This window comes from uncultured Thermomonas sp. (assembly GCF_937872235.1).
In the GTDB taxonomy this organism is placed as follows: Bacteria; Pseudomonadota; Gammaproteobacteria; order Xanthomonadales; family Xanthomonadaceae; genus Thermomonas; species Thermomonas beijingensis.
Map to the genome: position 1 here is coordinate 1 of NZ_CALMPC010000121.1, position 56,720 is coordinate 56,720.

The 56,720-nt window shown below is 62.0% G+C and carries 54 protein-coding genes and 2 tRNA genes; 32 read left to right on the top strand and 24 right to left on the bottom strand.

Features of this window, described 5'->3' with window-relative positions; genetic code table 11:
• A partial coding sequence (locus QWB57_RS10405) for a class I tRNA ligase family protein (RefSeq protein ID WP_288969450.1) occupies nt 1–530 on the bottom strand: 530 nt, incomplete at its 3' end.
• 72 nt (nt 531–602) lie between these two features.
• On the opposite strand from QWB57_RS10405, the gene QWB57_RS10410 reads away from it, so the two are divergent.
• A complete protein-coding gene (locus tag QWB57_RS10410) occupies nt 603–917 on the top strand; it encodes a SemiSWEET transporter (RefSeq protein WP_288969452.1) in 315 nt (104 codons plus the stop codon).
• On the opposite strand, the gene QWB57_RS10415 is transcribed toward QWB57_RS10410, so the two are convergent.
• Genes QWB57_RS10415 through QWB57_RS10430 form a run of 4 tightly spaced genes read right to left on the bottom strand, consistent with a single transcriptional unit; the run spans nt 865 to nt 2,808 of the window.
• Nucleotides 865–1,494 (bottom strand): DUF998 domain-containing protein, encoded by a 630-nt coding sequence (locus tag QWB57_RS10415; RefSeq protein ID WP_263296673.1) that lies wholly within the window; start codon nt 1,492–1,494, stop codon nt 865–867. The genes QWB57_RS10410 and QWB57_RS10415 overlap by 53 nt on opposite strands.
• Nucleotides 1,491–1,709 (bottom strand): helix-turn-helix transcriptional regulator, encoded by a 219-nt coding sequence (locus QWB57_RS10420; RefSeq protein WP_263296602.1) that lies wholly within the window; start codon nt 1,707–1,709, stop codon nt 1,491–1,493. The genes QWB57_RS10415 and QWB57_RS10420 overlap by 4 nt, the downstream gene beginning before the upstream one ends.
• Complete coding sequence (locus tag QWB57_RS10425; protein ID WP_223626895.1) at nt 1,706–2,161, bottom strand: hypothetical protein; 456 nt, start codon at nt 2,159–2,161, stop codon at nt 1,706–1,708. The genes QWB57_RS10420 and QWB57_RS10425 overlap by 4 nt, the downstream gene beginning before the upstream one ends.
• Complete coding sequence (locus tag QWB57_RS10430) at nt 2,158–2,808, bottom strand: hypothetical protein (protein ID WP_288969455.1); 651 nt, start codon at nt 2,806–2,808, stop codon at nt 2,158–2,160. The genes QWB57_RS10425 and QWB57_RS10430 overlap by 4 nt, the downstream gene beginning before the upstream one ends.
• 134 nt (nt 2,809–2,942) lie before the next feature.
• Between QWB57_RS10430 and trxA the strand changes: the two genes are divergently transcribed.
• The 6 genes from trxA to dxs all read left to right on the top strand — a co-directional run bounded on the left by trxA (nt 2,943) and on the right by dxs (nt 9,802).
• Nucleotides 2,943–3,815, top strand: coding sequence for a thioredoxin (gene trxA / locus QWB57_RS10435; protein WP_288969457.1), 873 nt, complete (start codon nt 2,943–2,945; stop codon nt 3,813–3,815).
• Between the two features lie 121 nt (nt 3,816–3,936).
• Nucleotides 3,937–5,937 carry a bifunctional serine/threonine-protein kinase/formylglycine-generating enzyme family protein gene (locus QWB57_RS10440; RefSeq protein ID WP_288969459.1) on the top strand — a complete coding sequence of 667 codons (2,001 nt, stop codon included), beginning with the start codon at nt 3,937–3,939 and terminating at the stop codon, nt 5,935–5,937.
• 32 nt (nt 5,938–5,969) lie between these two features.
• Nucleotides 5,970–6,662, top strand: coding sequence for a DUF502 domain-containing protein (locus QWB57_RS10445; RefSeq protein WP_223626887.1), 693 nt, complete (start codon nt 5,970–5,972; stop codon nt 6,660–6,662).
• A 2-nt stretch (nt 6,663–6,664) separates the two neighbouring features.
• Entirely contained in the window at nt 6,665–7,435 is a 771-nt protein-coding gene (locus tag QWB57_RS10450) for a queuosine precursor transporter (protein ID WP_288969461.1), read from the top strand.
• 113 nt (nt 7,436–7,548) lie between these two features.
• A complete protein-coding gene (locus tag QWB57_RS10455; protein ID WP_223626884.1) occupies nt 7,549–7,785 on the top strand; it encodes a hypothetical protein in 237 nt (78 codons plus the stop codon).
• A 112-nt stretch (nt 7,786–7,897) separates the two neighbouring features.
• Complete coding sequence (gene dxs, locus QWB57_RS10460; RefSeq protein ID WP_223626882.1) at nt 7,898–9,802, top strand: 1-deoxy-D-xylulose-5-phosphate synthase; 1,905 nt, start codon at nt 7,898–7,900, stop codon at nt 9,800–9,802.
• A 48-nt stretch (nt 9,803–9,850) separates the two neighbouring features.
• Here the strand turns inward: dxs and QWB57_RS10465 are convergent, their stop codons facing one another.
• The 4 genes from QWB57_RS10465 to asnB all read right to left on the bottom strand — a co-directional run bounded on the left by QWB57_RS10465 (nt 9,851) and on the right by asnB (nt 13,956).
• The gene (locus QWB57_RS10465) at nt 9,851–10,351 is read right to left on the bottom strand and encodes a regulatory protein RecX (protein WP_223626880.1); all 501 of its coding nucleotides are present in this window, start codon (nt 10,349–10,351) and stop codon (nt 9,851–9,853) included.
• A complete protein-coding gene (gene recA / locus QWB57_RS10470) occupies nt 10,348–11,379 on the bottom strand; it encodes a recombinase RecA (RefSeq protein WP_223626879.1) in 1,032 nt (343 codons plus the stop codon). The genes QWB57_RS10465 and recA overlap by 4 nt, the downstream gene beginning before the upstream one ends.
• Before the next feature lie 182 nt (nt 11,380–11,561).
• Nucleotides 11,562–12,197: a transcriptional repressor LexA gene (gene lexA / locus QWB57_RS10475; protein WP_223626878.1), complete on the bottom strand. Its 636-nt coding sequence runs from the start codon at nt 12,195–12,197 to the stop codon at nt 11,562–11,564.
• Nucleotides 12,198–12,267: 70 nt separating this feature from the next.
• Nucleotides 12,268–13,956 carry an asparagine synthase B gene (asnB, locus tag QWB57_RS10480; RefSeq protein ID WP_288969463.1) on the bottom strand — a complete coding sequence of 563 codons (1,689 nt, stop codon included), beginning with the start codon at nt 13,954–13,956 and terminating at the stop codon, nt 12,268–12,270.
• 295 nt (nt 13,957–14,251) lie between these two features.
• Between asnB and QWB57_RS10485 the strand changes: the two genes are divergently transcribed.
• Nucleotides 14,252–16,615, top strand: coding sequence for a penicillin acylase family protein (locus tag QWB57_RS10485; protein WP_288969465.1), 2,364 nt, complete (start codon nt 14,252–14,254; stop codon nt 16,613–16,615).
• Here QWB57_RS10485 and dapE read toward each other — a convergent pair whose 3' ends face one another.
• The 5 genes from dapE to map form a co-directional block, all read right to left on the bottom strand.
• The gene (gene dapE / locus QWB57_RS10490) at nt 16,616–17,749 is read right to left on the bottom strand and encodes a succinyl-diaminopimelate desuccinylase (RefSeq protein ID WP_288969467.1); all 1,134 of its coding nucleotides are present in this window, start codon (nt 17,747–17,749) and stop codon (nt 16,616–16,618) included.
• Complete coding sequence (locus QWB57_RS10495) at nt 17,746–18,105, bottom strand: Spx/MgsR family RNA polymerase-binding regulatory protein (protein WP_288969469.1); 360 nt, start codon at nt 18,103–18,105, stop codon at nt 17,746–17,748. Before QWB57_RS10495 ends, dapE begins: the two co-directional genes overlap by 4 nt.
• 140 nt (nt 18,106–18,245) lie before the next feature.
• The gene (gene dapD, locus QWB57_RS10500) at nt 18,246–19,091 is read right to left on the bottom strand and encodes a 2,3,4,5-tetrahydropyridine-2,6-dicarboxylate N-succinyltransferase (RefSeq protein WP_223626867.1); all 846 of its coding nucleotides are present in this window, start codon (nt 19,089–19,091) and stop codon (nt 18,246–18,248) included.
• The gene (gene glnD / locus QWB57_RS10505; RefSeq protein WP_288969471.1) at nt 19,088–21,682 is read right to left on the bottom strand and encodes a [protein-PII] uridylyltransferase; all 2,595 of its coding nucleotides are present in this window, start codon (nt 21,680–21,682) and stop codon (nt 19,088–19,090) included. Before glnD ends, dapD begins: the two co-directional genes overlap by 4 nt.
• 2 nt (nt 21,683–21,684) lie before the next feature.
• Nucleotides 21,685–22,461: a type I methionyl aminopeptidase gene (gene map, locus QWB57_RS10510; RefSeq protein WP_223626863.1), complete on the bottom strand. Its 777-nt coding sequence runs from the start codon at nt 22,459–22,461 to the stop codon at nt 21,685–21,687.
• Between the two features lie 317 nt (nt 22,462–22,778).
• Between map and rpsB the strand changes: the two genes are divergently transcribed.
• From rpsB to QWB57_RS10530, 4 genes are all read left to right on the top strand, one after another.
• Entirely contained in the window at nt 22,779–23,555 is a 777-nt protein-coding gene (gene rpsB, locus QWB57_RS10515) for a 30S ribosomal protein S2 (protein WP_223626861.1), read from the top strand.
• A 181-nt stretch (nt 23,556–23,736) separates the two neighbouring features.
• Complete coding sequence (gene tsf / locus QWB57_RS10520; protein WP_288969473.1) at nt 23,737–24,615, top strand: translation elongation factor Ts; 879 nt, start codon at nt 23,737–23,739, stop codon at nt 24,613–24,615.
• Nucleotides 24,616–24,750: 135 nt separating this feature from the next.
• Nucleotides 24,751–24,841, top strand: a tRNA-Ser gene (locus QWB57_RS10525).
• 259 nt (nt 24,842–25,100) lie between these two features.
• Nucleotides 25,101–25,805 (top strand): protein phosphatase 2C domain-containing protein, encoded by a 705-nt coding sequence (locus tag QWB57_RS10530; protein ID WP_223626856.1) that lies wholly within the window; start codon nt 25,101–25,103, stop codon nt 25,803–25,805.
• Nucleotides 25,806–25,853: 48 nt separating this feature from the next.
• On the opposite strand, the gene dnaQ is transcribed toward QWB57_RS10530, so the two are convergent.
• Genes dnaQ through QWB57_RS10545 form a run of 3 tightly spaced genes read right to left on the bottom strand, consistent with a single transcriptional unit; the run spans nt 25,854 to nt 27,693 of the window.
• Nucleotides 25,854–26,564 carry a DNA polymerase III subunit epsilon gene (dnaQ, locus tag QWB57_RS10535; RefSeq protein ID WP_223626854.1) on the bottom strand — a complete coding sequence of 237 codons (711 nt, stop codon included), beginning with the start codon at nt 26,562–26,564 and terminating at the stop codon, nt 25,854–25,856.
• A complete protein-coding gene (rnhA, locus tag QWB57_RS10540; RefSeq protein WP_223626852.1) occupies nt 26,564–27,022 on the bottom strand; it encodes a ribonuclease HI in 459 nt (152 codons plus the stop codon). Before rnhA ends, dnaQ begins: the two co-directional genes overlap by 1 nt.
• Nucleotides 27,019–27,693: a class I SAM-dependent methyltransferase gene (locus QWB57_RS10545; RefSeq protein WP_223626850.1), complete on the bottom strand. Its 675-nt coding sequence runs from the start codon at nt 27,691–27,693 to the stop codon at nt 27,019–27,021. Before QWB57_RS10545 ends, rnhA begins: the two co-directional genes overlap by 4 nt.
• A gap of 46 nt (nt 27,694–27,739) precedes the next feature.
• On the opposite strand from QWB57_RS10545, the gene gloB reads away from it, so the two are divergent.
• Both gloB and QWB57_RS10555 read left to right on the top strand, forming a co-directional pair.
• Nucleotides 27,740–28,504 (top strand): hydroxyacylglutathione hydrolase, encoded by a 765-nt coding sequence (gloB, locus tag QWB57_RS10550; RefSeq protein WP_288969477.1) that lies wholly within the window; start codon nt 27,740–27,742, stop codon nt 28,502–28,504.
• Between the two features lie 97 nt (nt 28,505–28,601).
• Nucleotides 28,602–29,390 carry an enoyl-ACP reductase gene (locus QWB57_RS10555; RefSeq protein ID WP_223626845.1) on the top strand — a complete coding sequence of 263 codons (789 nt, stop codon included), beginning with the start codon at nt 28,602–28,604 and terminating at the stop codon, nt 29,388–29,390.
• 78 nt (nt 29,391–29,468) lie between these two features.
• Here the strand turns inward: QWB57_RS10555 and QWB57_RS10560 are convergent, their stop codons facing one another.
• Both QWB57_RS10560 and QWB57_RS10565 read right to left on the bottom strand, forming a co-directional pair.
• The gene (locus tag QWB57_RS10560; RefSeq protein ID WP_288969479.1) at nt 29,469–31,436 is read right to left on the bottom strand and encodes a SurA N-terminal domain-containing protein; all 1,968 of its coding nucleotides are present in this window, start codon (nt 31,434–31,436) and stop codon (nt 29,469–29,471) included.
• A gap of 170 nt (nt 31,437–31,606) precedes the next feature.
• Nucleotides 31,607–31,683 (bottom strand) — tRNA-Asp (locus QWB57_RS10565).
• A 159-nt stretch (nt 31,684–31,842) separates the two neighbouring features.
• Between QWB57_RS10565 and pyrH the strand changes: the two genes are divergently transcribed.
• The 14 genes from pyrH to QWB57_RS10635 all read left to right on the top strand — a co-directional run bounded on the left by pyrH (nt 31,843) and on the right by QWB57_RS10635 (nt 48,689).
• Complete coding sequence (gene pyrH, locus QWB57_RS10570; RefSeq protein WP_223626840.1) at nt 31,843–32,565, top strand: UMP kinase; 723 nt, start codon at nt 31,843–31,845, stop codon at nt 32,563–32,565.
• Between the two features lie 66 nt (nt 32,566–32,631).
• A complete protein-coding gene (frr, locus tag QWB57_RS10575; protein ID WP_223626838.1) occupies nt 32,632–33,189 on the top strand; it encodes a ribosome recycling factor in 558 nt (185 codons plus the stop codon).
• Nucleotides 33,190–33,206: 17 nt separating this feature from the next.
• Nucleotides 33,207–33,959, top strand: a complete 753-nt coding sequence (gene uppS / locus QWB57_RS10580) for a polyprenyl diphosphate synthase (RefSeq protein WP_223626836.1) — start codon at nt 33,207–33,209, stop codon at nt 33,957–33,959.
• A complete protein-coding gene (locus QWB57_RS10585) occupies nt 33,956–34,807 on the top strand; it encodes a phosphatidate cytidylyltransferase (RefSeq protein WP_223626834.1) in 852 nt (283 codons plus the stop codon). The genes uppS and QWB57_RS10585 overlap by 4 nt, the downstream gene beginning before the upstream one ends.
• A complete protein-coding gene (dxr, locus tag QWB57_RS10590; RefSeq protein WP_288969482.1) occupies nt 34,792–35,982 on the top strand; it encodes a 1-deoxy-D-xylulose-5-phosphate reductoisomerase in 1,191 nt (396 codons plus the stop codon). Before QWB57_RS10585 ends, dxr begins: the two co-directional genes overlap by 16 nt.
• Entirely contained in the window at nt 35,979–37,337 is a 1,359-nt protein-coding gene (rseP, locus tag QWB57_RS10595) for an RIP metalloprotease RseP (protein ID WP_223626832.1), read from the top strand. Before dxr ends, rseP begins: the two co-directional genes overlap by 4 nt.
• 97 nt (nt 37,338–37,434) lie before the next feature.
• The gene (gene bamA, locus QWB57_RS10600; RefSeq protein ID WP_223626830.1) at nt 37,435–39,906 is read left to right on the top strand and encodes an outer membrane protein assembly factor BamA; all 2,472 of its coding nucleotides are present in this window, start codon (nt 37,435–37,437) and stop codon (nt 39,904–39,906) included.
• An 11-nt stretch (nt 39,907–39,917) separates the two neighbouring features.
• On the top strand, nt 39,918–40,937 hold the full coding sequence (gene lpxD / locus QWB57_RS10605; protein ID WP_288969484.1) for a UDP-3-O-(3-hydroxymyristoyl)glucosamine N-acyltransferase: 1,020 nt from the start codon (nt 39,918–39,920) through the stop codon (nt 40,935–40,937).
• On the top strand, nt 40,934–41,404 hold the full coding sequence (fabZ, locus tag QWB57_RS10610) for a 3-hydroxyacyl-ACP dehydratase FabZ (RefSeq protein WP_223626826.1): 471 nt from the start codon (nt 40,934–40,936) through the stop codon (nt 41,402–41,404). Before lpxD ends, fabZ begins: the two co-directional genes overlap by 4 nt.
• The gene (gene lpxA, locus QWB57_RS10615; protein WP_223626824.1) at nt 41,401–42,192 is read left to right on the top strand and encodes an acyl-ACP--UDP-N-acetylglucosamine O-acyltransferase; all 792 of its coding nucleotides are present in this window, start codon (nt 41,401–41,403) and stop codon (nt 42,190–42,192) included. The genes fabZ and lpxA overlap by 4 nt, the downstream gene beginning before the upstream one ends.
• Before the next feature lie 133 nt (nt 42,193–42,325).
• On the top strand, nt 42,326–43,462 hold the full coding sequence (gene lpxB, locus QWB57_RS10620; RefSeq protein ID WP_288969486.1) for a lipid-A-disaccharide synthase: 1,137 nt from the start codon (nt 42,326–42,328) through the stop codon (nt 43,460–43,462).
• Nucleotides 43,459–44,040 carry a ribonuclease HII gene (gene rnhB / locus QWB57_RS10625; RefSeq protein WP_288969488.1) on the top strand — a complete coding sequence of 194 codons (582 nt, stop codon included), beginning with the start codon at nt 43,459–43,461 and terminating at the stop codon, nt 44,038–44,040. Before lpxB ends, rnhB begins: the two co-directional genes overlap by 4 nt.
• Before the next feature lie 74 nt (nt 44,041–44,114).
• Nucleotides 44,115–47,684, top strand: a complete 3,570-nt coding sequence (dnaE, locus tag QWB57_RS10630; RefSeq protein WP_223626818.1) for a DNA polymerase III subunit alpha — start codon at nt 44,115–44,117, stop codon at nt 47,682–47,684.
• Between the two features lie 45 nt (nt 47,685–47,729).
• Nucleotides 47,730–48,689 carry an acetyl-CoA carboxylase carboxyltransferase subunit alpha gene (locus QWB57_RS10635; RefSeq protein WP_223626816.1) on the top strand — a complete coding sequence of 320 codons (960 nt, stop codon included), beginning with the start codon at nt 47,730–47,732 and terminating at the stop codon, nt 48,687–48,689.
• Between the two features lie 43 nt (nt 48,690–48,732).
• On the opposite strand, the gene rlmKL is transcribed toward QWB57_RS10635, so the two are convergent.
• Together rlmKL and QWB57_RS10645 are read right to left on the bottom strand one after the other, a co-directional pair.
• A complete protein-coding gene (rlmKL, locus tag QWB57_RS10640) occupies nt 48,733–50,862 on the bottom strand; it encodes a bifunctional 23S rRNA (guanine(2069)-N(7))-methyltransferase RlmK/23S rRNA (guanine(2445)-N(2))-methyltransferase RlmL (protein ID WP_288969490.1) in 2,130 nt (709 codons plus the stop codon).
• Between the two features lie 3 nt (nt 50,863–50,865).
• Nucleotides 50,866–51,390: a YqiA/YcfP family alpha/beta fold hydrolase gene (locus QWB57_RS10645; protein WP_288969491.1), complete on the bottom strand. Its 525-nt coding sequence runs from the start codon at nt 51,388–51,390 to the stop codon at nt 50,866–50,868.
• A gap of 22 nt (nt 51,391–51,412) precedes the next feature.
• On the opposite strand from QWB57_RS10645, the gene QWB57_RS10650 reads away from it, so the two are divergent.
• From QWB57_RS10650 to QWB57_RS10660, 3 genes are all read left to right on the top strand, one after another.
• Nucleotides 51,413–51,973 (top strand): N-acetylmuramoyl-L-alanine amidase, encoded by a 561-nt coding sequence (locus QWB57_RS10650; RefSeq protein ID WP_288969493.1) that lies wholly within the window; start codon nt 51,413–51,415, stop codon nt 51,971–51,973.
• Nucleotides 51,974–52,040: 67 nt separating this feature from the next.
• A complete protein-coding gene (gene tesB / locus QWB57_RS10655; RefSeq protein WP_288969494.1) occupies nt 52,041–52,916 on the top strand; it encodes an acyl-CoA thioesterase II in 876 nt (291 codons plus the stop codon).
• Nucleotides 52,913–53,719 (top strand): hypothetical protein, encoded by an 807-nt coding sequence (locus QWB57_RS10660; protein ID WP_223626806.1) that lies wholly within the window; start codon nt 52,913–52,915, stop codon nt 53,717–53,719. The genes tesB and QWB57_RS10660 overlap by 4 nt, the downstream gene beginning before the upstream one ends.
• 52 nt (nt 53,720–53,771) lie before the next feature.
• Here QWB57_RS10660 and QWB57_RS10665 read toward each other — a convergent pair whose 3' ends face one another.
• Nucleotides 53,772–54,278, bottom strand: a complete 507-nt coding sequence (locus tag QWB57_RS10665) for an EF-hand domain-containing protein (RefSeq protein WP_288969495.1) — start codon at nt 54,276–54,278, stop codon at nt 53,772–53,774.
• 111 nt (nt 54,279–54,389) lie between these two features.
• Here QWB57_RS10665 and QWB57_RS10670 point away from each other — a divergent pair, with 111 nt between their 5' ends.
• Nucleotides 54,390–55,109: an arginyltransferase gene (locus QWB57_RS10670; RefSeq protein ID WP_288969496.1), complete on the top strand. Its 720-nt coding sequence runs from the start codon at nt 54,390–54,392 to the stop codon at nt 55,107–55,109.
• Nucleotides 55,110–55,119: 10 nt separating this feature from the next.
• Here QWB57_RS10670 and QWB57_RS10675 read toward each other — a convergent pair whose 3' ends face one another.
• The gene (locus QWB57_RS10675; RefSeq protein WP_223626800.1) at nt 55,120–55,476 is read right to left on the bottom strand and encodes a hypothetical protein; all 357 of its coding nucleotides are present in this window, start codon (nt 55,474–55,476) and stop codon (nt 55,120–55,122) included.
• A 20-nt stretch (nt 55,477–55,496) separates the two neighbouring features.
• Complete coding sequence (purT, locus tag QWB57_RS10680) at nt 55,497–56,690, bottom strand: formate-dependent phosphoribosylglycinamide formyltransferase (protein WP_223626798.1); 1,194 nt, start codon at nt 56,688–56,690, stop codon at nt 55,497–55,499.
• Between the last annotated feature and the right edge of the window lie 30 nt (nt 56,691–56,720).

The window sequence follows — 56,720 nt, forward strand, 5'->3', positions numbered from 1 at the left end:
ACCTGCTCGTTGGCCAGCACGGTCTGGTCGACCGGATCCCAGTTCACTACCGAATTCTTGCGGTAGGCCACGCCCTTCTTCAGCAGGCGCACGAACATGCGCTGCTCGTGGGCGTAGTAGTCCGGCTTGCAGGTGGCGAACTCGCGGCTCCAGTCGATGGCGTAGCCCAGCGACCGCAGCTGGGTGCGCATATGCTCGATGTTGGCGTAGGTCCACTTGGCCGGCGCGGTCTTGTTCTTGATCGCGGCGTTCTCGGCCGGCAGGCCGAACGCGTCCCAGCCCATCGGCTGCAGCACGTTGTGGCCGGTCATGCGCTTGTGGCGGCTGATCACGTCGCCGATGGTGTAGTTGCGCACATGGCCCACGTGCAGCGCGCCCGACGGGTACGGCAGCATCGACAGGCAGTAGTACTTGGGCTTGGTCGAATCCTCGCGCACTTCAAACGCGCGGCTGGTGGCCCAAAACGACTGGGCAGCGGATTCGACGGTACGGGATTCGTAGGCAGCGGGTTCGGACACGGCGGACAACATGCGGGATCGGGTTGGAAAGCTTACCGCAGCGCACCATCCCCTGCCCGCATGGCACACTGCAACCACCTCCAGATGAGGATTGCCGATGCCGTGCCGCACCCTGCCCGCCCGCTATTTGCCCGCCATGGCGGCCGCATGACGCTGGAATGGTTTGGCTATTTGGCTGCGACCTGCACCACGCTGTCGTTTGTGCCGCAGGCCATCAAAACCATCCGCACGCGGGACACCTCGGGAATCTCGTTGTGGATGTATGTGGTGTTCACGTTTGGTATTGCCTGCTGGTTTGGCTACGGCATTTTCCTGCATTCATGGCCGATGATCGTGTCGAATGCGATCACCTTCCTGCTGGCGGCAACGATTTTGGCGCTGAAGCTGAAGTACCAATAAGGCAGCGGCTGACCAGCAGCCACCCACCAAACCACAGTACAAATGCCAGCCGCTGCGCCAGCCCCACCCACGCACCAATGGGGGCCCATACCGCCAGCAGCGGCACCAATACACCAACCGCCGCACTCACCACCGCCAACCCGCGCCGCTGCCGCAGCAGGCCCAACGCCAACAGCAGCGCACCGGGTACAAACGCAATCCACCACAGCATCCACATCAGCACATGCAAGCGGCTGGCCGCCGCATCCACACCCCGCTGATCCAGCGGCAATAACCCTTGCATGGCAAATGCCAGCGCCGACAACTGCATCAGCGTCAGCCCAAGTCGCACCCGCCAGCTTGCCTCCTGCACGGCCTTGCGCAGCAGATGTGCCTGCAACAGCAGCAACCCACCCGGCAACACAAATGCGCCCAGGTTGAACCACAGCGCCCCCGGCACACCGGTGGCCCCGCGCAGCGCCAGCGGATGCAGCAGATGGGAATATTCGGGAACACCGAGGTTGGCCAACAACAAGGCGACAAGGAAAAACGCCAATGCCAACCAAGCTCCCAGCTGCGGCAATGCAATGGATTTCATGATCTGGCGTGCCACTGAAACACCTCCTCGATCCGCACACCCAGCGCATCAGCGATGCGAAAGCCCAACTCCAGCGACGGCGCATAGCGCCCCGCTTCCAGCGCAATGATGGTCTGTCGGGTGACGCCACAGGCATCGGCCAGCGCCTGCTGGGTCAATTCGCCGCGCTCGAAACGCAGGCGGCGAATCTGATTGGCGATTCGGGTACCCGTCATTGCCTGTCACGGCGATACAGCACCGCCACTGTCAGCTGCCCTACGATGTTGGCGACGATCAGGCCCAGCAGGACCATGCTAGGGAGCGCGCAATCGTTCGTCTGCAGCGCAGCACGAGGAGTGTCAAAGCACAGCGCCAACGTCAACACGCCATACCAGCACGAAACCGCGATCCGAAACCCACGATCACCCTGCGCCAAGATCCAGGCATCGCGCTCATCCTCCATCGTCTCGCCCCGACGCCGCTCTTCGGCAGCGGCACGCAGGCGGAAGCCGTACGACAACGGCAAGGCGATCAGCGTCGCCAGGATGGCGATCGGCCGGCCGCCGATAATCGAGCCGAACGTCAGATACACCGCCATTCCCGCGAACAGCATGACCATCCGCCACGCAAAACGCTCACCAAACGCCCGGGGGTCACGCTCAGCCTTCCCCTGCATCCAGAACTTCATGCCTGTACTCCACGGCGATCACGCCAATACAACAGCGCCGCTGCCAGTTGCTCGCACCACAGCCCCGCCAGCAGCACCGACATCAGCGCTTGCGCGATGAAGGGATAACTGAATTGCAGCAAGCGCTCGGTGTCGGAAAAGCCCAATGTCACCGCAATGGCAATGATGCCTAGCGCCGTGATGCAACGCGCCCAGTGGCCGGCGATCAGGGCGATGTGCGCGTCCCGCTCATCGGCCAGCACGCTGCCGGCCCAGCGCTTTTTCAACACATGCAACAAGACCAGCCACGCCACGAACAAGGTGCCGATGTGCTTGCCTGCCACTCTGGCCTCGGGATTATGGCCAATCGGCACCTGCGGCAGAAAGGCATCGGCGCGCATGACACAAGCCACAATCACCGCACCGACAAACGCCACGCCAATCCATGCCTGCCACTCCCCCGGCGCAATCTGCGCCTCATCTTCGCTACGCGGCAGCGCATGCAGTTTGGCAACCGAAAACCACACCGCTGCCACGAACAGGCAGGCGCCCAACCAGCCAACCGGAAACGGGATATCGCGGTAGTCACCGCTGAAAAATAGCGCCAAGCCGACCCCGGCCAACAACAGCCAGACCATCAATTGGTGACGCGGAGACAACCCGAGCATTGATGTAAACTCCAACAGACTATATGTAATACGCACTTTACATACCGGTTCCGTGATGTCAACTATTTTTTACATCACTTGTTAACCTGCCCAATCGCCGCCATCTCCTGTGCATTCCCAAGAACGACGCCGCCATGACCGACGCCAACAATCCGCACGTATTCGATGCCACCGCTGCCACCTTTGAAGACACGGTGATCCGCAAATCGCTGGAAACCCCCGTGCTGGTGGATTTCTGGGCCACGTGGTGCGGGCCGTGCAAGACGCTTGGGCCAGTGCTGGAAAAACTGGCCGCCGAATACCACGGCGCCTTCGTGTTGGCCAAGGTGGATGTGGACAAGGAGCAGGAGCTGGCCGCCGCGTTCCAGATTCGCTCGGTGCCCACCATTGCGGTGGTCAAGGACGGCCAAGTGCTGGGCGCGATCCCCGGCGCACTGCCGGAAGGCCAATTGCGCGAGATGCTGGCGCAAGTGGGCATCCAACCAGCGGCACCTGCCGATGACGCCGTGGCCGAAGCCCCCGCCGCCCCACTTGACCCGCACGCCGAAGTGCTGCGTCTGCGCAAGCTGGCCGAGATCGAGCCGGACAAGGCCGAACACCAGCTCGATCTGGCACTGGCACTGCTGCAAACCGGCGCAGCGGTGGAAGCCGAACACTTGCTGGACAAGCTGCCGGCCAACCTGGCCACCGATGAGCGCACCATCAAGGCACGCGCTCGTCTGGGCTTTGCCGCCCTGCTGAAGGACGCGCCACCGCTCGAAGTGCTGCACGCCGCGATTGCCAGTGACCCCGCCGACCTGCGCGCGCGCCACCTGCTGGGCGTACGCCAATTGGTCGGCGGTGATGCCGAAGCCGGGCTGGCGCAATTCATCGACATGCTGAGGCGCGACAAGGCTTACGCCGACGGGCTGGCGCGCAAATCGCTGATCGATGCGTTCCGGATTCTGGACGACGCAGATCTGGTCAGCCGCGTGCGCCGGCAGATGTCGGCATTGCTGCTGGTGTAATTGCCGGTGTGATTGGTACGCTGGCACCGCTTCACACTGGTCAAGCACAAGCATTCCCTTGGCCTGCGTGTCCGTCGTATGCTCGCGGCGGGCTCGGGGGGGCTTGCTGGAGCAAGACGCAGTGACAGATCAAACCTTTCCACGCATTGACGGCTACAAGCTGTTGCGCGTTATTGGCCAAGGCGGCATGTCCACCGTATATCTGGCCGAGCAAGTCTCGCTGGATCGCAAGGTTGCGTTGAAGGTGATGTTGCCCGATGCACTGACCGATGGCACCAATCGCGCGCGTTTCGAAAATGAAACCCGCACCATCGCACGGCTGGAACACCCCGGCATCGTACGTATTCACGAGGTTGGCCACACCCCCGAAAACCTCCTGTTCTATTCGATGCCGTATCTCTCGCATGGGCATTTGGCACAACGCAAGCTGGCCGGCGACCAACCAAAAATCACCGCGATCCTGAGCCAACTGTTGCAGGCGCTGGACTACGCGCATGTGCGCGGGGTGGTGCATCGCGATGTCAAAGCCGAAAATGTGCTATTCGATGAGGCCGACCGACCGCTGCTGACTGATTTCGGTATCGCCCTGCGGCGTGGCAGCAACCCACGCCTGACCAATGCCGGGCTGGCGGTGGGCAGCACGGCCTACATGCCGCCGGAACAAGCACGTGGGCAAGAAGTAGATCGCCGTGCTGATCTTTACAGCATGGGTGTCTTGACTTGGGAAATGCTGGTGGGCCGCCTGCCGTACAACGCTGGCGATGCGCTGACCATGGCGATCAGGCATGTGCAGGAACCCATCCCGCGCTTACCGTCAGTACTCAAGCATTGGCAGCCTTTCATCGACAAGGCGATGGCCAAGCAACCAGGTGACCGGTTCGCCAGCGCGCAAGAAATGCTGAGCGCGCTAGTGCAATTGGAAAAGCAATCAGGGAAGGCGTTCGCCGCGGTGGAGGTTCCGGCCGCCTTTGACGCTTCAGCGCAGGCGACCTCGCGGGCAACGGCAGATACCAGCCGCCGCCGCGGTCTGTGGCTTGCAGCGGCTGGCGTCGTACTGCTCGCTGCACTGGGCGCTGCTTACTACCTGCACCTTGCAAATCAATCCACAGCTGCGGTCATCCAGCCCGCCGCGGTGGCAGCAACACAACCCGCCACCGGTTTGCCCGCACCGACCAGTAGTCCCGCATCGTCTAGCCCCGTGCTTGCCCTGCCTGCAACCGATCGCACTGATGCCAGCATTGCCGCGTTTGTAGCCAATGCCGAAGAGCAACTGCGTACCGGGCAGCTGCTGGAACCCCGCAATGGCAATGCATGGGACAGCATTGAAGCTGCGTGGCACGTTGCCCCAACCCACCCGCAAACCTTGCGTTTGACTGCGCTGCTATTCGATGCGCTAGGGGATCGAGCAGAGCGGGCACTGCACAATGGCGATACTGTCACCGCCAAACTCGCATTCGCGCGCGCACAGACCCTGGATAGCCGGCGAGGCGGCACCGGCACTGCCATCAGCCTGCTGCATGCTCGACTGGACAAAGCGCTGGATGAGCGGCTCACCGTGCAACTGGCCAAACCCGAGACGCGCAAGACCGCGCAAATACTGTTGGATCAGGTCGCCTGGCTAGGCTTGGATCCCGCGCGTAAACGCAACCTGCAAGCGCGTATCAGCGCTGCGCAAAATGGCCCCGCCAGCGCCTCGGCACAGGTAGCGGCGGCTGCCTCGGTGCCGGTGGCGACGACACCGGTCAGTATTATCACTGTCAGCCGAAGCGACTACGCACGCTTTGCCACCGCCACCGCGCGTGACGCGGCCGACTGCGGCAAAGGCTTCCTGGGCCGCAGCCTGCGCTGGAACAACACCGGCAATGATCGCAAGCCGGTGGTCTGCGTCAACGCTGCCGATGCGCAAGCCTATGCGCGTTGGCTGCAAGCACAGGATGGCCACCACTATCGCCTGCCCAGTGCCGGCGAACTGCGTGCGCAGCCCACCACTCCGGTGGCGGGCTGGCTGAGCCTGTGCGCCGACCATGCCTGCACCCAGCGCATGACCAGTGGCAAGTTGCAAGCACTGGATTCCGTGCGCGGTTATGACAATGTGGGGATACGACTGGCAAAATTGGACTAAACGCCGCACCGCGTTGCCCGTAAACTAGCCGGATGTCTGCCCCCCTCACGCTTGGCCACCGCCTGCAACGCCTGTTCCTGACGGGCTTGCTCACCCTGCTGCCGCTCTGGTTGACCTGGGTGGTGGTGAAATTTGTCTTTGTCTTGCTGGGCGATTTAAGCAAGCCCATGGTGGAGCCGACCCTGCGAGGTATCGCCGAAGGCAACCCCATGACCTTTGGCTGGCTGGTGGAACCGTGGGTGCAAAACGCACTGGCCCTGGTCGCCACCGTGCTGGTGATCCTGCTGGTCGGCTGGCTGACCCGCCGCGTGATTGGCCAGCGCCTGCTGGGCTGGTTCGAAGCGCTGGTGGCGCGAATCCCACTGGCCAGCACCATCTACGGCAGCGCGCGCAAATTGCTGGATATCCTGCAAACCAAGCCTGACGGCACCCAGCGCGTCGTGCTGATCGATTTTCCGCACAACGAAATGAAGACCCTCGGTTTCGTCACCCGGGTGATGCGCGAACAAGGCACCGGCCGCGAATTGGCTGCGGTGTATGTGCCCACCACACCCAATCCCACATCGGGCTATTTGGAAATCGTGCCGATGGAGAAAATCACCCCCACCGACTGGAACGTGGATCAGGCGATGAGCTTCATCATCAGCGGGGGCGCCGTGGCCCCCGATACGATTCCATTCTCGCCGCCGGCGGCGCGCCCTGCTGACACGGCCGGAACCACCTGAATATGCGCCTTCTGGAAGACCGCACCATCCGCTTATTTGTAGGGCTGACGGCGTTTTTCTGTGCCAATGCGGTGCTGGCCGAATTCATCGGGGTCAAGATTTTTGCGCTGGAAGCCACTTTGGGCATCGCGCCCCTGCATTGGGATTTGTTCGGCAATCGCGGCACGCTGGATTTCACCGCCGGCACCGTGATCTGGCCAATCGTGTTCATCATGACCGACACCGTCAACGAATACTTCGGCATGCGCGGTGTGCGCATGATCAGTTGGTTGGCCGCAGGGCTGGTGGCGTACGGCTTCCTGTTCGCCTACATCGCCATCCATCTGGCCCCAGCCACGTGGTGGATGGGCGCGGCGCAAACGCAGGGGGTACCCGACTATCAGGCCGCGTATGCCGCCATCTTCGGGCAGGGCATGTGGATCATTGTGGGGTCACTGGTGGCATTCCTGGTCGGGCAACTGATCGACGTGCGGGTGTTCCACCGCATTCGTCGCCACACCGGTGACCGTCACGCGTGGCTGCGCGCCACCGGTTCTACCGCAGTGTCGCAATTGGTCGACAGTTTCGTGGTGCTGTACATCGCCTTTGTGATCGGCCCTCAGCATTGGCCCACGGCACAATTCCTGGCCATCGGGACGCTCAATTACGTCTACAAAATGCTGGCCGCCATCGCACTGATTCCGCTGCTGTATTTGGCCCGCGTCGGCATCCACCGCTATCTGGGGCACGATCGCGCCGCCGAACTGCGCACGCTGGCGGCGCAGGAAGACTGACCATCCGGCATATCGGCGAAGTGGCGATGATCTGACATCGGTCAAGGCGTTCGCTGCCGCACTGTTCGATCATGCGGCCACCGCGCCACGCGCATTTTGTTGCTGGAGTTCCCATGCTGTTCGACGTCCTTGGCCTGGTGGATGAAACCACCGCCCGCTCCATCGCGTTTGCCGTCCATGCGGCCGACCCACACGCCAAAATCACCGCTAACCTGGCCCGCGGCCGTCTGTTGGTGGACTCTGCAGTGGACGAAAACACCATCAGTGATGCCCTGCGCGCGGCCGGCTACCCTGCCACCATGGCCCCGGAGCACCCCGAAGGCAGCACCTGCTGCGGCAGTTGCGGCTGATTCAGCCAAACCCAGCGCCTCCCCGGCAAGGCCCGCATCGCGGGCTTTGCTGGTTTACCGCCCATGCGCGCCCGCATTGCCCGCTCCGCCCGTCGGCGCGACAATACGCACCATGATTGATGCTGCCCGCTACCCCCTGCTATCCAAGATCGACCGCCCCGCCGACCTGCGCGCCCTGCCTGAGACGGAGGTGCGTGCGGTGGCCGATGAGCTGCGCGCGTACCTGATTGAATCGGTTGGCAAGTCCGGCGGTCACTTTGGTGCGGGCCTCGGTGTGGTGGAGCTGACCACCGTGTTGCACTATTTGTTCGACACCCCAAGCGATCGCCTGGTGTGGGATGTTGGCCACCAGTGCTACCCGCACAAAATCCTGACCGGGCGGCGCGATGCCATTCACACCGTCAAGCAAAAAGGCGGCGTGGCCCCCTTCCCCAAGCGCGACGAGTCTGACTATGACAGCTTTGGCGTGGGGCATTCGTCCACCTCGATTTCGGCGGCCTTGGGCATGGCGATTGCCAGTGCACAGACCGGCAGCGGGCGCAAAGTGGTGGCGGTGATTGGCGATGGCGCGATGACCGCCGGCATGGCGTGGGAAGCACTGGGCCACGCCGGCGGCATGGAACCCGATCCCAACCTGCTGGTCATCCTCAATGACAACCGCATGTCGATCAGCGAGGCAGTGGGCGGGCTGACCAAGATGCTGGGCCGCATGTCCGGCAACCGCACCCTCAACGCCATTCGCGAAGGCGGCAAAAAATTATTGGGCGACAAGCACAACCCACCGGCGCGCTTCGTCAAACGCTGGGAAGAACATTGGAAAGGCATGTTCGTGCCGTCCACCTTGTTCGAACAAATGGGCTTCCACTACACCGGCCCGATTGATGGCCACGATACCGCCGCCCTGCTGGATACCCTGAAAACCCTCAAAGGCCTGAAAGGCCCGCAGCTACTGCATATCATCACCACCAAGGGCAAGGGCTATGATCTGGCCGAGGGCGATCAAATCGGCTATCACGCAGTTGCCCCGTTTGATCCGTCGGTGGGTGTGATTGGCAAAGCTGGTGCGAAGAAGCCCACCTATACCGACGTGTTTGGCGACTGGCTGTGCGACATGGCCGCCGCTGATCCGAAGTTGCTGGGCATCACCCCGGCGATGCGCGAAGGCTCCGGGCTGGTGCGGTTCAGCCAAGAGTATCCGCAGCGCTATTTTGATGTCGCCATCGCCGAGCAACACGCCATCACACTGGCCGCTGGCATGGCCTGCGAAGGCGCCAAACCCGTCGTCGCGATTTATGCCTCGTTCCTGCAACGCGGCTATGACCAGCTGGTGCACGATGTGGCCATCCAACAATTGGACGTGTTGTTTGCCATCGACCGTGGCGGTGTGGTCGGTCCGGATGGCGCCACCCATGCCGGCAATCTGGATCTGAGTTTCCTGCGCTGCGTGCCCAACATGGTGGTGATGGCCCCGGCCGACGAGAACGAATGCCGGCAACTGCTCAGCACCGGCTTTCACTACAACGGCCCCGCCGCCGTCCGCTACCCACGCGGCACCGGCCCCGGCGTGGCAGTGCAGTCCACGCTGGACACGCTGCCGATCGGCAAGGCGCAGCTCCGCAGGCAAGGTTCACGCATTGCACTGTTGGCATTTGGCGCGATTGTGCCGGCGGCAGAACAGGTGGCGGCAGAACTTGGCCTGACCGTGGTGAACATGCGCTTTGTCAAACCCCTCGACCGCGCGCTGATTCTGGAACTGAGCAAGACCCATGCAGGCTTGGTGACACTGGAAGACAATGTGGTGGCCGGGGGCGCCGGCAGTGGTGTGGCCGAATTGCTGGCCGCCGAAGGCAGCAACCTGCCCATCCTGCACTTGGGCCTGCCCGACGCCTTCCAGCATCACGCCAGCCGTGAAGACCTGCTGGCCGAAGCCGGGCTGGATGTAGCGGGTATCCGTGCTGCGGTGCTGCAGCGCTGGCCACACCTGACACAAACGGCTGGTGCTGCGCGTAGCGCCTGACCGCTGAAAATGCGGCATCACAACCGAGGTCGCGGCCATCGGCCGCTGCTACGGATGGCCTATCGCAGCCCGCACATGGTCCATTGCAAACCCGCGCCGCAGCAGAAAATCCGCAGCTTTGCGCTGAACCCCACGGTCGCCTGTCAAAGCCTGTGGGTGGCGACGGTCGACCAGATCCCGGGCAATCGCTGCCCAATCGCCTTCAAAACCATCCATTGCAATGTTGATGGCCTCACCGCTGAGGCCATGAGTGGAAAGCTCTGCGCGGATATAGGCCGGTCCATAGCCGCTATTGGCACGATTGCGCACGAGTGATTCGGCAAACCTTGCATCGTTTTGCCAGCCCGCACTAGCCAGTTTGTCAATCACCGCTGCTGCATCCGCGCTGGCAACACCGCGCTGCTGGAGCTTGCGCGTCAGCTCTTGCCGGGAATGTTCGCGCCGGGTCAGCAAGCCTAACGCCCGCTGGGTGGGTGAAGGCTCCGGGCGGCGGCGACGTTGCCCCACTGACGAGGACGACGCAGCGTCACCGCCACCCGATGCGCTCATTCTTCGCGGCCTTCACTTTCATCGCGGGAGGCTTCTTCCGGCACGAATTTCTCACGCAGTGCAGCTTCCAGTTTCTGCGCCGCGGCCACGTTTTCCTTGAGGTATTGACGGGCGTTTTCTTTGCCCTGGCCAATGCGTTCGCCGTCGTAGCTGTACCAAGCGCCGGCCTTGTCAACCAATTTGGCATCCACGCCCATGTCGATCAGCTCGCCTTCGCGGCTGATGCCTTCGCCATACAAAATCTCAGTGACGACTTGCTTGAACGGCGGCGCCAGCTTGTTCTTGACCACTTTGATGCGGGTCTGGTTGCCGATGATTTCATCACCTTTCTTGATGCTGCCAATCCGGCGGATATCCAGCCGCACCGAGGCATAGAACTTCAACGCATTACCGCCGGTGGTCACTTCGTTGCTTTGGCCCGGCATCATGATGCCGATCTTCTGGCGCAACTGATTGATGAAGAACACCATGCAGTTGCTGCGCTTGATATTGCCGGTCAGCTTGCGCAGCGCCTGGCTCATCAGACGGGCCTGCAGGCCAGGCAATTGGTCACCCATTTCCCCTTCAATTTCGGCCTTCGGGGTCAACGCAGCGACCGAATCGATGACCACCATGTCCACCGCGTTCGAGCGCACCAGCATGTCGGCAATTTCCAGCGCCTGTTCGCCGGTATCCGGCTGCGACAGGTACAGATCTTCAAGGTTTACGCCCAGCTTCTGCGCATAGACCGGATCCAGTGCGTGCTCGGCATCGATGAAGGCGCAGGTGCCGCCGGCCTTCTGGCACTGGGCGATGGTTTGCAGGGTCAGTGTGGTCTTGCCGGAAGATTCCGGCCCGTAGATTTCCACCACGCGGCCTTTGGGCAGGCCGCCAATGCCCAGCGCGATATCCAGCATCAGCGAGCCGGTACCAATGGTTTCCACCGCTTCCACGGTGCGGTCGCCCATCCGCATCACCGAGCCCTTGCCGAACTGGCGTTCGATCTGGCCCAGGGCAGCGGCAAGTGCGCGCTTTTTGTTCTCGTCCATTGTGGTGCTCCTCAAGTCGGTGATGTCTGGAATGGGGTCAGCTTAGGCGGCAGCTGTCGCACAGGCTGCGACAGCATTGGGCCGGATTAAAAATTCGCACGTTGCTGCACCGCCGGGCATCGGGAAATGCCGTGTACGGCGTCGGAATTGCACTTGCGCATGCAGCAGGCATTGGGCGAGATTTACGCATTGGGGCGCACCAGACCGCAGTACAAGCCTTCAATCGCGAAGTCCTGGCCGGGTTTGACTTCGATGGGGGCGTAGTCGGGGTTGCGCGGCAACAGGCGAATGCGGCCTTGCCCGATGCGCAGCAACTTCACCGTGATTTCGTCATCAATGCGCGCAATCACAATCTGCCCGTTGCGGGCTTCGTTGGTGCGATGCACACCAATCAAATCGCCATCGAAGATGCCCTCATCGCGCATCGAATCGCCCTTCACCTTCAACAAGTAATCCGGTGTGGGCGTGAACAAAGCGCGATCCATCAGCACCATCTGCTCGCTGCCAATGTCTGCTCCGATGGGTACACCGGCGGCCACTTGCCCCAGTACCGGCAATTGCAGGGCGTCATCATTGGCAGGCAAGGGCAGCTGCTTGGGGCCGTCTGGCCATTGCAGCAGGCGCAGGCTGCGCGCACGGCCGGGGCTGCGTTCCAGCACCCCCGCCGCTTCCAGTGCCTCCAAGTGGTATTGGGCCGCACGTACGCCTTTGAAGCCAAAGGCACGCGCGATTTCCGTCTGCGACGGCGCAAACCCATCAGCTTCGATGCGCTCGGCAAGGAAGGCGTGGATGGCGAGCTGGGTGTCGGTAAGCATCATGGTTAGTAGTAATACTACTAACGACTTCTCATTGTCAAACCTTTCGCGCCCCGGCAGCCCCCCCGCACCGTCACACCACTGTCACCGCCTGCTCATGTACCCCTGCCACCGCGCGTCCGGACGGGTCGGCCATCGCGGCAAAGCTGGCATCCCACGCAATGGCGGCGGGTGAAGAGCACGCGATCGACTTGCCACCGGGCACGGTTTCCGCCGCTGCCGGGCTGGGGTAGAAGCGCGCAAACATCGTGCGGTAGAAATAGGCCTCTTTCGTCTGCGGCGGGTTGTGCGGAAAGCGCTTGTCGGCGGCGGCAAGCGTGCGGTCGGTGACATGCGCCTCGGCATGCGCCTTCAAACCATCGATCCAGCCGTAGCCCACACCATCGCTGAATTGCTCTTTTTGCCGCCACAAGATTTCCTTCGGCAGATAGCCCTCGAAGGCTTGCCGCAGCACCGCCTTTTCAATCCGCCCGCTGGCCTTGTCCACCATCTTGACCTTGGCATCCATGCGCATCGCCACGTCCAGGAATTCGCGGTCCAGAAACGGCACCCGTGGCTCCACGCCCCAGGCCATCATCGACTTGTTGGCACGCAGGCAGTCGTAGTTGTAAAGCGCATCCAGTTTGCGCACCAACTCCTCGTGGAATTCACGTGCATTGGGCGCTTTGTGGAAATACAAATAGCCACCAAAAATCTCGTCGCTGCCCTCGCCGGACAGCACCATCTTCACCCCCATCGCCTTGATCCGGCGTGCCAGCAGGAACATCGGCGTCGATGCGCGAATGGTCGTCACATCATAGGTTTCGACATGACGAATCACCTCCGGCAGCGCGTCGAGACCTTCTTCGAAGGTGTATTCGAACCCGTGATGGACGGTACCCAGCATGTCTGCCGCCACCTTAGCTGCAGCCAGATCCGGTGAGCCCTTCAAGCCGATGGCAAAACTGTGCAAGCGCGGCCACCACGCTTCGGTTTGATCACCATCCTCAACCCGATGCCGCGCATAGCGTGCAGCCACAGCGGCCACCAACGAGGAATCCAAACCGCCCGACAACAACACGCCATACGGCACGTCGGTCATCAGCTGACGATGCACGGCGGCTTCGAATGCTTCGCGCAATTCGGCCAACCCGACATCTGCACCTTCCACCGCCGCGTAATCACGCCACGGCTGTTGGTAGTACCGGGTCAGTTCTCCCGTGGCCGTATCGAACCAATGCCCCGGCGGAAACTGCGCCACGTCCGCGCAGTCGGCTTCCAGCGCCTTCATCTCCGATGCCACCCGCAAGCGGCCTTCCTTGTCATGGCCCCAATACAGCGGCACCACGCCGATCGGATCGCGGGCGATGATCGCGCCCCCCTTGGCCTTGTCCCACAACGCGAACGCGAAGATGCCGTTCAAGCGGTTGAGGAAGGAGGCCGGCGCGTCTTCGCGATACAGCGCGTTGATTACCTCGCAATCGGATTCGGTCTGGAAGGCATAGGGCTGGGCGAGCTCGGTTTTGAGGGCGCGATGGTTGTAGATCTCGCCATTGACCGCCAGCACCAGTTGGCCGTCGTCGGACAGCAGCGGCTGCGAGCCACCGGCGGGATCGACGATGGCAAGCCGTTCATGCACAAGGATCGCGCCGGCATCCACATACACCCCGCTCCAATCCGGGCCACGGTGGCGCTGATGGCCGGAGCGCTCCAGGGCTTCGCGCCGTAGTTGCTGACTTTCGCTGGCCGATTGCAGATCAAATATTCCGAAGATGGAACACATGGTGGAGGTCCTTGCTGGAAGAGAGTATGTGGGTGGATTGCGAAGGGATAAAACGAAAAGACCCGCATCTTGCGATGCGGGTCTTGGGAAGTTCGGCTAGTCTTGCCTTGCCTATGCGCGGGCCCGCTGCCGCGCACGCTGTCTCGTGCCGCGATTATTGCGGTTGCAATTATTGTTAATGTTGGCAAGGGCGAACGACATGCGGCGATCGTGCACTATTTGCTTGCCTGTGCGCAAGCGATGCTTGCGGATGCAACTTCATTCGATACATCACCAGATTAAGACGGGGAACGTGATGCGTCGATGGCTTAACCGGGGATTGCTTGCATTGTTGCTGCTGGTGGTGGCTGCGTCCATCACGGTCTATTGCCTGTTGCGCGGCAGCCTGCCCACGCTGGAAGGCCAGCACGCCTTGCCGGGCTTGCAGGCAACCGCCACCGTGTCACGCGATGCCAACGGTACCGTCACCATCGACGCGCAAAACGAATCCGACGCCCTGCGTGCACTCGGCTATGTGCATGCACAGGAGCGCTTTTTCGAAATGGATTTGATGCGCCGCAGCGCCGCAGGCGAGCTGGCCGCACTGGTGGGACCACTGGCGCTTGACGTGGATAAACAGCACCGCCTGCATCGCCTGCGTGCGCGGGTGAAACAGGATCTGCCACTGATCGTGGCGGACAAACGGCCGCAACTGGATGCCTATGTCGCCGGCGTCAACGCAGGTCTTGCCGCGCTGCGTGCACGCCCGTGGCCATACCTGTTGCTGCGCGAAGCGCCACAGCCGTGGATGGCCGAAGACACGCCGCTGGCCGCGATGGCCATGTATTTCGACCTGCAAGGTGGTGACAACACAAGTGAGCTTGCGTTGTGGCGAATACGCCCGCACCTGCCGCCGGCGCTGTATGCCCTGCTGACTCGCGATGGCACGCGTTGGGATGCGCCGCTGCAAGGCACCGCGCGTGGCGATGCGATGCTACCCGGTGCTGAGCAGGTGAATTTGCGCACCCTTCCCGGCGATCCCGTGGACACGGTCACCGCGGATGTCAGGCACGCCCCCGGCAGCAATAATTTTGCGGTGGCCGCCAGTCTGACCGCCGACGGCCGCGCCATCGTCGCCGACGACATGCACCTGACCCTGCGCGCGCCCAATATCTGGTTTCGTGCGCGCCTGCGCTACCGCGACCCGGCTGCGCCCGACGGCAAGGTCGATGTGCAGGGCTTCACCCTCCCCGGCCTGCCGCTGGTGGTGGCCGGCAGCAATGGGCGGGTGGCGTGGGGCTTTACCAATAGCTATATCGACACACAGGATTGGAAGCTGGAAACCCCCTGCACCCGTGCCGTCGCATCGGGTTGCGCGCCGCTGCGTGCATTCACTGAGCGCATCGAGATCGCCCACGCCAAGCCGGCCACCTTGCAGGTAGAAGAATCCGCATGGGGCCCTGTCATGCAGCATCAAGCCGATGGCCGCGTGCTCAGCCTGCGCTGGGTGGCGCAATTACCAGGAGCGGTGAATCTTGGCTTGAGCCGGTTTGCATTGGCACAGAGCGTGGATAACGCCCTGCAACTGGCGCAGGACATTGCCCTGCCTACGCAAAACCTGGTGATCGCCGATACCCAAGGCCAGATCGCATGGCGGTTGTTGGGGCCGATTCCGCAACGGGCCGCCAGCTGCCCCGCCAGCAACACCGTGATCGATGCACGCACGCAAGTCTGCCCGCCATGGGCCATGTCCACCCGCAACACTCCTGTTCTGCGTTCGCCGGAATTCCCGCGTTTGTGGACCGCCAACGCCCGCGTGGTGGATGGCGCAACGCTGGCCACCGTAGGCGATGGCGGCTACGCCCTGGGTGCCCGTGGCGCGCAAATTCGCGATGCTTTGCACGCCAAGCAACGCTTCCGGGAGTACGATTTACTGGCCGTGCAATTGGACGATCGCGCTGTATTCCTCACCCCGTGGCAACACCTGCTGCAAGCACGCGCCAGGACTGCCAACACGCCCGCACTGCATGCCTTGGCGCAGGCCGCATCCACCTGGGAGGGCCGCGCCGCCCCTGCCTCGGTGAGCTACCACATCGTGCGCGCTTGGCGGTTGGCCGTCACCGCGCGGATTGCCGATGGCCTGATCGCCCCGGCGCGTGTGGCACTGGGTAAAGCGTTCGAAAAACCCCATCTTCCGCAACTGGAGGGCGTGGTCTGGCCGCTGGTGACGCAGATGCCGATCAATCTGCTGCCACGCCACTATGCAAGTTGGAACGCGCTGTTTGAAGATGCCGCCAGCGAAGTGCGCAGTAACTTGGAAAAATCCGGCCCACTGGGCCAGCGCACCTGGGGGCAGCGCAATACCGCCGCGATCTGCCACCCCTTGGCCAAAGCCATTCCCATCTTCGGCAAACCTTGGCTATGCATGCCCGCACAAGCCTTGGCCGGCGATGGCAACATGCCGCGCGTAGCCGGCCCCGCCTTTGGTGCGTCTGAACGCATGGTGGTCTCACCGGGCCACGAACAAGACGGCATCATCGAAATGCCCGGCGGCCAAAGCGGCCACCCGCTGTCACCGTTCTGGGGTGCCGGCCACGCCGCATGGGTGGAGGGCGACCCCGCACCGTTCCTGCCGGGACCGGTGAAATACACGTTGACGTTGCTGCCGGCAACGCGCTGATCAACCCAGCAACAACGTCTCCATCAATTCTAAATACAACGCCGGCAGCTGCTGCAAATCCTCCACCCGTACCTGCTCATTCACTTGATGGATGCTGGCATTGACCGGGCCGATTTCAATGCACTGCGCGCCCAGTGGCGCAATGAAGCGCGCATCCGAGGTGCCGCCGCCAGTGCTTTCTTCGGGGGCTGCGCCGGCAAACGTGGCCAGCACCTTGCGCGCCGCTGCACGTAGCGACCCTTGCGGGGTGTAGAAGGGTTCGCCGCTGCGGTGCCAGTGGATCGCGTAGTCAAGTGCATGCGCACACAGCACGGCCTCGCATTCGGCTTCGAGTGCTCCTGCCGTCCAATGCGGGTTGTAGCGCAGGTTGAACAGCACCTGCAGCTCGCCGGGGATCACATTGTTGGCGCCGGTGCCGGCGTGGATGTTCGAAATTTGCAGACGGGTCGGCGGGAAGGTTTCGAAACCTTGGTCCCATTGCCGTGCGGCCAATTCGGCCAGCGCCGGCAGCGCCTGATGGATCGGGTTGCGCGCTTTTTCCGGATACGCGACATGCCCCTGCACGCCGCGCACGGTGAGTGTGGCCGACAGACTGCCGCGCCGGCCAACCCGCAGCAAATCCCCCAAGGCGTGCCTGGAGGATGGCTCGCCGGTGATGCACCAGTCGATGCGCTGACCGCGTGCGCGGAACACGTCGGCCACCTTGCGCACACCGTCGATGGCATCGCCTTCTTCGTCGGAGGTCAACAGCAACGCCACCGTGCCGGCATGTTGCGGATGCGCGGCCACAAAGCGTTCCAGCGCGATCACGAACGCCGCTACGCTGCCCTTCATGTCGGCCACACCGCGCCCGTACAACACGCCGTCGCGAATCTCGGCGACGAAGGGATCGCTGGCCCACGCCTCACGCGGGCCAGGCGGCACCACATCGGTATGCCCCAGCAACACCAGCACCGGGCCGTCGCCGCTGCCGTGGGTGGCCCAAAGATTGTCCACATCGCCAAAGCGCAAGGATTCGATGGAAAACCCCACCGCTTGCAAGCGCTGCGCGATCAATGGCTGGCAACCGGCATCGTCCGGTGTGATCGAGGGGCGCGCGACCAACTCGCATGCCAGTTGCAACACGTCATTCATACGCCGATCCCGAACAATTTCTTGAAACCATTGTCTGAAAATCCTTGCGCCACGCGGCCATCAGCCAACACCACCACGGGCCGCCGGACCAGCTGCGGGTATTCGCGCAGCAGTAATTTCCATTCGGCATCGCTGCCCGGGGTTTTGCGCTGCGGCGCAAGTTCACGCCAGGTCGTCGAGGATTTGTTGATCAGCGCATCCCAACCACCCGCCGCGTCTTTCCATGTCAGCAGGGTTTCCGGCGACTGCGGCTGGTCGCGGTAATCCACGAAGGTGTATTCCACGCCAAAACGTTTAAGCCAGTTTTGTGCTTTCTTGCAGGTGTCGCAGCTCTTGAGTCCGTACAACGTGGTCATGCGAGAAACTCCATGGAGATGGCCGGCATGCGGGTTCCGCGACCATCGGCGACAGGGATGTCGCCGATGAGCCTACAAGGACGTATTCACGGCGTGTCGCGGAAACTGCATGCCGGCCAGCTTCGCGATACGGGTAAAGATCAATCCGCCAACCCGCGCAGCAACTCGTTGACGCTGGTCTTGCTGCGGGTTTTCTCGTCCACCTGCTTGACGATCACCGCGCAGTACAACGAATGGCTGCCATCGGCTGCGGGCAGCGAGCCGGACACCACCACGCTCCCCGGCGGCACACTGCCGTAGCTCACTGCGCCGGTCATGCGGTTGTAGACGCGAGTGCTCTGGCCGAGGAACACACCCATCCCCACCACGCTGTGATGGCCGACCACGAAGCCTTCCACCACTTCCGAACGTGCGCCGATGAAACAATGATCCTCGATGATGGTCGGGCCCGCCTGCAGCGGTTCCAGCACGCCACCGATGCCCACGCCGCCCGACAGATGACAGCCCTTGCCGATCTGCGCGCAGCTTCCCACCGTGGCCCAGGTATCCACCATCGTGCCTTCGCCCACGAAGGCGCCGATGTTGACGAAGCTCGGCATCAACACCACGTCCTTGCCGATGTGGCTGCCGGCGCGCACCACGGCGCCAGGCACCACACGCACACCCGCAGCACGGAAGGCGGCCTCATCGAAGCCGGCAAAGCGCGCCGGCACTTTGTCCCAGAACGGGGCGGGTACGGCATCCATCAGCGCCATGTCCTGGGTACGGAAATACAACAGCACCGCTTTTTTCAACCATTGGTTGACCTGCCAGCCGCCATTCCCGTCGGGCTCGGCCACCCGCAGCGTGCCTTGCTCCAATCCGGCAATCGCCTGATCCACTGCCGGGCGCACGCGGCTGGCGATCTCGTCAGCCTGCAAGTCAGTGCGGCGCTCCCACGCATCTTCCAATGTGTCACGCAGGCTGTCGATGTGGGGCGAACTCATGCAATGTCTCCATCAAGAACCGCCAGCAAGGCAATGCGAAGTGCATCACAACGTTCTGGCGAAAGGGGGTGATTGTGCTCATCGCTGACCAGCAGCAAGTCTTCGGCGCGTGCGCCGAAGGTGGCGATGCGTGCATCGTGCACACGCAGATGTTGTTCGCGCAGGACTCGCGCGATATCCGCCAGCAACCCGGGGCGATCGGTACAGACCAAGCCAATGCGGGTGCCACCGGCAAGGTCGATGAAATCCAGTTGTGGTGCCACTTTGAAATGTTTGAGATGACGCGGCTGGCTGCGCCGTGCCGGCAGCATTCGCCCGACATCACCCACCAGTGCATGCGCCAGTGCGTTGGCCAATCGTGCCGGCTCAATGGCTTGCCGGGTATCCACGGGGAGTACGTGAAAGGTGTCGTGAATCGCACCACCCGGCGCATCCAGCACCCGTGCCTGCTGCACACTCATCCCCAACCGGTCCAGTGCCATCACGATGGCGGCAAACAGCCCATCCTGATCGGGCATATGCACCAGCACTTCCAGCCCATCGCGTCCGGACATGGCACGTGATGCCACTACCGCCTCGCCTGCTGCCGCCAAATGCAATGAGGCGGCCTGCCACGCAATCTGGTCGGGCCGGCTGCGCAGGAAATTTTCCTGTGGCATCCGTGCAAACATCGCAGCAATCGCCGCATCGTCATGCCCTTCGGCAAGCAGCATCGCACGCGCCGCTTCATGGTTTTCGGAAATACGCTCTTCCGCCGCCACCGGTTGCCCCAGGCCGCGCCGCAATGCCAACCGGGTTGCGGTGTGCAAATCCGCCAACAAGCGGTCTTTCCAACCATTCCAGAGTTTTGGCGAGGTGCCGGCGATATCCGCGCAGGTGAGCAAATACAAATAGTCCAACCGCTGGCGATCGGCCACGATTTCCGCAAAACGATGGATCACATCCGGGTCGGTGATGTCTTGTTTTTGCGCGGTGACGGACATCAACAAATGCTTGCGCACCAGCCATTCCACCAGCGCGATGTCGGCTTCCAACAAGCCATGCGCTTCGCAAAAGGTGCGCGCATCCACCGCGCCGAGCTCGGAATGATCGCCCCCGCGGCCCTTGCCGATATCGTGGAACAAGCCCGCCAGCAACAACAACTCCGGCTTGCGCAGCGACGGCCACACCAGATGGGTAATCGCAAAACGCGGATCCGCCTCGCCACTGGCAAAGCTGGCCAGATTGCGCAACACGGTCAACGTGTGTTGATCGACGGTAAAGACATGGAACAAGTCGAACTGCATCCGCCCGGAAACCCGCTGAAATGCTGGAATCCAGTGCCCCAACACGCCCAGCCTGGCCATGCGTTCCAGAGTGGCCACCGCTTGCGGCCCACGCAGCAATTGCATGAACGCCTCGCGCAGGGAAGCCGGAGCCTCGTCATACGCTGGAATCAAAGGCAATGCCAAGGCCAACTCCCGCGCGGTTTGCGAATGCAGGCCGCGCAGCCCGGGCGTGGCTGCCCAGGCGGCAAACATTGCGAACACATGCGCAGGATCCGCTTCCAACCAACCGGAAACAGCCGTAGCAAGATAATCACCGCGCCGCTCGAACTGGGTGTCCAGTGGCTCCGGCGGCTGGATACCCGCAAAGTATTCTTCGAAACGTTGTAACAGGCGCTCACCCACCCGGCGCACGATGGCGGCGCTGCGGTAAAAGCGTTGCATCATTTTCTCGACACCCAGCGAATCGGCATCGTCCACATCGCCCAAACGTGCCGCAAGCGGTTTTTGATAATCAAAACGCAAACGCTCTTCGCGCCGCCCCGCCACCAGATGCAATCCATAGCGAAAACGACACAAGGCGCGGCGCTCGCGCTCCAGCGCGGCGGCTTCATCAAACCCCAATCGGCCCAGCTCGATCATCTGATCCAAGCTGCGCGCGCCAAAGCTGCGCAGCGCCAACCAGCCCAACAGATGCAGGTCACGCAAGCCACCCGGACCATCTTTGAGATTGGGTTCCAGGTTATCGGAAGTGTCCCCGAAGCGCGCATGGCGGCGGCGCTGCTCTTCGCATTTTTCAGCAAAAAACCGTGCCGGCGGCCACACGTGCCCGGATGAAACCGCATCCGCCAAACGTGCCACATCCTCGTCATTGGCACACAACGGGCGGGCTTCGATCAGGGCCGTCACCACCGTGATATCGGCGGCGGCTTGCGTGCATTCCTGTGCGGAGCGCACCGCCATGCTGACTTGCAAACCGGCATCCCACAACATGGCATTGAACCTGGCCAGTGCGGTTTCACCTTGTTGCTGCGCGGCAGGTTCGGCCAATACCAACAAATCAATGTCGGAATGCGGAAACAATTCGCCGCGCCCGTAGCCGCCGACGGCAAACAGCGCCAACGGTGCCGCTTGATCGAAACAACGCTGCCACGCGGCGCGCACTTGCACATCCACCGCACGCGCACGCAGCGCAATCAAACGGTCTGCTGGCGCACCGGCATCAAAGCGCCGCGCCAATTTGGCATCGGCCAACGCCACCGCAGTACGTGCCGCCACCGACCACGCAGCATCGTCGATCAGCGCGCCGGTTGCCGCCGCCTGCATGCTCACAAATCGTTGTCGTCACCCGGCAAGCGGGTCAGGATTTCCACACCGTCATGGGTGACCACCACCATGTGTTCCCATTGCGCAGATAATTTGCGGTCTTTGGTCACCACCGTCCAACCATCCGGCAACAAGCGCGTATGGCGGGCACCTTCGTTGACCATCGGCTCGATGGTGAAGGTCATGCCTTCCTGCAAAACCAAGCCCTCGCCGGGCCGACCGTAATGCAGCACCTGCGGTTCATCGTGGTAAATCTTGCCGATGCCGTGCCCGCAATATTCGCGCACCACGCTGAAGCGCTCGGCTTCCACATAGCTCTGGATGGCGTGCCCCACATCGCCCAAGGTGGCCCCGGGGCGCACGGCACGGATGCCACGGAACATCGCCTCGCGGGTCACATCCACCAAACGCTTGGCCATCACCGACGGCGTGCCCGCGTAGTACATCCGACTGGTATCGCCATGCCAACCGTCTTTGATCACGGTCACGTCGATATTGACGATATCGCCATCACGCAGCACTTTGGTGTCACTGGGAATCCCGTGGCAGATCACGTTATTGACCGAGGTGCACACGGTCTTGGGAAAGCCACGGTAGCCGACATTGGCCGGAATCGCGCCCTGCACATTGACGATATGGTCATGGCAGATGCGGTCGAGTTCTTCAGTAGTGACGCCCGGTTTCACGAATGGGGCCACCACTTGCAGCACTTCGGCGGCCAAACGGCCCGCCACGCGCATTTTTTCGATATCCGCCGGGGTCTTCAGATTGATTGTCATTTGCGCATTATCGCGCATTGCGGAGGCAGATCGATCATGTGGCTGTGCCGCACGCGCCAGGCCAGTGGCGCGCCCACCGCCAAGATTGCCCTGCCGCCTGGTTTCCCCTATACTTCGGGGGCTTTATCGCCGCCACGACGGGCGTACCGTCGAATCCACACCTGTCGGCAATCCCTGTTCCGGGGTGCCCGCGCAAGCGGGTTCGGACACAGTGACGACAGGGAGGCCCAACCCCGGAATCCCGCCCCCATCCTTGCGGACAGGGTGCAGCGCCCTCATTCAACCGGCGCGGATTCCATTCAATCGGAGTGTTTGCAATGCCCCAAATCACCATGCGTCAGATGCTGGAAGCCGGCGTCCATTTCGGCCACCAGACCCGCTACTGGAACCCCAAGATGGCCCCGTACCTGTTTGGTGCGCGCGGCAAGATCCACATCATCAACTTGGAAAAGACCGTCCCGCTGTTCAATGACGCGATGAACTTCATCAGCGGCGTTGCGCAGAAGCGCGGCATCATTTTGTTCCTGGGCACCAAGCGCAGCGCGCGTGAAGCCATCAAGGAAGAAGCCGAGCGTTGCGGCATGCCCTTCATGAACCAGCGTTGGCTGGGCGGCACCCTGACCAACTTCGCCACCGTGAAGAAGTCGGTTGCCCGCCTGAAGGAACTGGAAGCCGCCGAAACCGATGGCACTTTCCAGAAGCTGGTCAAGCACGAAGTGATGGGCCTGCGCCGCGAGCGCGACAAGCTGGAGGCCTCGCTCGGCGGTATCAAGGAAATGAACCGCCTGCCCGACGCGATCTTCGTGATTGATATCGGCCATGAAGACATCGCCATCAAGGAAGCCAAGAAGCTTGGGATTCCGGTAATCGCAGTGGTCGACTCCAACTACGACCCGGCCTTGGTGGACTACGCCATTCCCGGCAACGACGACGCCATCCGCGCAGTGCAGCTGTACGCACGCGCTGCTGCCGACGCCGTACTGGAAGGCAAGGCCGCTGCGCCGAACGCCGCCAACGTGCGTGAAGAAGACTTCACTGCTGCGGTTGAAGGCGAAGAGGCCAAGCCGAGCCGTCGCGGCAAGAAGGGCGAGTAATCACCCCATCACGCAGCCGCGCAGGCTGCGACTGTCCCTTCTCCCGCTGGGAGAAGGTGGCCCGTAAGTGCCGGATGAGGGTTCGGTCGCGTTGTGGAATTCCGCACGCGCCAAATTCTCACACTAACCCTTCTCCCAACGGGAGAGGGGTTTCACCGTATTCAATTCAGAGGTAATCCCAATGGCTGAAATCACCGCTTCCCTTGTGAAGGAACTGCGCGAGCGCACTGGCGCCGGCATGATGGAGTGCAAGAAGGCACTCACCGAAACCAATGGCGACATCGACGCCGCGGCCGAAGCGCTGCGCAAGTCGGGTCTGGCCAAGGCCGACAAAAAGGCCAGCCGTGTGGCTGCCGAAGGCCGCGTGGCCGCAGCCCAAGCCGGCGGCAAGGCCGTACTGGTGGAAATCAACTCGGAAACCGACTTCGTGGCCAAAGACGGCAACTTTGTTGACCTGTGCGAAGCCATCGCCGCTGCCGCACTGGCCTCGGGTAGCACCGATGTCGACAGCTTGAAGGCCGCCAAGCTGGCCTCCGGCGACACCGTCGAAGAAGCCCGCGCCGCAGCCATCGCCAAGCTGGGGGAAAACATCCAGGTGCGCCGCATGGTCAGCATGAACACCGGCAACCACGTGGCCGCTTACGTCCACGGCGGCAAGATCGGCGTACTGGTGGAACTGGCTGGCGGCGATGCCGACCTCGCCCGTGGCCTGGCGATGCACGTTGCCGCGATGAACCCGCCGCACAACAAGGCGGCCGATGTACCGGCCGAGTTCGTGGCCAAGGAAAAGGAAATCGAGCTGGCCAAGATGAGCGAAAAGGACAAGGCCAAGCCAGCCGAAATCCTGGAAAAAATCATCAGCGGCAAGATCGCCAAGATCATCAACGAAGTGACCCTGTACGGTCAGCCCTACGTGCTGGACGGCGACAAGACCGTGGAGGCCGTGCTCAAGGCTGCCGGTGCCGACGTGATCGGCTTCCAGCGTCTGGTGGTGGGTGAAGGCATCGAAAAGGTGGTGGAAGACTACGCCGCCGAAGTTGCAAAGGCGATGCAGGTCTGAACCAGGCACCAGCTTGAGTTCCGGAAAAAAACCCGCCCGTGCTGGCGGGTTTTTTTTTGTTACCAGCCGCTGCCATCAAGACGTGACAACCTTGCAGCAAAGTCTCTATCCCGTTATCATTTGCGGCCCACTTCCGGAGAGGTGGCAGAGCGGTTGAATGTACCTGACTCGAAATCAGGCGTAGGTTTATAGCCTACCGAGGGTTCGAATCCCTCCCTCTCCGCCACTACAAACCACCCCCGCTCGGGGGTGTTTTTGTATCAGCTGCGTCGGCTCCGCGACACCATACCCAAGCCCGCTGCCCAGATTACGGATCCGGGAATACCCACTCATCTAACAGAATCGTGAATCAGGTCGGATTTCACCCCACTTTCGACACGGGAAGAACGTCATACTGCTTCGCATGATGTCCATGTGCCGCGCCCCCGTCCGGTTCTATCGCACCATTCCGTTACCACCATAAACACCGGACGCCTGCCCTACGCATGATTGAATTCGGACATCTGACCCATGTCGGCCTGCGACGCGAGCTGAACGAAGATACCTATTACGGGGACAGCGAGCTGGGGCTGTGGCTTGTGGCCGACGGCATGGGTGGCCATGAATACGGCGAAGTGGCTGCGGCTATGGCGCGCGAAATCATCGTCAATGAAGTGCGCGCAGGCAGCGATTTGAGCCGTGCCATCAAAGTAGCCGACGAGGAAATCATCCGCTGCTCCAAGCGCCGTGGCGACAGCCTGCCGATGGGGACCACCGTGGTTGCGGCGCGTATCCACGGCAACCAGTTCGAGGTTGCATGGGTGGGCGACAGCCGAGTGTACCTGTGGCGTGATGGGACACTGACCCAGATCTCGCATGACCATAGTTATGTGCAAGAGCTCATTGCACAAGGTGCGATCAGTGCTGCGCAGGCACGCAACCATCCGCACCGCAACGTGGTGACGCAAGCACTCGGGGTGACGGCACCAGAACAGTTGAACGTGGAAACGCTCAACGGCGAGCTGCGTGCAGGCATGCAATTGCTGCTATGCAGCGACGGCCTGACCGAGGAAGTGGACGATCGCCAAATTGCGCGGGTGCTGGCGCATGGCGAATGCAGTGCACAGGAATGTGTGGATGGTTTGGTGGCCGCCGCGCTGGACGGTGGCGGCTCGGATAATGTCACGGTCGTGCTGGTGCGCCGGCACTGAAGCAATCAGGGATGACCAGCATGCTTGCGGCCATCCAGCAACGCCTGCTCAGATCAAGGCATCCGCTTCCAGCCACAGGCACCTGCCTGATTTTTTTTGTAGCCCCGCAAGGCGCTCTGCGTGCGCCTGCGCCTCTTCGGGTTGAATGAGCACCCGTGGCCGTGACGCATCGCCGGCTTGTGGATTGACCACGACTGCCGCTGAGAGTACTGCTTCCTCACAGATCTGAAAGCCAATTTCACCCTGGCCCGAAGTCAGTGCCAGATACACATCCAGCAAAATCTGCGCATCCAGCAATGCGCCGTGCAACTGTCGGTGGGAATTATCCACCCCCAATCGCTTGCACAAAGCGTCCAGGGAATTGCGCTGGCCTGGGAAGCGTTGCCGCGCCATCAACAAGGTGTCTTCCACCGTGCATCGATCAAGCACTTTGCCGAAGTCTTTCAGCCGTGCAAGTTCAGCATCCAAAAACCCGATATCGAAAGCTGCGTTGTGGATGATCAGCTCGGCGCCGTCGATAAATGCAATGAAGTCTTCTGCGATGTCGGCAAAGCGCGGCTTGTCGGCTAGGAAATCCAAACTCAAGCCGGTCACTTCCTGCGCCCCCGGCTCGAATTCGCAATCCGGATTCAGGTAGTAATGGAAGGTGCGCCCGGTGGGACGCCGCTCCAGCACCTCGACACAGCCAATTTCGACCACGCGGTTGCCTTTGCGCCAATCCAGGCCGGTGGTTTCAGTGTCCAAAATCACTTGCCGCATCAGCTTGCGTTCTCCTTGAATTTCAGTGCCTGGTTGCGCGCCAGTTGATCCACGCGTTCATTGCCGGGGTCACCGCTATGGCCCTTGACCCAGCGCCAATCCACCTGATGCCGGGCTGCCGCCTGATGCAACCGTTCCCACAGATCGCGGTTCTTGACCGGCGCACCGCCCGCTGTTTTCCAGCCCCGTCGAATCCAACCACTCATCCACTCCAAAATACCTTGCCGCACATATTGGGAGTCGGTGTGCAAAATAACTTCGCACGGCTCGCGCAGCGACTCCAGCGCGGCAATCGCGGCCATCAGTTCCATGCGGTTATTGGTGGTATCAGCCTCGCCGCCGGAGAGCTCGCGCTCAACCCCGCACCAATGCAACAACACACCCCAGCCCCCCGGGCCGGGATTACCCAAACAGGCACCATCGGTATGGATATCCACCTGTTTGCGGGCGTTTGTCATGCCGCAACCTCAGGGTGCCAGCCCAATGCGTGTGGTTTACTACGCATCGGCGTCATCGGAAGGCGGCGCTTGTGCGCACGCAACAGGAACGCAGCCCGCAACCCCGCGCCTTCTTGTACGTCCAGTACTGGTGCCACGTTCCATGTCGGCCCCACACCTTGCGAAACAGGTTCTGGGTTGAGCCCCGCTGCACGCAGCCTCCGACGCCAACGGATCGGCTCGGAGGCTGCCAACCCCTGCCCCTGCCAACGCAGGCGATACGGTGAAATGGGGTTCAGTGCCAGCAGCCACAGAATGCCGCCCGGCAGCAGGATCCGTGCACATTCGTGCAGTAACTCATTTGCCACGGGGCTTGCATCCAATGCATGTTGCACGATCACGCTGGCGCACGATTCGCTGACCACGGGCAACGGCAAATCACAACATAGATCGCCCGCCCAGCCCCCCTGTTCCGCGCAATGCAGGCGCAGCAACAGGCCACTGCCACCCGTATCGGGCGGCAGCAAGCTGGCGCCTGCTCCCAGCCACACATACGGCTGCCCCGGCGATTGCTGGCCCGCAATACGCACGCATTCGGCCTCGCTGGCCAATAGCGCTTGTCCGGCCACGCTGGCAAACCACGCATCGGTGGCGGCAAACTTGGGTTGACGATCAGGGACAGGCAGCGGCATGGTGGTGATTCTGCGGGAAAGCCCGCGCGCCGTCACCGCTGGAATCATGAATCTGCACGCGCTTGCCGCATTTGATGACAATTACATCTGGCTGCTGCGTGATGCCAGCGGGCGTGCGCTGGTCGTTGATCCTGGCGATGCTACGCCCGTTTTGGCTGCAATCGGCGATGGCCCTGCGCCACACGCCATCGTGATTACCCATCACCATAGCGACCACATCGGCGGACTGCCGGCGCTGTTGGCGCGCTGGCCGGACACGCCCGTGTTTGCACCGGATGATGCGCGCATCGTACATGCCACCCAGCGGGTCAGCGAGGGCCAGGTGCTCGCCATCGGCCCGTGGCAGTTCCGCGTGCTGGCTGTCCCCGGCCATACCCGCAGCCACCTTGCCTATGTCGGGGAAGACCTGCTGTTTTGCGGCGACACCTTGTTCAGCCTTGGCTGCGGGCGTCTGTTTGAAGGCACGCCGGCACAGATGCATGCCTCGCTATCGAAACTGGCGGCGCTGCCGGGTGACACCCGGGTTTGCTGCGCACACGAATACACGCTGGCCAATGCTGCATTCGCACTGGTCGTGGATGCGGATAACCCGGCACTACAGCAACGGGTCAAAGAGATCCGCGTGCTGCGATCTTCCGGGCATCCCAGCCTGCCCGTGCGGCTGGACACCGAGCGCGCCTGCAACCCGTTTTTGCGCTGCCATGCCGCGGGCGTGCGCGCTGCGGTGCAGCAGCATGCCGGAATGGCACTGCCCGACGAGACCGCCGTGTTTGCCGCGCTACGCGCATGGAAGGATGGGTTTGCGGGATAGCGCGGGCAAACGCAATGGGACTGGCCGCAAGCAGCCGCGCAAGGCAAACTAGAGCATTCGCTCGACGCGCCCCACGCGCAACTCACAAGGAGACACCATGGGATTCCTGCAAGGCAAGCGTGCGCTGGTCACCGGCATCGCCAGCCAACGCTCCATCGCCACCGGCATTGCCGACGCCTTCCACCGCGAAGGCGCGGAGTTGGCGTTGACCTATCAGAACGAAAAACTGAAATCGCGGGTGGAAGACGCCGCCGCCGAGTATGGCAGCACGATCGTGCTGCCTTTGGACGTGGCCGACGACGCGCAAATCGACCATTGCTTTGCCGAACTGGGCAAGCATTGGAACGATGGGTTCGACATCCTCGTGCATTGCATCGCGTTCGCCCCGCGTGAAGCGATCGAAGGGGATTTTCTCGACGGCATCAATCGCGAGCGTTACCACATTGCCCACGACATCAGCGCCTACTCGTTGGCGGCGCTGGGCAAGGCGGCGCGCCCGCTGATGAAGGGGCGCAACGGCAGCATCCTGACCCTGTCGTATCTGGGTGCGGAACGCGCACTGGCCAACTACAACACGATGGGCGTGGCCAAGGCCTCGCTGGAAGCGACCGTACGCTACATGGCGATGGCGCTGGGCCCGGAGGGCACCCGCGTGAATGCGATTTCGGCCGGCCCGATCCGCACCTTGGCCGCCAGTGGCGTGGCCAATTTCCGCAAGATGCTGAGTGCATTCGAAGCCGCCGCACCGCTGCGGCGCGTGGTGACAATCGAAGATGTGGGCAACGCTGCTGCGTTCCTGTGCTCGGATCTGGCCAATGGCATCACCGGCGAGGTCACCTATGTGGATGCCGGCTACAACATCATGGGCATGAGCGGGATCGAGTGAAACACTCGCGCCCCATTGCCGCATAGAAAAACGCCCGGCATATCGCCGGGCGTTTTTGTTGCGATACCGCTGCGGCACTTACAGCCGGTCTTCCGCCACCTTGATATCGTAATGCGCACGTGCAGCGCGCACGAAGGCATCTTGTGCCTGCATCCCGGTGCTCTGTGAGACCTGTTGGCGCAACTGCGTGCGCTCTTGCGCCGATACCTGACCAATGTCGGCATCACGCACCGCACGCAACTCAAACACCATGTAGCTGCCGCCGATCAAGGCCTTGCCCATCGACAACTTGTTGTCACGCGCACGCGGCAGATTGAAGAATGCCTCCACCGCTTGTGCCGAAGGCAATGGGCTGCGGCGCACAAGGTCATTGGCATCGGATACGGCCAGCCCGGCGGCCTGCGCTGCTGCAGCCAAACCCTTGCCCTGCGCTGCTTTCAGCAATGCATCAGCTGCGCTTTCAGCTGCCTTGCGCTGGCGGTCGGCATGGATTGCCTGCACCACCGCATCACGCACTTGTGCCAGCGGCAACGCCCGTTCTGGCTCATGTGCAATCACGCGAATCAACACCGTGTGTTCAGGGCCAATTTCGATGGGGTCACTGGCCGTGCCATCTTGCATCAGGTTGTCCGAAAACGCTGCACGCAGCACCTTCGGATCGGCAGCAATGCCAGGGCCGCCGGTACGGGTGAACGCCGGTGTGGTTTGCACCGTCAGCCCCAAGGCCTTGGCCGCCGGCTCCAGCGAGGTTGGGTTCTTGTACACCGCATCGACCAATTTACCGGTCAATTCATTGAATGCTTGCTCACGCCCACCTTGCTGCAACTCTTTTTCAAGATCGGCGCGCATGTCTTCAAACGAGCGCTGCACACCCTGCTGGATTTGGTTGACCTTGATCACATGCCAGCCGAAATCACTTTTGACCGGGCCACGGATCTCACCTTGCTGCATGGCAAACGCAGCATCGTCAAACGTACCCGGCATGCCGCCCTTGCTCAGCCAGCCGAGGTCGCCACCTTTGGCTTTGGAGCCACTGTCATCCGAATTGGCCTTGGCCAGCGCTGCAAAATCTGCACCCGGCGCACGCGCCATGTCTGCAAGTTGCCTGGCCTTGGCCTCGGCGGCTTTCTTCTCGGTATCGCTGGCATTTGCCGCCACTGCGATCAGGATATGCGAGACCTCACGCTTGTCGCCTGAGGGCGATTTCGCAATCTGCTCTTGATACTTCTTATGCAAGGCCGCATCGTCGACCACGGGTGGGGCCAGCTTGCTGCCATCCACTTCGACATATTCCAAGCGCACGGTTTCCGGGGCATGGAACTGCGCTGCATGCGCCTTGTACCAAGCATCAATCTGGGCCTGGGTGACTTCGGAAGTATCGGCGGCGGGGGCAGGCAGGTTGACATAGCTGACATCGCGATGCTCACCCAATAACCGCATCAGCCGATCCAGCTCGGTATCGGTAACGAAGGCGGATTGTGCGATCCGCGAAGGAATCAAGTCATCCATCAGTCCGTCGCGCACCTTGGCTTCAAAGCTGCGCGGCGTCATCGGCGGATTCTGCGTCGACAGCAACATCTGATAACGATCCGTATTGAATGCGCCATCGACCTGAAAGTCCGGAATCTTGCCAATGGCCTCGGCCACCTGCGCATCACTGATCACGATGTTGTCGCGCTTGGTTGCCAGCTGCATCAAACGATCATCGATCAGGGTGTCAAGAATCTTGCGCTTGTTTTCGACCGACTCGAATGCCTTGGCGTCGTAGCTCTCGCCCTGCTGCGCACGCATCCGCATACGCGCCGTTTCCAGACGCTCTTTATAGGCCGCGGCATCAATGTCTTCGATCTTCCACAGATAGGTGATCGGCCACACTTGTGGTGCCGAGGCCCACCACGACGGCGGCTGCGCGATCCGCGCCACATAGGTGTCCACTCGCTGCGACATGTAAGACTCCATGCCGAAGAAAGCGAACGGAACAATCAGGAGGCCGAGGATTGCGGTGGCGATCCAGCCGGAGGTCTTTTCGCGAAGTTTCTGCAACATGGGCAAGCTGACATTGAGGCGTAGCCGCGTAGTCTAACTCGTCTAATGCAACCCTAGTCCAGTTGGTCGTGCTCGCCCATGCTGCTTGGCGTCGATTGGGCGCACTGGCACGACGTGCGCAAAGCAAAAAGCAAAAAGCCCCGCATTGCTGCGAGGCTTTTGCTTCAAACTGGCGGAGTGGACGGGACTCGAACCCGCGACCTCCGGCGTGACAGGCCAGCATTCTAACCGACTGAACTACCACTCCGCTGTGAGCCCGCAATCATACGCAGGGTTTTTCGATCGCGCAACATTTTTCGCAAATTTCTTGCAGCGGCAGTCCAAGTCTTGCGATTGACCTGTGCACGTCGAATCGTCATGCGGGGCTTTCCGTTAGAATTGGTCGCCCTCTTGACTAGGAATTCCCATGTCGCAACTTGCCTATCGCCGTGTGCTGTTGAAACTTTCCGGCGAGGCATTGATGGGCAACGAGGATTACGGTATCGACCCCAATGTATTGATCCGGTTGGCGCAAGAAGTGATTGAAGCCAGCGAAGCCGGTGCGCAGATTGCACTGGTGATCGGCGGCGGCAATATCTTCCGCGGCGCAGGGTTGGCCGCCGGCGGGATGGATCGGGTCACCGGCGACCATATGGGCATGCTGGCCACGGTGATCAATGCCTTGGCCATGCAGGATGCATTGGAAAAGCAAGGTGGCAAGGCCCGCGTAATGAGCGCCTTGAAAATCAATGACGTGTGCGAAGACTACATCCGGCGGCGCGCTATCCGCCACCTAGAAAAGGGTCGTCTGGTCATTTTTGCCGCCGGCACCGGCAACCCATTCTTCACCACCGACTCGGGTGCTGCGCTGCGCGCGATCGAGATCGGTGCCGATTTATTGCTGAAAGCGACCAAAGTCGACGGCGTCTATGACAAAGACCCCAAGAAGTACCCCGATGCAATCAAGCTGAATAACCTGAGTTATGACGAAGTCATTGCCCGCAACTTGCAAGTGATGGATACCGCGGCATTCGCCCTGTGCCGTGATGCCAGCCTGCCGCTGCGCATTTTCGACATGGCCGAACCCGGCGTATTGCTGCGCATTCTGCACGGCGAGCAGGTGGGCACCTTGGTGCAAGGCCGCAGCTAAACCGCGCCCGATAGCCTGCTTGCCGCTTATAATCAGCGGTTTGCACATTCAGTTCGGAGCGATGCCATGTTGAACGAAATCAAGAAAGATGCCCAAGCCCGCATGGTCAAAAGCATCGAATCGCTCCGCCACAATCTGGTGAAAGTGCGCACTGGCCGCGCCAATGCCGGCCTGGTGGACAGCATCAAGGTCAACTATTACGGCTCCGACATGCCGCTGTCACAAGTCGCCAGCGTGTCGGTGGCAGATGCCCGTTCGATCCTGATCACGCCGTGGGAAAAGCAAATGGTTGGCGCGGTGGAAAAGGCCATTCTGGCGTCTGATCTGGGGCTGACCCCGAATACCGCCGGCACCACCATTCGGCTCAATATCCCGGCACTGACCGAAGAGCGCCGCCGTGACCTGACCAAGGTCGTGCATGGCGAGGGCGAGGACGCCAAGGTAGCGGTACGCAACATCCGCCGCGACGCCAACCATCAAGTCAAGGAACTGCTGAAAGACAAGCAGATCACTGAGGATGAAAGCGCACGCACCGAGGCCGAAATCCAAAAGATCACCGATGCTGCGATCAAGGATGTGGATGATGTGGTCAAGGCGAAAGAGCAGGAATTGATGTCGGTTTGAGGCATACGAGCCTGCCCATGCCGACCCGCGCCGCACCGCTGCCGCACCACATTGCCATCATCATGGATGGCAATGGCCGCTGGGCGCAAAGACGCCATCGCCCGCGCATCATCGGCCATCGTGCGGGTGCGCAGGCGGTCAAGCGTTGCGTCGAGTTTTGCCTGCAGCGTGGGATCGAGGCACTCACGCTGTTTGCCTTCTCCAGCGAAAACTGGAACCGCCCCAGCGAGGAAGTTGGCGGCCTGATGAAGCTGTTCTTGGGTGCGCTGGAACGTGAGGTGGACGAGCTGCATCGCCTGGGTGCACGCCTGCGTTTTATCGGTGAACGCTCGCGGTTTGACCCTGCAATACAAGCGCGCATGCACGCTGCAGAAGCCCTGACCGCCAGCAATCCAAAACTGCAGCTCACGATTGCGGCCAGTTACGGCGGTCGCCAGGACATCGTTCATGCGGCAAGACTGCTGGCGGAGGACGTCGCTGCAGGCCGCTTGCTGCCCGAGCAGATTGACGAATCCGCACTATCGGCACAGATGGCATTGGCCGACCTGCCGGCACCGGATTTGTTCATCCGGACCGGCGGCGAATTGCGCATCAGTAATTTCCTGCTGTGGCAGATGGCGTATACCGAGCTATGGTTCACCGACACACTGTGGCCGGATGTCGATGCGCAAATGCTGCAACAAGCGGTGGATGACTTTGCCACCCGCGAACGCCGCTTCGGCCTGACTAGCGCCCAACTTCGGGCACCCCACCCCGGGAATACGCCATGACCAAAACCCGCATTTTGGCCGCGCTGATCATGGCACCCGCCGTTATTGCCGCCGTGTTGTTGTTGCCCACCGGTTGGCTGATGCTGGTGAGCGCCATCGTATTTTTGCTGGCACTGTGGGAATGGCTGCGCTTGGCCGGTTTGGAAGACACATTGGCGCGTAGCGCACTGCTGGCCTGCAACCTTGGACTGATGGTTGCCTTGGTGTGGGGCTCGCAATCGCATTCGGTGCGCTCACTTCCCTTGTTCCAGCTCATTGTTGTGCTGGGCGTGTTGTGGTGGCTGCTGGCGTTGCTATGGCTGAAGCACTATCACTTTTCCGCAGAAGTCCTTGGCAAGGCGCGTGCGGCCAAACTGGTGGCTGCCACCGCCGCCATCATCCCCGCCTGGTGCGCGCTGGCCGTCATTCATAGCAGTCAACCGCGCGGCCCCGGCTGGCTACTGCTGGTATTGCTGATCGTGTGGGCAGCCGACAGCGGCGCCTACTTCACCGGCCGCAAATTCGGCGGGCAATGGTTTGGCGGCCGCAAATTGGCGCCACGCATCAGCCCGAATAAAACCCTAGAAGGGGTCAGCGGTGGCGTGGCCTTGGCGATGCTAGTGGCCTTGTTGGGGGCATGGCTGATCGGCGCGCCGGCGAGCAAATTCCCGGCGATCGCGGGAGCTGCGGCGATCACCGTGCTGTTCTGCGTGGCCGGTGATTTATTCGAAAGCCTGCTCAAACGCCATGCCGGCATGAAGGATTCCGGCTCCTTAATCCCAGGTCACGGCGGTGTGCTGGATCGGGTGGACAGTGTATTGGCCGCACTGCCGGTGTTTGCACTGGGCAAGATATGGCTGGGTTTCTGATGATGCAACGTGTTGCCGTTCTGGGTGCCACAGGGTCGATTGGCACATCCGCGCTGGATGTGATCGCACGTCACCCGCAGCGCATGCGCGCCAGTGTGCTGGCAGCCGGCAGCCAAGTCGATGCCCTGCTGGCGCTGTGTCGCTCGCATGCACCAGACCACGCGGTCATCGCCGATATGGCCAGCTACAGCGCACTGCGCGATGGCCTGCGTACGGCGGGGCTTGCCACTCAAGCACACGCCGGCAGCGAAGCTCTGGATGCATTGGTAGCCAGCGATGCTTGCGATACCGTAGTGGCGGCCATTGTGGGAGCTGCGGGATTGCCGTCCACCTTGGCGGCAGCCCGTGTCGGCAAGCGCCTGTTGCTGGCAAATAAAGAATCACTCGTGCTGGCTGGTGAACTGCTGATGCGCGAGGCGCACGCACATGGCGCGGTGATCGTCCCGATCGACAGTGAGCACAACGCCATTTTCCAATGCCTGGCGAATGGCAACACACCCTCACGCATCACCCTGACGGCCTCCGGCGGACCGTTTCGTGGCTGGTCTGGCAGGCGATTGGCGCAGGTGACACCGGCACAGGCGGTGGCCCATCCCAAATGGTCAATGGGTCCAAAAATCTCGGTGGATTCGGCCACCTTGATGAATAAGGGCCTGGAGGTCATCGAGGCCCACCACTTGTTCGAGGTACCCGTCGATGCCATTCGGGTGCTGGTACATCCGCAATCATTGGTGCATTCGATGGTGGATTTCATCGACGGCAGCAGTCTGGCCCAGTTGGGGCTGCCCGACATGCGCACCGCGCTGGCGGTCGGTTTGGGCTGGCCCAAGCGCATTGCCTCGGGGGTGCCGGCGCTGGATTTGCTTAGCGAGGGTGGACGGCTGGAGTTTGAACCCCCGGATCTGGCCGCATTTCCATGTTTGTCGCTGGCATTTGCAGCGATCCGCGCCGGTGGCACCGCACCGGCCGTACTCAACGCTGCCAATGAAGAAGCAGTTTCAGCATTTCTTCAGGGCCATATTGGTTTTCTGGACATCCCCTCCACCGTTGCCGCCGCCCTGGACGCCATGCCAGCGAACCCCACCGACTCCATCGAAGCCTTGCTGGCCAGCGACGCGCAGGCCCGCGTCAACGCCCGACAGACGATTGCCCGCATTGCCGGAAGCCGAACATGAGCACGTTCTTCGGCTCGGTCTGGTGGCTGCTGGTGGCGCTGGGCGTATTGGTCACTTTCCACGAATTTGGCCATTTCTGGGTTGCGCGCCGCTGCGGCGTCAAGGTCCTGCGATTCTCGATAGGCTTTGGCAAACCGCTGTGGACACATCGTGGCAAAGACGGCACCGAATACGTGCTCGCCGCAATCCCTTTGGGCGGCTATGTGCGCATGCTGGATGAACGCGAGGATGACGTGCCCGCCCAGCAGTTACATCTGGCGTTCAATCGCAAACCGGTGCTGCAGCGTATTGCAATCGTCGCCGCCGGGCCGCTGGCCAATCTGGTGCTGGCGTTTGGCCTGCTCTGGGCCATGCTGGTGATTGGCCGCCCTGACTATGCCCCGGTGGTGGGCCAGGCCACCGCCATTGCGGCACAGGCCGGATTGCAGCCGGGTGATCACATACTGGCCGTTGGCGACCGCGTCACGCCCACCTGGAGCGAGCTGGTGATGGCGTTGAATGTGGATGCCCTGGATCGTCAGCCGGTCACGCTGTCGCTACGCCGCGCCAATGGCCGCCTCGTGCAGCGCACGCTGCCGCTGCAGAATCTGCCGGCCTCCGTGGATGAGTTGCGCGCACTGAGTGGCATCGGCCTGATTCCGCGGCATTTGCTGCTGCCGGCCCTGGTCGGGAGTGTGCGCGAAGGCAGTCCGGCGTGGGGGGTGTTGGCCGAGGGTGATCGCATCACCGCAATTGATTCACATCCGGTTGTCAGCTTCGAAGACATTGCCCCGCTGGTAGCAAAATTGGGCGCGCGCGGTGGCCCAGGGATGGTGGAAGTCGAGCGCGACGGTGAACGCTTGGCACTGGAACTGACTCCGCGGCGCATGCAGGGCAACGACGGTCAACCGCATTGGATCCTGGGCGTCACCAATGCTGCCCCGGTGGAGCCCCCCCACGACGCAGTGCTGAAACTGGGGCTGCTGGCTGCGGTGCCGGCTGCTGTGCAGGAAACCGGCTACCAGGCCAAACAGATCGTGGATATGGTGATGCGGGCGGTTTCCGGCAAGGTTTCGGTGCAAAATACCGTATCCGGACCGATCACCATTGCCCGGGCTGCCAATGATTTTGCGTCCCGTGGCCCGGCGTGGTTCCTGAACTTTCTGGCCCTGCTGTCGGTCAGTTTGGCCTTGATCAACTTGCTTCCCATCCCGGTCTTGGACGGGGGTCACTTGCTGTATTACCTTATCGAGCTGACGATCCGCCGCCCATTGGGCGAGCGGGCGATGGCTGTGGGTCAGTACCTTGGTCTTGCAATGATCGCAGGACTAATGGGGCTGGCCTTTTACAACGATATTTTGCACCTCGTGTCTTAACCTGTTTCTACCTGTTCGCCCCCACGATTGACGCAGCACCCGGCAGCGCAAGTTCGCGCTGCCACCCCCGCGCAGCACCCACCTCAGGATGTTCCGAATGACCCGACCCATGTCCCGCCGCTTACTGACCCTTGCCCTGGCTTCGGCACTTTCCCTGCCAGTCTGGGCGCAGGCGGCGTTTACCCCGTTTACGGTCAGCGACATCCGCATCGACGGCCTGCAGCGCATCGGCGCCGGCACCGTATTTACCTATTTGCCGGTTGAGCGCGGCGACACCCTGGATCAGGGCAAGGCCGCCGAGGCCGTGCGCGCCTTGTACAAGACCGGGTTTTTTGAAGACATCAGCATTGACCATCAGGGCAGCATTCTGGTGATCAAGGTGATCGAGCGCCCGGCCATCAACAAGCTGACCTTGACCGGCAACAAGGATCTGAAAACCGAAGATCTGATCAAAGGTCTGAAAGAAATCGGCTTGGCCGAGGGTGAGACTTACAACCCGCTCAATCTGGACCGGGTTACCCAGGAATTGACCCGCCAGTACAACAATCGCGGCAAGTACAACGTGTCGATCTCACCCAGCGTCGAGCACCTGGATCGCAACCGCGTCAACCTGACCATCACTATCAAGGAAGGCAAGGCGGCCAAGATCCGCCACATCAACCTGATTGGCAACGATCGCTACCCTGAGGAAGACATCACCAAGGACTGGGAGTCGCATACCAGCAACTGGATGTCCTGGTACAAGAAAGATGACCAGTATTCGCGCGAGAAGTTATCTGGCGATATCGAAAAGCTCAACTCCTGGTATCTGGATCGCGGTTTCGTCGATTTCAGCCTGGATTCCACCCAAGTGGCAATCAGCGGCGACAAGAAAGACATGTTCATCACCGCCGGCATGACCGAGGGTGAGGCTTACAATTTTGCTGCTATCAGCGTCTCTGGCGACACCATCTTGCCGAAGCCGGAAATCGAAACCCTGGTCAGCTTTATCCGTCCGGGCAATGTGTTTTCGCGCGGGCTGCTGGAGTTGGCAACCAACTCGGTCACCGCGCGCCTGGCCAACATCGGCTACGCATTCGCCAAGGTCAATCCGGTCCCCACCATCGACCGCGACAAGCGCACCGTCGCGATTGATTTCCAGGTGCAACCCGGCCCGCGCGTAAACGTGCGCCGGATCGTGTTCAAGGGCAACTCCCGCACTGCCGACCCGGTCTTGCGTCGTGAAATGCGCCAGTTCGAAGGTAGCTGGTATTCGCAAGCCGCGATTGACCGCGGCAAGGTGCGCCTGGATCGCCTGGGCTATTTCGAAACCGTGGACGTGGATACCCAGCCAGTTCCCGGCAGTGATGACCAGGTGGACGTGACCTACACCGTCAAGGAAACCACTTCCGGCAGTATTTCGGCCGGTGTTGGCTATTCGCAATTGTCGGGCATTAACTTGTCGTTGCAGCTTTCGGAAAACAACTTCCTTGGTACCGGCAATCGGGTCTCCATGGCGCTGACCAAGAGCAACTACCAGAAGCGTTACGACTTCTCGTACATGAACCCATACTTCACCGATGACGGGCTGTCACTGGGCTACAACCTCTGGTGGCGCGAGTTCGACTACTCCAACTACAACGTCGCCCAATACTCCACCAATAGTGGCGCCTTCCAGGTGTTCATGGGCCTGCCATTGAGTGAAAGTGATTCGGTGCAAGTGATGTTCGGCATCGACTCCAACCAGATTTTGGCATTTGAAGGCAGCACCCCGCCGCCGATGGTGGACTACATCAAAGCGGTGGGTCAGAACACCTTCCACAGCTGGCGCACCCAGTTGAGCTGGGGCCGCGACACCCGCAACAACTACTTCACTCCTGTGGTGGGCAGCACCCAGAACCTCTCCGCCGAAATCGCCCTGCCCGGCTCCACGGTGGAGTATTTCAAGCTGCAATACGACGTCGCCAAATACTGGCCGTTGAGTCAAGCGCTGGTGCTCAAGACCGGACTTAACTTGGGTTACGGTGACTCTTACGGCAAGAATTACAGCCGCAACCTGTGCTTCACCGCCCCCTTGCCGCCGATTCCGCCCACGACCGACAACCCCAATCCAACCCAACCTCCCGCACCGCCACCGCCCAGCAACCCCTGCCTGACCACCTCCACCGATTACATCAAGACCGTCACTGCCACCGGCCTGCCGTTCTTCGAAAACTTCTACGCCGGCGGTATTGCGTCCAGCGGCAAGGTGCGCGGATTCACCGACAATACCCTGGGCCCCGCCTATGTCTCCGGCTTTGGTTACCGCCAGCCGCTGGGCGGCTCGGTGCTGGTGGCCGGGTCTGTGGAAGCCATTTTCCCGAAGTTATTCGATAGCCCCGCCGCGCGCGTGTCTGCGTTCCTGGATTTCGGCAACGTGTACAACGGCTACAAGAACTTCAGTGCGTCCGAGCTACGCGCTTCGGCCGGTATCGCCCTGCTGTGGCGCTCGCCGATGGGGCCGCTGTCGATCAGCTACGCACTGCCGTTGCGCAAGAAGGATGGCGACCAGATCGAGCGCTTGCAGTTCAACTTCGGTGGTCAGCTCTGACGGGCAATGGCATGAACGCGCCGGCATACACCGCATCAATGCTGGCTGCGCGCTTTGGGCTGGAGTTGCGTGGGGAAGATCACGCAATTACAGGTGTCGGCACCCTTGCCGACGCCGGCCCCGCGCAATTGGCCTTCCTCGCCAACCCGCGCTATCGCACGCAATTGGTGGACACCCGCGCCGGCGTGGTGGTGCTGCGCGAGGCCGATGTGCAGGGCCGTCAAGGCAGCGCACTGATCGCCCGCGATCCGTATGCGGCCTATGCAAAAATCGCTGCGCTGTTTGAACCCAAACCCACGTTTGTTGCAGGCGTTCACTCCACCGCATGCGTCGATCCAACTGCGCGTGTCGACCCTGCCGCCAGTATCGGTCCACACGTCAGTATTGGTGCGGGCAGCGTAGTGGCGGCGGGTGCGCGTATCGGCCCGGGCTGTGTGATTGGCGATGCCTGCGTCATTGGCGAAGACTGCGAGCTGGTGGCCCGCGTCACCTTGGTGACGCGGGTACGGCTGGGCAAGCGCGTGCTGTTGCATCCCGGCGTCGTGTTGGGTGCCGATGGCTTTGGCATTGCGATGGATGCCGGTCATTGGATCAAGGTGCCGCAGCTGGGCGGTGTGGCCATTGGCGATGATTGCGAAATCGGGGCCAATACCACCATCGACCGCGGCGCGCTGGACGACACGATTCTGGAAAACGATGTGCGTCTGGACAACCAGATCCAGATTGGCCACAACGTACACATCGGTGCACACACCGCGATGGCGGGTTGCGCGGCAGTGGCCGGCAGCGCCCGCATCGGCCGGCACTGCCTGATTGGTGGCGGTGCCGGCGTACTGGGCCATTTGGAGGTCTGCGACCGCGTGATCATCACTGCGATGTCGTTGGTGACACACAGCATCCGTGAGCCGGGCGAGTATTCTTCCGGCACACCCTTGATGGACAACCGCAGCTGGCGCAAAAGCGCGGCGCGCTTTAAACAACTTGATCGCATCGCCAGGCGCTTGCCCGGTGCTGAGAAGGATTCCGAATGACTGATTCACACGACACCGTCACCCTGCCTGTCACCAGTAGCGAAATCGAGCATCTGCTGCCGCATCGCTATCCGTTTTTGCTGGTGGACCGCGTGGTCGAATTCGAAAAAGACAAGCGCGTGCTGGCGTACAAGAATGTCAGCTACAACGAACCGTTTTTCACTGGCCACTTCCCCGGCAACCCGGTGATGCCGGGCGTGCTGGTGGTGGAAGCACTGGCGCAGGCTGGCGGTCTGCTCACCCAGCTCTCGCGCGACCCCGGCGCGGGTGAGGGGCAAGTGTTTTATCTGGTGAAAGTGGACAACGCCAAGTTCAGCCGGATGGTCGTGCCCGGTGATCGCCTGGAGTTGGATGTGGAGCTCAAGCGCCGCATTCGCAACATGGCGCAGTACGTGGGCGTGGCCCGGGTAGATGGGCAGCAAGTGGCCTGCGCCGAAATCCTGTGTGCAGCAGCGGCACGCGAATGAACTGCGCCGCGCCTGCGATCCACCCCACTGCGGTGATCGACCCGTCGGCGGTATTGGGGGCGGGCGTGCAAGTAGGTGCGTATGCGGTGATCGGGGCCGAAGTTGTCATCGGTGACAACACCCGCATCGGCCCGCATTGCACCATCGAAGGCCCCACCCGGATTGGCCGCGACAACGTCCTGCATGCGCACGCCGCCATCGGTGGCGAGCCACAAGACAAGAAATACCGTGGCGAGCGCGTGACGCTTGAGATTGGTGATGGCAATTCCATTCGCGAGTTTGTCACCATCAACCGTGGCACCGGCGACGGTGGCGGCAGCACCCGCGTGGGTAGCGGCAATTGGATTTTGGCGTACTGCCATATCGCGCACGATTGCAGCGTGGGCGATGGCTGCGTGTTTTCCAACAACGCCACACTGGCGGGGCACGTGACGGTGGGCAATCACGTCATCCTCAGCGGCTTCTCCGGCGTGCATCAATTCTGCCGCATCGGTGATTTTGCGTTTATCGGCATGGGGGCGTTCGTCAACGGCGATGTGCCGCCGTATTTGATGGTGGCGCAAGAAAAATACGCACGCCCACGCGGAATCAATGCCGAGGGCTTGAAGCGGCATGGCTTCGATGCCAGCCGCATCGCTGCAATCAAGCGCGCTTACCGTGCGTTGTTCATGGGCGATACCAAGCTGGAAGAAGCCAAGACCGAGCTGGGCGAAATCGCCCTGGGCAGCAGCGATGTGCGTGCTTTTCTCGATTTCATCGACGCCGGTGAGCGGCCGTTGCTGCGGTGAGATTGGTTGCTGTGAACATCGCGATTAGCGCTGGTGCGGGGTCTGCGGTGTGTCCCGACAAAGCGAGTATCGGGGAGCGACTCGGGATACACCGCAGACCCCGCAACAGTGCAGCTCTGGCACGAGGTGACTGATGACGCTTCGTATTGCGCTGTGCGCCGGCGAGACCTCCGGCGACCAACTCGGCGAGGGGCTGATCCACGCACTGCGTGCACGCTACCCGGATGCGCAATTTGCCGGGATTGGCGGCCCGTTGATGCGCGCCACGGGGATGCAAACGTGGTGGGATGCCGATGCATTGGCGGTGATGGGTCTGGCCGAAGTATTGGCACATCTGCCGCGCTTGCTGCGCCTGCGCAAACAATTTCGTAAGCGCGTGCTGGCGTGGCAGCCGGATGTCTTCATCGGCATCGACGCGCCCGACTTCAATCTCGGCGTCGAGCGCTGGCTGAAGCAGCGCGGCGTGCGCACCGTGCACGATGTCAGCCCCTCGATTTGGGCGTGGCGACAGGGGCGCGCTGCGAAGATCGGCGAGAGCGCCGACCGCGTGCTGTGTCTGTTCCCGATGGAGCCGCCGATCTACGCGCAGCACGGCGTGGCTGCGCGCTTTATCGGCCACCCACTGGCCGATGCGATCCCGCTGCAACCCGACCGCGCTGCCGCACGCGCTGCGCTAGGCGAATCCAGCGATACGCCGATTCTGGCGCTGCTACCGGGCAGCCGGCTGGGTGAAATCCGTCGCATGCTGCCCGACTTCGTCGATGCCGCGCGCCGCCTTGCCGCAGGCATTCCCGGTCTCCGCGTGCTGGTGCCGGCGGCAAACGCACAGTGCCGTGCCGCCATCGACGCCATCCTCGGCGACGCGCCGGCGTTTCGCGTCATCGACGGCCAGGCGCAGCAGATCATGATCGCCAGCGATGTGGTGTTGCTGGCCTCGGGCACCGCTGCATTGGAAGCGATGCTGTGCAAGCGGCCGATGGTGATTGGCCATCGCATTTCCGCGCTGACGTATCGCATTGTCAAATTGTTCGGCTTATTGAAATCCGCACACGTCAGCTTGCCCAATGTCCTGGCAGGCAAGACGCTGGTGCCGGAGCTATTGCAAGACCAATGCACCGCAGACAATTTGCATCGCGCCTTGCTGCATTGGTTTACCGATGCTGACGCGGTGGCTGCCTTGCAGCCGCAGTTTCTGACCCTGCATGAAAGCTTGCGCTGCGATGCGTCGGCGCGCGCGGCGGAGGCGGTGGCCGAGGTGTTGCAACCATGATCCACATTGCCGGCGTGGATGAGGCCGGGCGTGGCCCGCTGGCAGGGCCGGTGACGGTGGCTGCGGTGATTCTGGATCCAACGCATCCGATTGCTGGCCTGAACGACTCCAAGCAACTGAGCGAACGCAAACGCGAGGCGCTGTATCCGCTGATCCTTGAACGCGCATTGGCATGGCGCATCGAGTTTGTCGAAGCCGACGAGATCGACCGCCTCAACATCCTGCAAGCCACCTTGACCGGTATGCAGCGTGCGTTGGAGGGCCTGGCGATTACACCGCAACACGCATTGATCGACGGCAACCGCATCCCCAACCACTTGCCCTGCCCTGCCACCGCGATCATTGGGGGCGATGCCAGCGAACCGGCGATTTCCGCAGCCTCGATCCTGGCCAAAGTCAGCCGCGACCGCCGCATGCTGGAATTGCATGCGCACTACCCGCACTACGGCTTCGACCGCCACAAGGGCTATCCCAGCGCTGCGCACCGCGCCGCCTTGCTGACGCATGGCCCCTGCCCGGAACATCGGCGCAGCTATGCGCCGGTGCGTGCACTGTTGCAGACACGTGGCCCCGGTTGATGCCGTTGCCGATGTCAAGCCTTGCTCCATCTGCGTCACCGCCCTACCCTGCTACGTCATAACGCGATACCGCGATGCCCGCCCAATTCGTCCACCTGCACCTGCACACCGAATTCTCGCTTGTGGATTCCACCATCCGCGTGCCCGAGAAGCCGGACTATGCGCGCCCGGAAAAAGCCGGTGACCGCCCGAACCTGCTCAGCCGCGCAGTGGAACTGCAATTACCGGCACTGGCGATCACCGACCGCAACAACCTGTTTGCGCTGGTCAAGTTCTACAAAGCCGCCGAGAGTGTGGGCATCAAACCCATTGCTGGCGCCGATGTATTGATTGCCGACGGCGGCGATGCGCCATCGCTACTGACCTTGCTGTGCCGCGACCACAGCGGCTACCTGAGTTTGTCGCGCTTGCTGAGCCGTGCCTGGCTGGAAGGCCAGCGCGGCGATTGCGTGGCGATCAATCCGGAGTGGCTGCGCGATGACCACGCCGGCTTGTTCGCCATTGCCGGCCGGCAAAGTCTGGCCGGGCGCATGGCGGTGGCCAACCGGCATGACATCGCTGAAGCGCAATTGGCAGAATGGCGACGCGTGTTCGGCGCGGATCTGCATCTGGAGCTGACCCGCACCGGCCGCGACGGCGAAGATGCGTTCAACCAATTTGCACTGCATGCCTCCGGCACACTTGGTTTGCCGTTGATCGCCAGCAATGATGTGCGCTTTCTGGATGCCGCCGGGTTTGATGCGCATGAAGCACGCGTGTGCATCTCCACCGGCCGCGTGCTGGACGATGCGCGCCGCCCGCGTGATTACAGCGCGCAGCAATACCTGCGCTCCACCGATGAGATGGTGGCGCTGTTTGCCGATGTCCCCGACGCGCTGGACAACACCGTGGCGCTGGCGCAGCGCTGCAATATGCAACTCAAACTGGGCACTTACTTCCTGCCCGCCTATCCAGTGCCTGCGGATGAAACACTGGACAGTTGGATTCGCAGTGAATCACGACGCGGGCTTGCGGCGCGGCTTGAAAAAAATCCGATAGCACCCGGCAAGACCCGTGAGGACTACGAGGCGCGGTTGGAATTCGAGCTGGATACCATCATCAAGATGGGCTTCCCCGGCTACTTCCTGATCGTGGCCGACTTCATCCAGTGGGGCAAAAACCAAGGTATCCCGATTGGCCCCGGCCGCGGCTCCGGCGCCGGCTCGCTGGTGGCGTGGGCGCTGCAGATCACCGACCTCGACCCGTTGCCGTACAACCTGCTGTTCGAGCGCTTCCTCAACCCGGAACGCGTGTCGATGCCCGACTTCGACATCGACTTCTGCATGGACCGGCGCGACGAGGTCATCGACTACGTCGCGCGCAAATACGGCCGCGACCGCGTTTCGCAAATCATCACTTATGGCACGATGGCGGCCAAGGCCGTGCTGCGCGATACCGGCCGCGTGCTCGGGTACGGCTACGGCATGGTGGACGGCATCGCCAAGCTGATCCCCAACATCCTCGGCATCTCGCTGAAGGACGCGATGGGTCAGGGCAAGGGCGGGATGGATGGCGAGATGGCCTCACCCGAGCTGATCCAGCGCTATGAAAGTGAAGACGACGTCCGCGACCTCATCGACCTTGCCTTGCAGCTGGAAGATTTGACCCGTAATGCCGGCAAACATGCCGGTGGCGTGGTGATCGCGCCCAGCCCGCTGTCCGATTTCAGCCCGCTGTATGCCGAACACGACCACGGCCTGCTGGGCAAAAACCCCGTCACACAGTTCGACAAGGACGACGTGGAAGCGGTGGGCCTGGTGAAGTTCGACTTCCTGGGCCTGCGCACGCTGACCATCATTGATTGGGCGGTGAAGGCGATCAATATTCGCCGCGCCCAGGAAGGCCAAGCACCACTTGATATCAGCAGCATTCCGCTGGACGACGCCAGCGTGTTCCGCGACATCTTCGCCAACGGCAATACCGGCTCGGTGTTCCAGTTTGAATCGGCCGGCATGCGTCGCGCACTGAAAGACGCCAAACCCGACCGCTTCGAGGATCTGATCGCACTGAACGCGCTGTACCGCCCTGGCCCGATGGAGATGATCCCCTCGTTCGTGGCGCGCAAACACGGCACCGAGACCTTCGACTACCCCGACCCGCGCACCAAAGCCATGCTGCAAGAGACCTACGGCATCATGGTCTATCAGGAGCAGGTCATGCAGATGGCGCAGATCGTCGGCGGCTACTCGCTGGGCGGTGCCGACCTGCTGCGCCGCGCGATGGGCAAGAAAGTGCCGGCCGAAATGGCCAAGCACCGCGAGATCTTCCGCGAAGGTGCCGCCAAGGGCGCGGTCAGCGCGGCCAAGGCCGACGAAATTTTCGACTTGATGGAGAAGTTCGCCGGCTACGGTTTCAACAAATCGCACGCCGCCGCCTATTCGCTGGTGGCCTACCAGACCGCGTGGCTGAAGAAGCACTACCCGGCCGAATTCATGGCCGCCACGCTTTCCTCGGACATGGACAAGACCGATAAAGTAGTGGCCTTTCTGGAGGAAGCCCGCGGGCTGAAGCTGACCGTGTTGCCGCCAGACGTGAACACCTCCGGCTATATGTTCAAGGCCACCACACCCGACACGATTCGCTATGGTCTGGGCGCAGTCAAAGGTGTCGGACAAGGCGTATGCGAAGCCATTGAAGCCGCACGTGATAGCGGCGGCGCCTTCCGCGACTTGCTGGACTTCTGCCAACGCGTGTCCGCCGGGGGCATGAACAAGCGCACGCAGGAAGCCTTGATCCATGCTGGCGCACTGGATGCGTTGGCGAAGAACCGCGCCTCGCTGATGCTGCAATTGCCCGAGGCCATGCGGGCCACCGAACAGATGACCAAGAACCGCGATGCCGGCATGTTCGATATGTTCGGCTGTGGCGGCAGCAGTGACATCCGGATCGAACTGCCAGATACCGACGAGTGGCCGCTGGCGCAACTCCTGCAGGGCGAACACGACACGCTGGGGCATTACCTCAGCGGGCACCCGATGGATCCGTACCGCGAGGATGTGCAAAAACTCGTGGGCCATGACCTGTCGGCCTTGGCCAGCATCTGGGAAAGCGGCTCTCGCAACCATCGCCCGCAGGAAGGCCGCAGTTGGCGCCCGCTGGTGCAAACCGTGGTCGCAGGGCAAGTGCTGGGCATGCGCAAACGCGGCGATTCGCAGGCGTTCGTGCAACTGGATGACGGCCGCGGCCAGATTGAATGCGGCTTCTTCGGCGACACATGGCAGGAATTCGCGCCACTACTGACCCGCGACCGTCTGCTTGTGATCGAAGGCGGCCTGCGTGAGGACGAATTCAATGGTGGCTATTCGCTGCGTGCAGAACGCTGCTGGGACTTCACCCAGATCTGCAACCAGCAGGCGCAGCGTATCGCCATCCGCCTCGACCTGCGTCATCCCGATGCGCTGGCTTGTTTCGAAGACATCCTAAAATCACACGCCGGGACAACCCCGGTGCTGCTGGAGGTCATCACCGCCGCCGGCATCGGCCGCCTCACCTTGAATGGTGGGCGTGGCCTGCGCGTGGATGCCCAGCTGCCAAGCCTGCTGCGCAGCCTGCCGGGGATTGGCACGGTCAACGTGCAACTGGCAAGGCCGTGGGCCAACAGCTAGCCATACGATTCGGTATGGGCGGCGGTCTGGGCTAAACTTGCACGAATGAACCCGAACTATCTCGACTTCGAACAGCCCATCGCGGATCTGGAAACCAAAATCCAGGAGCTGCGACAAGCCAGCAATGGCCCGGCGCTGAACATCGACAAGGAAGTGCATGCGCTGCAGGAAAAACTGCGCAAGCGCACCGCGGCCATTTTCCGCGACCTCACCCCATGGCAGGTCTCGCAGCTCTCGCGCCACCCGCAGCGCCCGTACACGCTGGATTACCTGCGGGTGATCTGCGATGAATTCCAGGAGCTGGCCGGCGACCGCGCATTTGCCGATGACAATGCGATTGTGGGGGGGCTGGCCCGCATCGACGGCCGCCCGGTGATGGTGATCGGCCACGAAAAAGGCCGCGACACCAAGAGCAAGCTCAAGCGCAATTTCGGCATGCCCAAGCCCGAGGGCTACCGCAAGGCACTGCGCCTGATGCAGATAGCTGAGCGCTTTGGCCTGCCGATTCTGACCTTCATCGACACCATGGGCGCGTGGCCCGGCATCGATGCCGAAGAACGCGGCCAGTCCGAGGCCATCGCCCGCAATCTGCTGGAAATGGCCGAACTGCGCGTACCGATCATCTGCAGCGTGATTGGCGAAGGCGGCAGCGGCGGCGCGCTGGCCATCGGCGTGGGCGACTGCACCATCATGCTCGAGTACAGCACCTATTCGGTGATCACCCCGGAAGGCTGCGCCTCGATCCTGTGGCGCGACGCCGGCAAAGCCAAGGATGCCGCCGAGCAACTGGGCATGACCGCCAAGCGCTTGAAGAGTTTGGGCCTGATCGACAAAGTCATGCGCGAACCCGCCGGCGGCGCGCACCGCAACCCGGTGCAGATGGCCAAGCGCCTGAAAGCGGTGCTGCTGAATGAATTGGATCGCCTGGAAGCACTGCCCATTGAAGACCTGCTGCAACGCCGCTACCAGCGCCTGCGTGGCTATGGTGCCTACGAAGCGCACTAAGTCACCGGTAACCCGCCAATGAAGGACAACGCGGTGGGCTGACTCAGCGCACCGTCAACCGCCATGCACGGTGAATGCGGGCATTGCGGGCAAAGTCTTGCGGGATGGTAGCGGCGCTGATGTCCTCGATCCGTGCGAACTCGCCCAAGGCGGCTTCATCCAGCTTGAAGCGGCGGAAGTTGTTAGAAAAATACAACACGCCACCGGGCGCCAACCGCGCCACCGCGGCGCGCAACAGGCGCACGTGGTCGCGCTGCACATCGAAGTCGTCGGCGCGCTTGGAGTTGGAAAAGGTGGGCGGGTCACAGAAGATCACGTCGTAGTGGCCGCTATCGGCTTCCAACCATTTCAGCGCATCGGCCTGGGTGATGCGGTGCCGAGTGCCGCCCATGCCGTTTTCACGCAGGTTGTCGGCCAACCATTCCAGATAGGTTGCCGACAAATCCACGCTGGTGGTCTGTAGCGCACCTTGCACTGCCGCTTGTACCGTGGCCACGCCGGTGTAGCAAAACAGGTTGAGGAAATGCTTGCCGCGTGCTTCCTGCGCCATCCGCGCACGCAGCGGGCGATGATCCAGAAACAGGCCGGTATCCAGATAGTCGAACAGATTGACCTGCAGCTTCGCCGCGCCTTCTTCCACAATCAGAAATTCGCCACGGTGATCGAAGTGGCCATATTTCGAGCCGCCTTTGCCGGTGCTGCGGGTTTTCACCGCCACCCGCTCCTTGGGTAGTCCAAACACCTCGCGCACCGCCAACAGCAAATCAGTCAAGCGCTTGCGGGTGGTGGCCTCCGGGATTTCAGCCGGCGCGGCGTATTCCTGCACGTGCAGCCAGATGTCATCGTTGATGGTGGTGTACACATCGACCGCGCACGCATACTCGGGGATATCGGCATCGTAGGCGCGATAGCAGCTCACTTGTGCTTGCTGCCGCCAACGTGCGAGTTTGTCCAGATTCTTGCGCAGCCGATTGGCCACCATCTGCGCACCTTCCGGTAACGCACGCGGCGCGCTGTTTTCGCGCTGCACTGGCGCGATCAGATCCACCGCGATCAAGCTGCATTCGATCGGGCCATTGAACAATTGATAACTCTTCTTCGCCCGCAGGCCGGTGGCACGCGCCAGTTCGGCATCCCCGCACAGCAACGCTGCACGCCACTGCGGTGTGGCGCGCTTGAGGGCATCACCCAGCGCGCGATACAGGGCGGGATCGGCCGCCAGTCGTGCGTCATACGGCGGATTGCACACCACTACACCCAGCGGGTTTTGCTGCACGGGCAAATCCGCAACATCGCGCACCGCAAAGGTGATGGCATCATCCACACCCGCGTACTGCGCGTTTTCACGGGCGGCGCGGATGGCATGCGGGTCAAGATCACTGCCGGAAAAACACGGGCGCAACGTGGCCAAGCCGCGTGCCTCACGCGCCAGCGCATCCACCCGCAAGCCAGTCCAGGCATCCACATCGAAGCCCGGCCAGCGCGTGGGTGGGCGGGCGTCGTGCCGACGCAAGCCTGGTGCCACGTCGGCCGCCAGCAACGCACCCTCAATCAATAACGTGCCGCTGCCGCACATCGGATCCAGCAGGTCGCCACCTTCGGCATATGCCTGCGACCATTTGCCGCGCAGCAGTACCGCCGCCGCCACGGTTTCTTTCAGCGGCGCTTCGCCTTGCACCTTGCGCCAACCGCGCCGGTGCATCGGCCCACCCGACAAATCAATCGACAGCAGCGCACGGCCCTTGCGCAGCACCAGGCTGATACGCACATCGGGGGCGTCCACATCCACATCCGGACGCTGCCCGGTCTTGCCGCGCAAGCTATCGACGATGGCATCCTTGACCCGCTGTGCGGCATAGCGCGCATGGGTAATGACCTCGCCGGAGACGTGCGCATCAATCGCGATGCTGTGTCCCGGCCCGATGTGCTGCGTCCAATCCAGCGCACCGGCACCGGCGTACAACGCGTGCTCGTCGGCGCACTCGAACTCGGCAATCGGCCACAAGATGCGGCTGGCCAGGCGCGACCATAGTACCGCCCGCTGCGCATCCAACAAGCTGCCTTCCACATTGGCTCCCGCCATGGTGGCGGTAGCACGCGCACAGCCCAGTGCCAGCAATTCATCGGCCAGCAGATATTCCAGGCCTTTACCGCAGGATGCAAAAAATTTCATGCGTTACAGCGCCCCCAACAATGCCGCAAACGCCTCGGCGCTGACCTGCACATGATCACTCAAGCGATGGCCGTCATTCACCAGCAGCAGGCGCGCACTGCGCGGCGCAGCCCAGTCCACGACGTGTTGCGCCGGGATCAATTCATCGTGCCAGCCATGCAGGATGGACGTGGGCACATGGGCTGCCGGCATCGGCGGCGCGCCTTGCATCACCACCGGTGGCGCCATGAAAAACAACCCGGCCACCGGCATTTGCTGTGCCACATGGGCGCTGATGTAAGCCCCCAAGCTTGACCCCGCCAAGACCAGCGGGCCGCGTTGTGCTGCCGCCTGTGCCAACGCTAGCAGGCGTGCGATACGGGCGGGCACATCGCCCAACGGCGTCACCTCGCGCTTGCTGTCAAGGTCGGTGTAATCCGGGCGCTCATGGCTCCAGCCGAGGCGCTGCGCGGCTTCGGCCAGTGCGGTCACCTTGGTGGCATCGGGGCCGCTTTCGAAGCCGTGCGAGAGTATGCAGTGTCCTTTCATGGGTGAATGCTAGCATCGGCACATGTATTCCTTCGCCATCCACCCGCTGCCACTGCCGTATGTGCTGTCTTTGGATGCACGCCCGCTGAACGCCATCGACAGTGTGGTCATCCACTGCACCGAGCTGCCGGATATGGCGACCGCACGCGAGTACGGCGAGCGCGTGCTGTACCCCTCCGGTACCGGCAACAGTGGGCATTACTACATCGACCACGATGGCCGGATCGAAGAATATGTGCCGCCCTCGCGCGTGGCGCACCACACCCATGGCTGGAATGCGCGCAGTATCGGGATCGAACTGGCCAACCGCGGGCGCTTTCCGGATTGGCTGGACTCCCGCCACCAGGCGATGGACGCGCCTTATCCCGATGTGCAGATCGAAGCCCTGATTGCGCTGCTGCAATGGCTGGGCGGGCAAGTTCCCACGCTCATCCAGATCGCAGGGCACGAGGATCTGGACCAGGCCGAAGTGCCTGCCAGCGATGACCCGTCGATCATGGTGCGCCGCAAGCTTGACCCGGGGCCGCAGTTTCCCTGGCCTGCGGTGCTGGCGGCGGTAGCACTGCGGCGCGCTCGCTGCTGAACACCACCCCCACCCAATCGGCCCCCTGAAAGGAAGGGCCATGCAGCAACTCCGTATAATCAGCGGGATGAATGCGCCCGTCTCTGAACTGATTGAGCTGCTCTCGCTGGAGCAGCTGGAAGACAACCTGTTTCGCGGCCAAAGCCGTGATATCGGCACCAAGTACGTGTTTGGTGGGCAAGTGCTGGGACAGGCACTCTCGGCGGCGCAGGCGACCTTGGACCAACCGCGCAACGCGCATTCACTGCATGCGTATTTTCTGCGCGCCGGCAATATCGAAGCGCCGATCGTGTATGAGGTGGATCGTACCCGTGACGGCGGCAGCTTTTCCGTGCGCCGGGTGACCGCCATCCAGCATGGCAAGGTGATTTTTTTCTGTGCCGCCTCATTCCAGGATGAGGAAATCGGTGGCGAACATCAATTATCCATGCCTGAAGTGCCCCTGCCCGAGGATCTGGAGCCTGCACCGCCACTGTCGGCAGAAGCGCTGGCGCGCCTGCCCACCAAGGTGCAACGCTGGCTGGATCGGCAAGGCCCGTTCGAGTTTCGCCATGTCTACCCGCGCGATGAGCTGAACCCACCCAAGCGCCCGCCGTATCAACAGGTGTGGTTCCGTTTGGTGGAAAAAGTGGGCGATGCTCCCGAGTTGCATCGTGCACTGCTGGCCTACGCCAGCGATTTCCATTTACTCGGTACTGCCACCTTTCCACATGGCATCAGCTATTACCAACCAAACGTGTTGATGGCATCGCTGGATCATGCCCTGTGGTTCCACCGCCCGTTCCGTGCCGACGAGTGGCTGCTGTATTCCATCGACAGCCCCAGCGCACAAAGTGGGCGCGGCTTGGCGCGGGGACAGGTATACGACCGCAGTGGCCGCTTGGTAGCCAGCACCGCGCAGGAAGGGCTGATCCGTGTATTGGCCAACGGTCAAACTGCGTGAGAAAGGTATTTTCCAGCCAGCGCCTTGAAAACGTGGAAGAGGTCGCCAACCTGCTGCGTGCCGAAGGCATTGCGGTCAAGATCGAAAATGGCCGCAGTTGGAAAGGCCATCGCCGTGGCAACTTCAGCTACGACCAGCGCAAAGCCTCGGTTGTGGTGCCCGCAGTCTGGATCGTGAATGCCGAAGACCAGCCCCGCGGCCGGCAACTGCTGCGTGACATGGGCCTGCTTGAGAGTACCCGCGAAGAGTTACCCAGTTTTCTGCCCAGCGCGCGTCACGCTGCCACCACCTCTGGTTTCTGGAGTGGCAAGCGTGTACGTCAAGGCTTGCTGGTGTTGCTGATCGCCGGGATTGGCCTGATCACCTACACCGTGCGCAAACAAGCGCCAGCACCCAGCGTTGCCCCCCCGCCAACGGCGCGGAGCATGGCAAAGACTCCGCCGCCCCCGATTCCGGAAACGATTACCGAATTGGCCGTGCACCGCGTCGATGTGCCCACCGCACTGGCGCATTTATTGCTGGATGAAGCCGTGCGCAACCGCAAACCCCGGCACGCCTGCCTGGAAGTGGATGGCAAGGATCCTTCGCCAGTACTGCTGCAAGCCTTGTCCGACATTCGCGGTAGCCAGCTCTACCCGGCATCCATCTGCCCGGCCACCGGTGGTTTTGTGATCGCCGTGCACGACTACATGACCGATGGCAGCGGCAGTGGCACGGTGCAACTGGATCTGGACGTGGAAGATTCGCAATTGGTCGATGTCGAGCGCAACGGCACGGCCTGGCGCGTCGTGCGCAGGCACTGACGCAACAAAATCACACGGCCCGCACTGGGCGGGCCGTGGTGGTGCACGTGGACTATTTCTTTACCGGCGCTACCGGAGCAGCAGGCGGTGCCGGCGGTGCAGGTGGCGGCATATGCCCACGGCCCCCATGGCCCATCCCGCAGACCTCGCCCATTTTAGTGAACTCATCGCGGCTCAACTGGCCATCGTGATTGGTGTCGGCTTTGTCGAAACATGCGGCACGCCGGGCCTGCATATCTTCGGGGTCTTTGTAGCCGCTATGCATGCGATCACCTGAAGCGGCGCGACTCTTACGCCATGCGGCCAGCTCATCCTGGCTCAGTTTGCCGTCCTTGTTGGTGTCGATCTGATCAAAACTGGCGGCAAGGCGCGGGAACTTCGCCGCCTCGTCCTTGCTGATCGCGCCATCGCCATTGGCGTCCATGCGCTGCATCGGCTTGGCTTGCATCGGCTTGGCTTGCGCCGGCTGCGATGCCGACGGACTGGCAGACTGCGCCAAGGCACACGCGGAGGCCAAACCGGCAGACACCGCCAGGGTCAACAGCAGTAACTTCTTCATCGTGCGTTCTCCTCCCGGTACCGTCCGGGCTTGTCATCGAAAACGCATCACCTCACCCACGGTTGACCGCCAACCCTGCCCACACATGAACGACGGCGCTATGCTGGCAACATGCGCAACGACGCCGACAACCTGCGCCTGTTCCACAGCGCCCCACACCCTTGCGGCTATTGGCCAGAGCGGGAAGCACGCGATTTGGTGCTGGATCCGCGCGACCCGCGTCTGTCTGGCTATTATCCCATGGCGCTGGAATGGGGCTTTCGGCGCAGCGGCGACATCGTGTATCGCCCCAGCTGCGGCAGTTGCCGTGCCTGTGTGCCGGTGCGCATTCCAGTCGCCACGTTTTGCCCGGATCGCAGCCAGCGCCGCTGTTTGGCACGCAATGTCGATGTGGATGCGCACATTGTCGCGCCGTCCAGTCATGCCGAATATCTGGATCTGTACCAGCGCTATCTGGGTGCACGCCATCGCGGTGGCGGCATGGACGACCACGGCGCGCACGAGTTCGAACAATTCCTGATCGGCAGCTGGAATGACGGGCGCTTTTTGGAGCTTCGCCAGCGCAACACCCATCGCTTGCTGGCGGTGGCGGTCAGCGATGTGCTGCCGGATGCGGTATCGGCGGTCTATACCTTCTTCGATCCGGATGAAGCTGCACGCGGTTTGGGGACGCTGGGTGTGCTCAAACAACTCGAATGGGCGCAGCGTGACGCCCGCGCACATCTGTATCTGGGCTATTGGATCGCCGGCCATCCGAAGATGGCCTACAAACGCCGCTTCCAGCCGCTGGAAGCCTTCGATGGGCGCGGCTGGGGACCCTTGCCCGCCTGACGCTGCCCACTTAACCCTGCACGGATATTGCCGCCGTGTTGGCGCTGGCCGTTGGCGGCAACCCAGGCTCAACGGATGGTGTTGGCTTGCGGTTGTAGAACCCGAAATCCGGGCCGCCCGATTCACTATGCGCAGACACAATCATCCGCACCATATTTCCGGGCACCATCAGTTCAAGTTCAATCACGCGCCCGTCCGGGCTACGGCCTTCCAGCATCATCTCGATAAACGCACCGCCGGTATCCACTTCCTTGCACGGCACAAACGGGCCGGCCGGGCCGGTTTGCAAATACGGCTTGACCGCATCGCCCAACGCCTCCAACGCTTGTGGAAACAAGAACACGGCATAGCCAGACGATTCGCTCATGGTGGACTCCTCACTCAGATTCAAGACTCGGATTCAAGGTGGATGACAAGCGCGGCGGCGGCATCGCGGGCGGTGGCGCGGGCCGCGTCAATGTTGTCGCCGCGCGCCAAAGTCACCGCAACCCGCCGATGCCCGGCCACACGCGGCTTGCCGAACAAACGTACTTGTGTGTCGGGCTGCATCAAGGCAGCGTCCACATGATCAAACACCGGCACGCCCTGCCCATGCGCCAACACCGCGCACGAGGCCGATGGCCCCAACTGGCGAATGTGCGGAATCGGCAGGCCCAAAATCGCGCGCGCATGCAGCGCAAATTCGGACAGGTCTTGCGAGGCCAGCGTCACCAGCCCGGTGTCATGCGGGCGCGGACTGACTTCGCTGAACCACACCGCATCGCCTTTGATGAAAAACTCCATGCCGAACACACCCCAGCCGCCCAGATTGTCGGCCACCGCGCGGGCGATGTCTTGTGCACGTTGCAGCGCCAGCGCCGACATCGGCTGTGGTTGCCAGCTTTCGCGGTAATCGCCGTCTTCCTGCAAATGGCCAATCGGTGCGCAAAAACAGGTCCCGCCAGCATGGCGCACGGTCAGTAGGGTGACTTCGTAATCGAAATCGACAAAGCCCTCCACGATCACGCGCCCCGCGCCAGTACGCCCACCCGTTTGCGCATAATCCCATGCGGCGTCGATGTCGGCCTGTGTGCGCAGCAACGATTGCCCATGCCCCGAAGACGACATCACCGGCTTGACCACGCAGGGCAGGCCAATGGCGGCTACCGCTGCGCGGTAATCGTCTGGCGTGTCCACAAACCGGTACGACGACGTCGGCAGCCCCAGCGTCTCCGCAGCGAGACGACGAATGCCCTCGCGGTCCATCGTCAACTGCGCAGCGCGCGCGGTGGGGATGACCCGCAGCGCACCCTGCGCCTCCAATGCAATCAGCACGTGGGTGTTGATCGCCTCGATTTCGGGCACCACGATATGCGGCTGCTCCAGCGCGATCAGCGCGCGCACGGCGTCACCATCCAACATATCCAACACATGACTGCGATGCGCCACCTGCATCGCCGGCGCATTGGCGTAGCGATCGGCGGCAATCACTTCCACCCCGAAACGCTGCAACTCGATCGCCACTTCCTTGCCCAGCTCGCCCGAGCCCAGCAACAGTACACGGGTAGCCTGTGGCGACAGGGGGGTACCAATTCGGGTCATCGGCAAAACTCGATCACTGGAATCGCGATT

Bases quoted from the DNA above. Each gene is read 5' to 3' on its own strand.
- QWB57_RS10410 (WP_288969452.1), top strand. From the start codon at position 603: ATGAGGATTGCCGATGCCGTGCCGCACCCTGCCCGCCCGCTATTTGCC.
- QWB57_RS10415 (WP_263296673.1), bottom strand. From the start codon at position 1,494: ATGAAATCCATTGCATTGCCGCAGCTGGGAGCTTGGTTGGCATTGGCG.
- QWB57_RS10420 (WP_263296602.1), bottom strand. From the start codon at position 1,709: ATGACGGGTACCCGAATCGCCAATCAGATTCGCCGCCTGCGTTTCGAG.
- QWB57_RS10425 (WP_223626895.1), bottom strand. From the start codon at position 2,161: ATGAAGTTCTGGATGCAGGGGAAGGCTGAGCGTGACCCCCGGGCGTTT.
- QWB57_RS10430 (WP_288969455.1), bottom strand. From the start codon at position 2,808: ATGCTCGGGTTGTCTCCGCGTCACCAATTGATGGTCTGGCTGTTGTTG.
- trxA (WP_288969457.1), top strand. From the start codon at position 2,943: ATGACCGACGCCAACAATCCGCACGTATTCGATGCCACCGCTGCCACC.
- QWB57_RS10445 (WP_223626887.1), top strand. From the start codon at position 5,970: ATGTCTGCCCCCCTCACGCTTGGCCACCGCCTGCAACGCCTGTTCCTG.
- QWB57_RS10450 (WP_288969461.1), top strand. From the start codon at position 6,665: ATGCGCCTTCTGGAAGACCGCACCATCCGCTTATTTGTAGGGCTGACG.
- QWB57_RS10455 (WP_223626884.1), top strand. From the start codon at position 7,549: ATGCTGTTCGACGTCCTTGGCCTGGTGGATGAAACCACCGCCCGCTCC.
- dxs (WP_223626882.1), top strand. From the start codon at position 7,898: ATGATTGATGCTGCCCGCTACCCCCTGCTATCCAAGATCGACCGCCCC.
- QWB57_RS10465 (WP_223626880.1), bottom strand. From the start codon at position 10,351: ATGAGCGCATCGGGTGGCGGTGACGCTGCGTCGTCCTCGTCAGTGGGG.
- recA (WP_223626879.1), bottom strand. From the start codon at position 11,379: ATGGACGAGAACAAAAAGCGCGCACTTGCCGCTGCCCTGGGCCAGATC.
- lexA (WP_223626878.1), bottom strand. From the start codon at position 12,197: ATGATGCTTACCGACACCCAGCTCGCCATCCACGCCTTCCTTGCCGAG.
- asnB (WP_288969463.1), bottom strand. From the start codon at position 13,956: ATGTGTTCCATCTTCGGAATATTTGATCTGCAATCGGCCAGCGAAAGT.
- QWB57_RS10485 (WP_288969465.1), top strand. From the start codon at position 14,252: ATGCGTCGATGGCTTAACCGGGGATTGCTTGCATTGTTGCTGCTGGTG.
- dapE (WP_288969467.1), bottom strand. From the start codon at position 17,749: ATGAATGACGTGTTGCAACTGGCATGCGAGTTGGTCGCGCGCCCCTCG.
- QWB57_RS10495 (WP_288969469.1), bottom strand. From the start codon at position 18,105: ATGACCACGTTGTACGGACTCAAGAGCTGCGACACCTGCAAGAAAGCA.
- dapD (WP_223626867.1), bottom strand. From the start codon at position 19,091: ATGAGTTCGCCCCACATCGACAGCCTGCGTGACACATTGGAAGATGCG.
- glnD (WP_288969471.1), bottom strand. From the start codon at position 21,682: ATGCAGGCGGCGGCAACCGGCGCGCTGATCGACGATGCTGCGTGGTCG.
- map (WP_223626863.1), bottom strand. From the start codon at position 22,461: ATGACAATCAATCTGAAGACCCCGGCGGATATCGAAAAAATGCGCGTG.
- rpsB (WP_223626861.1), top strand. From the start codon at position 22,779: ATGCCCCAAATCACCATGCGTCAGATGCTGGAAGCCGGCGTCCATTTC.
- tsf (WP_288969473.1), top strand. From the start codon at position 23,737: ATGGCTGAAATCACCGCTTCCCTTGTGAAGGAACTGCGCGAGCGCACT.
- QWB57_RS10530 (WP_223626856.1), top strand. From the start codon at position 25,101: ATGATTGAATTCGGACATCTGACCCATGTCGGCCTGCGACGCGAGCTG.
- dnaQ (WP_223626854.1), bottom strand. From the start codon at position 26,564: ATGCGGCAAGTGATTTTGGACACTGAAACCACCGGCCTGGATTGGCGC.
- rnhA (WP_223626852.1), bottom strand. From the start codon at position 27,022: ATGACAAACGCCCGCAAACAGGTGGATATCCATACCGATGGTGCCTGT.
- QWB57_RS10545 (WP_223626850.1), bottom strand. From the start codon at position 27,693: ATGCCGCTGCCTGTCCCTGATCGTCAACCCAAGTTTGCCGCCACCGAT.
- gloB (WP_288969477.1), top strand. From the start codon at position 27,740: ATGAATCTGCACGCGCTTGCCGCATTTGATGACAATTACATCTGGCTG.
- QWB57_RS10555 (WP_223626845.1), top strand. From the start codon at position 28,602: ATGGGATTCCTGCAAGGCAAGCGTGCGCTGGTCACCGGCATCGCCAGC.
- QWB57_RS10560 (WP_288969479.1), bottom strand. From the start codon at position 31,436: ATGTTGCAGAAACTTCGCGAAAAGACCTCCGGCTGGATCGCCACCGCA.
- pyrH (WP_223626840.1), top strand. From the start codon at position 31,843: ATGTCGCAACTTGCCTATCGCCGTGTGCTGTTGAAACTTTCCGGCGAG.
- frr (WP_223626838.1), top strand. From the start codon at position 32,632: ATGTTGAACGAAATCAAGAAAGATGCCCAAGCCCGCATGGTCAAAAGC.
- uppS (WP_223626836.1), top strand. From the start codon at position 33,207: ATGCCGACCCGCGCCGCACCGCTGCCGCACCACATTGCCATCATCATG.
- QWB57_RS10585 (WP_223626834.1), top strand. From the start codon at position 33,956: ATGACCAAAACCCGCATTTTGGCCGCGCTGATCATGGCACCCGCCGTT.
- dxr (WP_288969482.1), top strand. From the start codon at position 34,792: ATGGCTGGGTTTCTGATGATGCAACGTGTTGCCGTTCTGGGTGCCACA.
- rseP (WP_223626832.1), top strand. From the start codon at position 35,979: ATGAGCACGTTCTTCGGCTCGGTCTGGTGGCTGCTGGTGGCGCTGGGC.
- bamA (WP_223626830.1), top strand. From the start codon at position 37,435: ATGACCCGACCCATGTCCCGCCGCTTACTGACCCTTGCCCTGGCTTCG.
- lpxD (WP_288969484.1), top strand. From the start codon at position 39,918: ATGAACGCGCCGGCATACACCGCATCAATGCTGGCTGCGCGCTTTGGG.
- fabZ (WP_223626826.1), top strand. From the start codon at position 40,934: ATGACTGATTCACACGACACCGTCACCCTGCCTGTCACCAGTAGCGAA.
- lpxA (WP_223626824.1), top strand. From the start codon at position 41,401: ATGAACTGCGCCGCGCCTGCGATCCACCCCACTGCGGTGATCGACCCG.
- lpxB (WP_288969486.1), top strand. From the start codon at position 42,326: ATGACGCTTCGTATTGCGCTGTGCGCCGGCGAGACCTCCGGCGACCAA.
- rnhB (WP_288969488.1), top strand. From the start codon at position 43,459: ATGATCCACATTGCCGGCGTGGATGAGGCCGGGCGTGGCCCGCTGGCA.
- dnaE (WP_223626818.1), top strand. From the start codon at position 44,115: ATGCCCGCCCAATTCGTCCACCTGCACCTGCACACCGAATTCTCGCTT.
- QWB57_RS10635 (WP_223626816.1), top strand. From the start codon at position 47,730: ATGAACCCGAACTATCTCGACTTCGAACAGCCCATCGCGGATCTGGAA.
- rlmKL (WP_288969490.1), bottom strand. From the start codon at position 50,862: ATGAAATTTTTTGCATCCTGCGGTAAAGGCCTGGAATATCTGCTGGCC.
- QWB57_RS10645 (WP_288969491.1), bottom strand. From the start codon at position 51,390: ATGAAAGGACACTGCATACTCTCGCACGGCTTCGAAAGCGGCCCCGAT.
- QWB57_RS10650 (WP_288969493.1), top strand. From the start codon at position 51,413: ATGTATTCCTTCGCCATCCACCCGCTGCCACTGCCGTATGTGCTGTCT.
- tesB (WP_288969494.1), top strand. From the start codon at position 52,041: ATGAATGCGCCCGTCTCTGAACTGATTGAGCTGCTCTCGCTGGAGCAG.
- QWB57_RS10665 (WP_288969495.1), bottom strand. From the start codon at position 54,278: ATGAAGAAGTTACTGCTGTTGACCCTGGCGGTGTCTGCCGGTTTGGCC.
- QWB57_RS10670 (WP_288969496.1), top strand. From the start codon at position 54,390: ATGCGCAACGACGCCGACAACCTGCGCCTGTTCCACAGCGCCCCACAC.
- QWB57_RS10675 (WP_223626800.1), bottom strand. From the start codon at position 55,476: ATGAGCGAATCGTCTGGCTATGCCGTGTTCTTGTTTCCACAAGCGTTG.
- purT (WP_223626798.1), bottom strand. From the start codon at position 56,690: ATGACCCGAATTGGTACCCCCCTGTCGCCACAGGCTACCCGTGTACTG.